Source organism: [Phormidium] sp. LEGE 05292 (assembly GCF_015207735.1).
Taxonomy (GTDB): domain Bacteria; phylum Cyanobacteriota; class Cyanobacteriia; order Cyanobacteriales; family Aerosakkonemataceae; genus Floridanema.
The window spans coordinates 1-57,671 of sequence record NZ_JADEWG010000030.1; the positions used below are offsets into that span (position 1 = coordinate 1).

Here is a 57,671-nt window from a genome sequence, read left to right on the forward strand (position 1 = left end):
CCTGCCCAACTCCCGCCCCTAAGCAGTGTATTTTCTGCCTGATTCGCTATACACTACTATCGGTCTAATTGGGTGGAACCCTTAAGGAATAAAAGTGCGCCTGTTTACTACAGTTGCGGCACTGCGCTGCTACCTGCGGCAAGCCCGTGCTGGACAACTTAATTGTGAGTTTGAAGTTGGCTTAGTTCCTACGATGGGAGCTTTGCACGCAGGGCATCTCAGCTTAATTGCAGAAGCTCAAAAAGAAAACGATGTTGTCGTAGTTAGTATTTTTGTCAATCCCCTACAATTTGGGCCAACAGAAGATTTTCACAAATATCCCCGACAACTAGAATTCGATCGCCAATTATGCGAACAAGTTGGGGTAGATGTCGTTTTTGCTCCCACAGCCGCAGAATTGGGAGTAGTCAGCCAAGAACAAGTTAAAAAAGAGGAAAGTTCTTTACCTGTGACGCAAGCGACCCCACCTGCACCAATGGTTTCTTTGATGTGTGGTCGATCGCGTCCGGGACATTTCCAAGGTGTTACTACCATCGTGGCTAAATTATTCAATATAGTACAACCGGAAAAAGCTTATTTTGGTCAGAAAGATGCTCAACAATTAGCCATTATTCGCCGCATGGTACAGGACTTGAACTTCCCTGTAAAAATTGTTGGTTGTCCCATTATTCGTGAACCTTCTGGGCTGGCGCTAAGTTCTCGGAATCAATATTTGACCCCAGAGCAAAAAGCCGAAGCTGCAATTTTATATCAAGGACTAAAACAGGCAGAAACTGCTTTTTATGAAGGAGAGGTGAAGAGTCAAGAGCTAATTGCCATTGTTAAGGCACAATTAGCAAGGGTACCTTCAATTCAAACCGAATATGTGGAGTTGGTACACCCTGATACATTAAAACCTTTAGCAGAAATTAAGGAGGTTGGACTGTTGGCGATCGCAGCGAGGTTGGGCTCTACCCGTCTCATCGATAATATTCTTCTTTCCAAACGTCAACCCATAGTGGCTATTGATGGCCCTGCGGGTGCGGGAAAATCTACAGTAGCAAGATTGGTAGCTCAAAATTTGGGACTACTATATCTGGATACGGGTGCAATGTATCGTGCTTTAACTTGGTTAGTCCTCAAATCGGGCATTTCCGTTGACGATCGACCAGGGGTTACAGAAATTGCAAGTACTTGTCAAATTGAACTCCGCATGAGTGACATTCCTGAAACTGGGGTGCGGGTGTGGATCAATGGTCAAGAATGTACTCAAGAAATTCGCTCTATAGAAGTCACTTCTAATGTTTCTGCGATCGCAGCCCAAAAAGCTGTCCGCGATGAACTAGTTAAACAACAGCGACAATGGGGCGAAAAAGGCGGCTTAGTTGCTGAAGGTCGAGATATTGGTACTCATGTTTTCCCCGATGCTGAACTTAAGATTTTCTTAACTGCATCAGTCGAAGAACGCGCCCGTCGCCGTCGTACTGATTTACAAAATCAAGGTGAGGCGGAACTCAGTTTGGAAAGAATGCAGAAAGACCTTTCCGAACGTGACTGGAAAGACAGTAACCGTGATATTGCGCCCCTGCAAAAAGCTACTGATGCGATCGAAATTCAAACCGATGGCTTAAGTATCGCCCAAGTAACTGAGCAAATTACTAGTCTCTACTGGGAAAAAACCAAGCACTAAGCAATTCAAAATTCTTTCATTCCAACGCCGAAAAGGGTAAAGTAGGAAATCTTTGCTTTACCCTTTTCCTTTGAGCCCGAACTGATAAAATTTCCCCAAACTTATTTTTATTTATAGTAATTTTGTCTTTTTTATCTACTATAACTGATACTAAATAAATTTTTCTCTGAGTTTATGGAATGAGATAATTATCCACTTGATAAAACACTGTTTTTTCCCTTAAAGTTTCTGGTTATATAGGGATGCTGAACATCCAAAATTTTATTGTGAGGAGCGTAAACGAAATCACATGATTAAAGTTAGTCGCAGGAACTTGCGGTTTTACACATACATGGCTTTGTTTGCTGGTGTTTGTAGTTTTTTACTGGGAGTGAGTTTGTCAATTCATCAGCACAGTCAGGATATATACCGAAACAATTCTTTAGTAATAGAGCAATCATCATCACAAAATGGTTTATCTTCACTTTTTGGTACAGAAGAAAAACAAAATAAAAAGTTACAATCAGACCTAAATGAAGATGAAGAAATTCCCCCAGTTGACAAAAACACTCTCAAACCCCAAGCTTTTAATGCACCCACCCATTTGCAGGGTAAAGCTTTGAAGCAGGTACAAGTTGGTGAGAAAAATAAAGTTATTGCTTTGACATTCGATGATGGGCCTAAACCTATATATACTCAGCAAATTCTGCAAATTCTCAAGAAAAACGATATTAAGGCTACATTTTTCTGGATTGGCAAATTCGTAAAAGCTTATCCTGAAATTGCTTTACAGGTAGTTGCAGAAGGTCATGCGATCGGCAATCATACTTGGAGTCATTCCTATAGGAAGATGGGTAAAGCGATCGCCTATACCGAAATTGAAGACACTGCGGCAATTATTGAAAAGACAACCAAAGTCAAAACTACACTATTTCGTCCTCCTGGTGGAATTTTGACTAATGGCCCAGCAGATTACGCCAAAGGCAAAGATTATGCCATCCTTTTATGGTCATCTGACTCCAAAGACTTCTCGCGAAAAGTTTCCGTAGACAGCATAATTCAAAAAGTTCTCACAACTGCTAAACCTGGTGGCATAGTATTAATGCACGATGGCGGAGGCGACCAATCCCGCACCGTTCAAGCTCTACCTACAATCATTAATTCCCTAAGAAATGAAGGGTACAAATTTGTCACTGTCCCTGAATTAATGGCAATGGACGAAAGTTGAAATGCAGGAGGGAGGAAAGCTTCGCTGACAAGGATACAAGGGGAAATTAATTAACTGAGACTTGCACTAAAAGGCAGCAGCCCCTGTTTTTCCTTCTCAGGTTGAACTTGGAAACCAGATTTGGGAGGTAGAGCCTCCCCTGCTGCAAGAACTGAGTTAGCTTAAACTCAAAACTTTCTTACTTCTGCCTTTCTTTTAACCCACACTCTGTACCTTCAACTGGCTATATCAGTTTTTTTGAAATCTGGCAATAACTTAAATTACTTAAAATGACCTAAAATTTGCTGAGCAGCCACTAGTTCCAAATCGTCAATTGACCAAAATTCGTAGTGTGATATTTGAGAATGCTGAATATGGGTTTTAAAATTGCTCTAATTTGTAAAATTAGAAACTATTTGCTAACGTATTTTTTTATTTTTAATTACTTGGACAATTTTGTACGGAATTTGGACACTTTTATTTGTATTACCTTACAATTACATAACATTGCCAATTATAAAAGAAGTGTTGAATAGTCCTAATTTTATCCAGAGGAGTGTAGATAAGTCAGATGATTAAGCTTAGTCACAGATACTTGCAAGCTTTTATATACGTAAGCTTGTTCGCTGGTGTTGGTAGTTTTGTCTTTGGAGCGATTCTGTCTGCCAATCATCAAAGACAAGTAGCAACTGGACAACCTTATTTGATAAATCATTTATTTCCAAGCGTTAATACTGAGAAAAAATTACCTCAAAAGTTACAATCATACCTACTTAAACAACAGGTCGGAGAAGAAAAACAAATTCTACCAGTTGACAAATCCAAACAAAAACCCCAAATTTTTAATCCACCTGCAAGTTTTCAGGGAAAAATTATCAGAGAGGTAAAAGCAAAGCCGGAAAATAAAGTTGTTGCTTTGACGTTCGATGATGGTCCTTGGCCGAAATATACTAACGAAATATTGGAAATTCTCAAGAAAAACAATATTAAGGCTACATTTTTCTGGATTGGACGAAACCTAGTGACATATCCAGAGATTGCCAAACAAGTGGTTGCAGCGGGTCATGCGATCGGTAATCATACCTGGAGCCACTCCTACCGGAAAATGAGTCAAGCCAACGCTGCCAAGGAAATTGACCAAACCGCAGCAATTATCGAACGGACAACGAATGTAAAAACCACATTATTTCGTCCCCCTGGGGGCATTTTGAATAATGGGCCAGCAGGTTACGCGCGGTCGCGAAAATACGCCGTTCTTTTATGGTCAGATGATTCCGAAGACTACGCCAAAAAACTGACAGTAAATACGATTATTAACAGAGTGCTAAAAAGTGCTAAACCCGGCGGAATGCTATTAATGCACGATGGTGGAGGCGATCGATCGCGCACCGTTCAAGCCCTACCCACCATCATTAACTCCTTGAAAAACCAAGGTTACAAATTCGTCACCGTCCCTGAATTGTTGGCAATGGGTGAAGCAGCGGAGCAGGCAAGCAAAGGAGCAGCGGAACAGGGGAGCAAAGGAGTAAAGGAGCAGGGGAGCAGGGGAGCAGGGGAGCACAGGGGAGGAATTTCCCAGCCCTCAGTACCTAGCCCCCAGTCGATGGCGGTCTCCAATCCCCATTCACCAACTAAACAGAACTAAGGACTTTATCTGTCGTTGCTTCTGGATTAGCTTCAGGAGAATCAGCCTCCGAAGGCGGAACTGCTTGCCAGAACTTATGCAAATAAGTCTGCCAATTTTCTAGAATTAGTTTCGCCTTTTTGCTGCCTGTGCGATCGGCATGGGCAGTAATCATTTCTTTTAACTGTGCTTCTCCTGCGGTCGTTTGTACCCGTTGGAGTTTCACAATTTCTGGGTTCACTTTCTTAGAGAAACTGCCATCTTCATCTAAGAAATAAGCTAAACCACCAGTCATACCAGCGCCCACATTGCGACCAACTTTACCCAAGACTACGATTACACCGCCAGTCATGTATTCGCAACAGTGGTCGCCAGCGCCTTCAATCACGGCTTTAGCTGCCGAGTTCCGCACTGCAAACCGTTCTCCTGCTTGACCGTTAGCATATAACACGCCTCCAGTTGCCCCGTAAAGACAAGTATTACCGACAATTACATTTGCTGAAGCTTCGTAGGTGGCTTCAGCTGGTGGTTTAATAATAATTTCTCCACCGTGCATCCCTTTACCTACATAATCGTTTGCCTCACCTGACAAATTCAAGATTACTCCGGGCAAATTGAAAGCGCCAAAACTTTGACCAACGCTACCTTTGATATTGAGGGTAATTTGACCTTCAAAACCAGTATTGCCATAAGTTGAGGCAATAGCACCAGATAATCTTGCGCCGATCGTTCGATCGGTATTTACCGCCACAATATCTTTAGTTACTTCGGTTTGATGCGTAATAGCTGCGGCAATTTCGGAATCTGCTAATAGTCGATCGTCTAATACTGGGCCATTGCTATGAACGCCTTCATGTGACAACCAACTGCGATCGACCCTAGAATCTGGTAAAGCCAACAAATAAGAAAGATCCAAATTCTCAGTCTTAGTTAGTTGGACATCTTCCCGCACTTTTAACAAATCTGCCCGCCCAATCAACTCATTTAGAGAACGATAACCGAGTTTTGCCAGGATCGATCGCACTTCTTGGGCTACGTAATAGAAGAAATTCACCACATTTTCTGGTACTCCGGTAAACCGTTTCCGCAGTTGTTCTTGCTGCGTCGCCACACCTACTGGGCAATTGTTTGTATGACAGATGCGAGCCATAATACAGCCTTCTGCGATCATGGCGATCGATCCAAAGCCATATTCTTCACCACCCATCAGGGCACCCATCACCACATCCCAGCCAGTCTTAAAGCCACCATCAACCCGTAAAATGACTCTGGAACGCAGTTGATTTTCCATCAATACTCGATGAACTTCGGTTAATCCTAATTCCCAAGGACTTCCTGCGTGTTTAATCGAAGACAAAGGCGAAGCACCAGTTCCCCCATCATGACCGGAAATTTGGATAATATCTGCATTAGCCTTAGCTACACCCGCAGCAATAGTTCCAATACCGACTTCAGCCACTAATTTTACGGAAACCGCAGCTTTGGGGTTAATTTGGTGTAAGTCAAAGATTAACTGCGCTAAATCTTCAATGGAGTAGATATCGTGGTGTGGAGGCGGAGAAATTAAAGTCACTCCGGGCTTAGAACGCCGTAACATCGCAATGTAGGGACTGACTTTTTTACCTGGTAACTGTCCACCTTCACCCGGCTTGGCACCTTGAGCAATTTTAATCTCAATTTGCTTAGCACTCATCAAGTATTCTGGAGTTACGCCAAAACGACCAGAAGCTACTTGTTTAATCGCACTAGAAGCCGTATCCCCATTCCGCAAACCCTTTAAATGTGGGAAAGTCGGGCTAAAACCATTTTCATCTACATCATTGAGAATCTTGTAACGGTTGGGATCTTCTCCACCTTCACCTGAGTTAGATTTACCACCGATGCGGTTCATAGCGATCGCTAAAACCTCATGCGCCTCCGGTGATAAAGCACCCAAAGACATTCCCCCAGTAGCAAAACGCTTCACAATCTCAATAACAGATTCTACTTCTTCAATGGGAATAGATGGACGATCGCTCTCAAACTCCAATAAATCCCGCAATGCTGTTACTGGACGTTCTGACAGAATTTTCCGATACAGTTCGTAATAGTTGTTTCCTTCCCCTTTCTGCCCTCTGCCTTCTGCCTTCTGCCTTTCTTCTGCTACTGCTTTATGTAAAGCTTTTGCCATTTCCGGCGAGTTCATGTGGTATTCTCCACCGGGACGGTATTGAACAAAGCCGAAGTTTTCCAACTTCTTAATTGTTAATTCTGGGAAAGCTTTGCTGTGGAAAGACATCACTTCTGATGCCAATTCTTTCACAGTTAAACCACCAATCCGAGAAGCTGTACCTTTGAATCCTAATTGTAATAGTTCGGGGCCAATGCCGATCGCTTCAAAAATTTGTGCTCCTTGGTAAGAAGAAAGTAGAGAAATTCCCATCTTCGAGAGAATCTTCAACAACCCATCTTCCACAGCTTTTTTGTAATTAGCTTGAGCTTTTTCTAAAGTACAAGCTGGAATTTTTCCCCGTTCCATGAAACTTTGAGTTTTGGGATCTTCCCACCAACTCCGCACAGTTTCAAAAGCCAAATAAGGGCAAACAGCAGCCGCACCAAAACCAATCAAACAAGCAAAATGATGGGTACTCCAACATTGTGCTGTATCAACAACGATCGACACCTTCATCCGCAGTCCTTCACCAATTAAATGGTGGTGAACTGCACCCATTGCTAACAATGGTGGAATATAAGTATTATCAGCACTAATACCACCATTTGTTCTGTCACTTAAAATCAAAATCTTCGCGCCAGATTTAACTGCTGCATCCGCTTCCAAACAAAGGTTATTAACAGCTTTTGCCAAACCATCGGAACCCGAAGCTAAAGGGTAAACTGTAGATAAATTAGAGGCATGAAAACCAGAATTACGAACTGTTTCTAAGTCAGTTTCACTCAAAATTGGAGACTGAATTAACAATTTTTCGGCATATTCTGGCTTAACATCCAAAATGTTTCCCCGTTCACCTAATGTCATACTCAAAGACATCACCAACTTTTCCCGTAAAGGATCGATCGATGGATTTGTCACTTGAGCAAAACGTTGTTTAAAGTAATCGTAGAGTAAATGTGGACGACCCGAAAGTACTGCCAATGGAATATCATCACCCATGCAGAAAGTCGGTTCTTTGGCACTCGCCGCCATTTCCTCGACAATCATTTCCACATCTTCGATCGTATATCCAAAAGCAGTTTGATTTCGCAGCAAACTTTGTTCATCCAACAACCGCGTTTCTGTGAAAGTTTGAGACGGCAAAGTTTTCCGGTTTTTCAACCATTCGCCATAGGGTAATCTTTGAGCAATTCTAGTTTTAAGTTCCCAATTTTTCAGAACTTCGTTAGATTCCAAATCAACCGCAATCATTTGACCAGGGCCAAGCCGACCTTTTTCCAGAATTTCTGTTTCTGGAATGTCTACGACTCCAGCTTCCGAAGCCACAATAATGCAGCCATCTTTAGTAGTAAGAAAACGGGCGGGTCTTAAGCCGTTGCGATCAAGTGTAGCACCCACCTGTTTGCCATCACTAAACACCAACAAAGCAGGGCCATCCCAAGCTTCCTGCAAACCACTGTAATATTCGTAAAAATCAACAATCTCTTGATGTTCTTCTAAGTCCGGCTGATTTTTGTAAGCCTCTGGCACCATAATCATTAATGATTCCATTGGCGATCGTCCAGAGCGCACCAGCAATTCTAAAACATTATCCAAATTTGCCGAATCACTATTTCTGACATCAACAGAAGGCTTCAAATCCTCAATACTTTCTCCCCAAACTGGATGAGTTAACTCGGCCTTACGCGCCATCGTCCAGTTAATATTGCCCAGCAAAGTATTAATTTCCCCATTATGCCCCAACAACCGCATAGGTTGAGCCAAAGGCCATTTAGGCATAGTATTCGTACTAAAACGACGGTGATAAACCGCAAAATTACTCTTATATTCTGGGTTTTTCAAATCTGTGTAAAACTGGGCCAAAACTGCCGATCGCACCATGCCTTTATAAATAATAGTGCGGCAAGAAAAAGAACAAATATACAAATCATCCGGCCATTTCAAAGAAGTTTCTGCTTCTAATCTTTTCCCAATACGCCGACGCACCAAATATAAACGTCGTTCTAATTCATCTCCTTTAAGAGTTTCACTCTTGACAATCAACTGCTCAATTTTCGGCTGATTTTCCCTAGCTTGAATTCCTAAAACTTGAGGTTCAACGGGTACTTTTCGCCAAGCAATTAATGTGAGATTTTCTTCTGCCAATACTCTTTCAATTACATGACGAACAATTGATGCTTTTTGAGCTTCAGGTGGTAAGAAAACCATGCCAACAGCTAAGGCAGTTTTGTCAGTTTCACTACCTATCCACTCCTGCAACAAATCCCAAGGAATCGCAGTCATGACTCCCGCCCCATCTCCAGAGTCATAATCTGCACTACAACCGCCTCTGTGTTCCAAACAAGCTAGTGCAGACAGTGCTTTATCTACAATATCATGACTAGATTGCCCATCTTTATTAGCAATAAAACCAACACCACAGGCATCTCTTTCTTCTACTAACCAAGGTTGACCTAAGTAGCCAACATTAGATGTTTCATTTGACTCATTTAATAATGTATTTTCCTGCAAATTTCTTTGATTCATGGATTGACTCATCTGTGACTACTTTTTTGTTGATGTGAATTTTTGGGGAAAGGTTAAACAATTCAAACAGCCGATCGGGATTTGAGGATTATAAGATTTATAGGATTGATTTAAGACTTCCTGACGAATCCTGAAATCCTTAAATAAATCCTTTAATCATGATCTAGGATTGGTTTAAGATTTCCTTCTAGTAAATCTAGAAATCCTCAAATCCTTTAATCCTGTTAATCCTGATCCAAGATTGATTTAAGAATTCTTTCTCATAAATCCTGAAATCTTCAAATCCTTTAATCCCGATCCAGGATTGAATTAATTTAGATACTCAGATTGTTCTTTTAAGATATTAAAAAACCAGCCAGGGGAAACCTCAAAACAACCTCAAAACAAATAAAAACTGCAATTGGATAACTTAATTCAAGAAGCTCTCTTGATAACCGAAGTACAGCCATACACTTCCGACAGATGTTTAAGATTCTATAAAAAAACTGGTATGTACGCAAGCAACACTTAATTTGGTATCCTTTATCAGCTAGACTTTTTGTTCATTTTGAACATCATCAGCAGCGGTAGAGACATTGTATACAACGTCTCTACATTAATCTGCCTCTATCACAAATGTAGCGGCATGATGACAACTTATTGTAAATAAAGTCATTATTCCTTGACTATTGACATCGTGAAAGCTCTCGCTAAAAATCTTCTCTTTTACTGTTTCAGCAGCATCTCTCTTGTCGCTACCCCCATTTGGGTGAGTGTAAATGCTGTGCATCCTGTTTTTCCGCTAACGGCAGTGGAGCAGGGGAGCACAGGGGCACAGGAGAGGAGAATTCAAAACTTTCTTCCTAACTCAAAACTCAAAACTCAAAACTCAAAACTATCTTCTACCTTCTGCCTTCTGCCTTCTGCCTTTTGCCTTTCCCAATCCCCAATCCCCAGTCCCCAGTCCCCAGTCTTTGGTAATCAAATTTCTGTAAACGGTCGCGCGTTTCCTTTTCCTTGGAAACAGTGGCAAACTTCTGGACTCGGTGGGGTGCGAGTTGGTGTGAGTGATGCTGGATTAATTCAGGCGATCGGACTAGAGTTATTAAGTAGTTCCGATACGAAAAGACAACCAATACAATGGTTTTCTTCTACCAATACTCAGTCTTCTATTCTAGCTACTCAGATAACTGGACAATATCGTTATTTAGATATTACCGACTTAGCTAAAAACTACGGTTGGCAAATCCAAACTTTAGGCGAGACTCTACAGATTACCACACCTCCTGCGATCGTCCAAGAAATTCGCCAAGGAAATCAAGATTGGGGGGAAAGAATAGTTGTAGACTTAGACCGTTCTACTCCCTGGCAAGTGATTCAAGACGGTAAAACTTTAACTCTACAAATTGACGCTCAAGCAAATCCAGAACTTTTACAAAGGTTCCAAACGCCTGAATCTACTTTACGAGTAACAAGTGCAGAAAACCAAATTCTGCTAAAGATGAGTATAGCGAAAAACTTACGCCCTCGCGTCTGGACTTTAGCCAATCCCGATCGAATCGTAATAGATTTAGCCCCCGAAGTATTACAAGAATTAGATATTGCTTGGACTCCAGGCATCCGTTACAAACAACAAATTATTAGTTTGGATAACTCTCGATTTCCTGTCACTTTGTTAGAAATTAATCCCCGTCAATCTGGATTAAAGATCAAACCAATTTGGGGAAATACTCAAACTTTAGCCGGAATTAATCCTTTGGTTAAATTAGCTAGAGAATCTCAAGTAGCTGCGGCAATTAATGGTGGTTATTTTAATCGGAATACTCAATTACCTTTAGGTGCAATTCGACAAGATGGGAATTGGATTTCTAGTCCGATTTTAAATCGAGGTGCGATCGCTTGGAACGATAATGGCGAATTTAAAATTGCCCATCTTACCCTACAAGAAACATTAACTACATCCACCGGACAAAAATTACCCATAGTTAATTCTAATAGCGGTTACGTACAACCAGGAATCGCTCGTTACACTCCCAATTGGGGAACAGTCTACAAACCTTTAACTAACAACGAAACCTTAATTGTTATCCAAAATAACCAAGTACAAAACATCGTAACCGGAGCAATAGAAGGGCAAAATTCTCTTCCTATTCCCAGCAATGGTTATATTTTGGCAATTCGCGGTAATTTAAATTGGCAACCAGAAACTTACTTACCTATAGGAACAAATGTTAGTTTCCAAAGTGAAACTATTCCACCTGAATTTAACCGCTATCCTCAGATTATTGGTGCTGGCCCAATTCTACTATTAAATAGTCGCATAGTCCTTGATGCTAAAGCTGAACAATTTCGTGATTATTTTATTAAAGAATCTGCTTATCGAAGCGTAATTGCGACAAATAGAATGGGTACTATACTAATAGCCACCGTTGGCAACCGCTCTGGTGGAGTTGGCCCAACTCTGAGTGAAATTGCTCAGATTATTCAACGTTTAGGAGCAATTGATGCTCTTAACCTTGATGGAGGTAGCTCTACAAGCCTTTACCTTGGTGGCCAACTAATTAATCGTTCACCTCTTACTGCTGCTCGTATACACAACGGTCTAGGTGTTTTCATCGAATTTTAGCTGGAGTAATTTAAAGCTTATTTAAACCAACCACTTCTTTAGTTAAAGATTTGATGTTAATCACCTAAATTAAGCATTTTAGAGGTGACACTACCTAAGTGGAGTGTTATGTTAGGTTACGGGATAGAAAGCGAGTAACTGGAAGTCTAATTAAATGCTTTATTTACTGATAAATAATCCTTTAGATTCCGGTCTTCAAACTTAGAAACAGAATCACAGTTAAATCAAGCAATTACTTTACTAAAAATTTTCGCAAACAGGCTCAAACTCTAAGGAATTATAATCATGGCTCAACTTCAAGAAATTTCCAGCGGATCTTTAACAGCTTTAAACTCATCTAATGCTGTCGCAGCAACAGAATTACGTCCTTGGGGTTCTTTTACTACCCTAGAAGAAGGAAGGGGTTATAAGATTAAGCGAATTGAAGTTAAGCCAGGGCACCGTCTGAGCTTACAAATGCACCACCACCGTAGCGAACACTGGATTGTGGTTTGTGGCACAGCTAAAATTGTCTGTGGGGAAAAAGAAAGTTTACTCGGCCCTAACGAATCTACTTATGTTCCGCAGTGTGCTCTCCACCGTTTAGAAAATCCGGGCGTGATTCCCTTAATCCTCATAGAAGTGCAAAATGGGGAATATTTAGGAGAAGATGATATTGTTCGTTTCCAAGACGATTATTCCCGTACTAATTCCAGTAAGTAAGCGCAATGATTAATCTCAGTAAAGCAGCCGCCAGCGAAGTCAAGCGACTAATGGCTAAACAAAAACAACCAAACTCTTTGTTCCGTCTAGGTGTTCAGCCTGGAGGCTGCGCTGGGATATATTACACAGTGGAGATCGAGCGAGCGATCGCATCTCAAGACCAAGTTTATGAGTGTTACGGTATAAAAATCGTAGTAGAAGAAAAGACTTTAGAATATATTAATGGCCTCACCCTAGACTATACTGAGGACTTGATGGGTGGAGGTTTTCGTTTTCATAACCCTAACGCCAGTTCTAGTTGCGGTTGCGGGAATTCGTTTTCTGTAATTGACACAAATCCACTCAAATAGATATAATAAATATTTGTGATTTATTCCAAACAGCCAAGACAGTACCCTAGAGGTCATGCCCACAATTCAACAATTAATTCGTGATGAACGCCAAAAAGCGCGTAAGAAAACAAAGTCGCCAGCGTTGAAGAGTTGCCCTCAGCGACGCGGTGTTTGCACTAGAGTATATACAACCACTCCGAAAAAACCCAACTCGGCACTTCGCAAAGTGGCTAGAGTCAGACTTACCTCTGGATTTGAGGTAACAGCATACATTCCAGGCATTGGACATAATTTGCAAGAACACTCCGTTGTGATGATTCGGGGTGGTCGGGTAAAAGATTTACCTGGGGTAAGGTATCACATTATTCGCGGTACTCTAGATACTGCTGGTGTCAAAGACCGCAAGCAGGGACGTTCCAAGTATGGTACTAAGCGTCCCAAAGCTGCTGCTGCCAAATAATTAAGATATAAATTCCCATTCTTAAGGGTATTGCGGAATCAAGTTAGGGCATAAAGTAGGAAAAGCGCCCAGCCAAAGCCTTGGGAAAATTACAAAAGTTAGTTTCACGAGAAATAATTTTGATGACCAATGGCTTAATTTTATGCCTTAAGCCAAATCTTTAAAGTCCATGTTGAAGGCTTATTATGTCTCGTCGTTCTGTTGTTCAAAAACGTCCCGTACCACCAGATCCTGTATATAACAGCCGCTTAGTCAGTATGATGGTACGGCGGGTAATGAAGAGTGGTAAAAAATCTGTTGCTTCAGGCATTGTTTACGATGCTTTCAAAATCATTGAAGAAAGGACTGGTTCAGATCCTTTAGAAACCTTTGAGAGAGCAGTAAAAAATGCTACGCCTTTGGTAGAGGTAAAAGCTCGCCGTGTTGGTGGTGCTACATACCAAGTACCAATGGAAGTGCGCTCAGACAGAGGTGCAACTTTAGCACTACGTTGGTTAATCCAATTTTCCCGTGCTAGAACAGGCCGCTCAATGGCTAATAGATTAGCTCAGGAGTTGATGGATGCGGCTAATGAAACGGGAAGTGCGATTCGGAAGCGTGAAGAAACGCACCGGATGGCAGAAGCGAATAAGGCATTTGCTCACTATCGCTACTAACTCCCAAAATTGGTGGCTTCGCCACAAAAAAGTATAGAATCTTAACAGAGAGTAAAGAAAATTTATCTACGGCAATAACCAAGGAGGTAGCCGTGGCACGTACCGTCCCGCTTGAAAAAACACGCAATATAGGTATTGCAGCCCATATTGATGCAGGCAAGACAACAACTACAGAAAGAATCCTGTTCTATTCCGGTATCGTTCATAAGATTGGGGAAGTCCATGAAGGAACGACGGTAACAGACTGGATGGAGCAAGAGCGGGAGCGAGGAATTACCATTACTGCTGCCGCTATCAGCACTAGCTGGAAAGACCACAAAATCAACATTATCGATACACCGGGTCACGTAGACTTTACGATCGAAGTCGAACGCTCCATGAGAGTCTTGGATGGAGTGATAGCCGTATTTTGCTCGGTGGGAGGTGTACAGCCTCAATCTGAAACCGTATGGCGGCAGGCAGACAGGTATAAAGTGCCGCGGTTTGCTTTTGTCAACAAAATGGATCGGACTGGGGCTAACTTCTACAAAGTTTACGAGCAAATCCGCGATCGCATGAGGGCAAATGCCGTTCCCATTCAGCTGCCCATTGGTAGTGAAAGCGACTTCAAAGGAATCATCGACCTGGTGAAAATGAAAGCCTTGATGTATAAAGACGATCAAGGTAAAGAAATCGCAGAAGAAGAAATTCCTGCCGATCTCAAAGACAAAGCTGAAGAGTTTCGCCTGAAGTTGGTAGAAGCAGTAGCAGAAACCGATGATGCTCTGACAGAGAAGTACCTGGAAGGTGAAGAATTAACCGAACAGGAAATTCGCCAAGGGCTGAGAAAAGGAACTATTGATGGCACGATCGTACCCATGCTTTGCGGTTCGGCCTTCAAAAACAAAGGTGTCCAACCATTGCTCGATGCAGTAGTGGATTACCTGCCTTCACCACTGGATATTCCAGCAATTAAAGGACAACTCCCAGATGGTAGCGAAACTGAAAGACGCGCTTCTGATGAAGAGCCACTGTCAGCTTTGGCCTTTAAAATCATGGCAGATCCTTATGGTCGTCTCACCTTTATTCGCGTCTACTCAGGCGTTTTGAAAAAAGGCAGTTACGTCTACAACTCCACTAAAGGGAAAAAAGAGCGCGTATCTCGTCTGATTATTCTCAAAGCAGATGAACGCATTGAAGTAGATGAAATGCGAGCAGGTGATTTGGGCGCAGTTCTAGGTCTGAAAGATACCTTTACAGGCGATACAATCTGCGAAGAAGGCTCACCAGTAATTCTGGAATCCCTGTTCATTCCTGAGCCTGTAATCTCGGTTGCGGTAGAACCAAAAACCAAACAGGATATGGAGAAACTCTCCAAAGCTCTGCAATCCCTGTCCGAGGAAGACCCGACATTCCGCGTGCGGATTGACCAAGAAACTAACCAAACCGTAATTGCAGGGATGGGTGAGCTTCACTTGGAAATTCTGGTTGACAGGATGTTACGCGAATTCAAGGTAGAAGCTAATGTGGGTGCGCCCCAAGTAGCTTACCGAGAAACAATTCGCAAAGCCGTCAACCGAGTTGAAGGCAAATTTATCCGTCAAAGTGGTGGTAAAGGTCAGTATGGTCACGTAGTGATCAACCTAGAACCAGGAGATCCCGGTAGCGGCTTTGAATTTGTATCAAAGATCGTGGGTGGCGTAGTACCGAAAGAGTACATTGGCCCAGCCGAGCAAGGGATGAAAGAAACCTGTGAATCTGGCGTATTAGCTGGATATCCACTCATTGACGTGAAAGCGACTTTGGTCGATGGCTCATACCACGACGTAGACTCGAATGAAATGGCCTTCAAAATCGCAGGCTCAATGGCACTAAAAGCAGCTGTTGGAAAAGCTTCACCAGTGCTGTTGGAGCCTATGATGAAAGTTGAGGTTGAAGTTCCCGAAAACTTTTTGGGAGATGTAATGGGAGATCTCAATTCCCGTCGCGGTCAAATCGAAGGGATGGGATCGGAACAGGGACTTGCTAAAGTCACCGCTAAGGTGCCATTAGCAGAAATGTTTGGCTATGCCACGGATATCCGGTCTAGAACTCAAGGTCGGGGCATATTCTCGATGGAATTTAGCCACTACGAAGAAGTGCCGCGCAACGTGGCTGAAGCTATCATCGCCAAGAGCAAAGGGAACGCATAACTAGGAAAAGGAAGATCTAAATTCATGGCACGCTCAAAGTTTGAAAGGACTAAACCCCACGTTAACATCGGTACGATCGGTCACGTTGACCACGGCAAAACTACCTTAACCGCAGCAATTACCATGACTTTAGCTGCTTTAGGCGCGGCTAAGGCTAAGGGTTATGCTGATATTGATGCTGCACCCGAAGAAAAAGCACGGGGAATCACCATTAATACTGCTCACGTAGAGTACGAAACTCCAACCCGTCACTACGCGCACGTAGACTGCCCCGGACACGCTGACTATGTGAAAAATATGATCACTGGTGCGGCGCAAATGGATGGTGCGATCCTGGTTGTATCCGCTGCGGATGGCCCAATGCCCCAAACCCGGGAACATATTCTGTTAGCGAAGCAGGTTGGTGTACCCAATATCGTCGTCTTTTTGAATAAAAAAGACATGGTAGATGATGAAGAACTGTTAGAGTTGGTGGAACTAGAAGTTCGGGAACTCCTCAGTTCTTATGATTTCCCTGGTGACGATATTCCTATCGTGGCAGGTTCAGCTTTAAAAGCATTAGACAAGATGACTGCTGCTCCTAAAACTCAGCCTGGTGAAGATGAGTGGGTAGATTGTATCCATAAACTCATGGCTGAAGTGGATGCCTACATTCCTACTCCAGAGCGGGATATTGATAAGCCGTTCTTGATGGCTGTAGAAGACGTATTCTCGATCACTGGTCGTGGTACTGTGGCTACAGGTCGGATTGAACGGGGCAAGGTTCGCATTGGTGAAACCGTTGAATTGGTTGGCATTAAAGATACTCGCAGCACTACTGTGACTGGCGTGGAAATGTTCCAGAAGACCTTGGATGAAGGTATGGCTGGTGACAACGTAGGTCTGTTGCTTCGGGGGATTCAAAAGGCTGACATTGAACGGGGAATGGTAATCGCTAAGCCCGGTTCAATTACTCCTCACACCCAATTTGAAGGTGAAGTATATGTACTTACCGAAAAAGAGGGTGGTCGGAAAACTCCTTTCTTCCCTGGCTACCGTCCTCAGTTCTACGTGCGGACAACTGACGTAACTGGAACTATTACAGCTTTTACGGCAGATGATGGCAGCGCCGCAGAAATGGTGATGCCGGGAGACCGGATCAAAATGACTGTGGAGTTGATTAACCCGATCGCGATCGAGCAAGGAATGCGCTTTGCGATCCGTGAAGGTGGTCGTACCATCGGTGCAGGCGTTGTTTCCAAGATCGTGAAGTAGTATCTTCTTAAACTACTCCAGGAGCAGAAAAGTATTACCAATTTGGTACAATTCTTTTCTGCTCCTTTGTCATCCTGTTAAAACTAAGTAGACAGGGTGTATGATGAGATCCGGTGAATTAGTGAAAAACTGGCAAGGTTAACACTTTTAGAGTTTCCGGTAATCTTGACCGACAAACAAAAAAATAACAGTGTGTAACCGGAAAACATACAAATACTTAGCACCTAGAAAACTTAAAAATGGCAACTATTCAGCAGCAAAAAATTCGCATTCGTCTTAAAGCATTTGACCGTCGTCTACTGGACACTTCTTGTGAAAAGATTGTAGACACCGCAAATCGGACACAAGCTACAGCTATTGGCCCCATTCCGCTACCAACACGCAAGAAAATTTATTGCGTTTTGCGTTCTCCTCACGTAGATAAGGATTCTAGAGAACATTTTGAAACTCGGACTCACCGCCGGATCATTGATATCTATCAGCCTTCTTCTAAGACTATTGATGCTTTGATGAAACTTGATTTGCCTGCGGGTGTGGATATTGAAGTGAAACTTTAACGAAGAAAGAGTTTAAGTGTTTATTACACCTGGTTCTTTATCCGTAGAAAAGTTAAGTAAGCCTTTTGGAATTGATTCTGAAAGGCTGATTTATTTATTTTTTGTGATCTAGATCAGTTAAAGTAAGTAAAGAAACGCCATTACCCTCTGTATTATGCCACCGTCATCCTCGATAGCGGTTCGAGAGCTTCCTTTATTCCCGCTACCAGAAGTAGTTTTGTTTCCCGGTAGACCTTTACCTCTGCATATTTTTGAATTTCGCTACCGAATCATGATGAATACGATTCTAGATAGCGATCGCCGTTTTGGGGTACTACTAATGGAACCATCTGGTAAACCAGCATCAGTAGGTTGCTGCGCGGAAATTGTCCGTTTCCAAAGATTACCAGATGACCGCATGAAAATACTAACTCTAGGGCAGCAACGTTTTCGGGTTTTAGAATACGTTCGCGAAAAACCCTACCGAGTTGGTTTGGTGGAATGGATTGAAGATCAACCACCGCAGAGAGAATTGAACTCTTTAGCAGCAAATGTCGAACAATTACTGCGGGATGTAGTGCGCCTTTCTGCCAAACTTACAGAACAAAATATTGAATTACCCGATGATATTCCCTCTCTACCGAGAGAGTTATCTTATTGGGTTGCTAGTAACCTCTACGGTGTACCAGCAGAACAACAGATGTTGTTAGAAATGCAGGATACTGTCGCCAGATTAGAACGGGAAGCAGAAATTCTTACTTCTACTCGCAATCACCTAGCGGCTAGGACTGTACTTAAAGATACTCTAAAAGAATGAGCAACGGCTGGGAGAAAGTGTTGACTTGTGGGGGCGGGTTTAGCAATTATCATTGCTCGATCGTTAACAAATGATCTATAAAACCCGCCCTTACAGAGTTTTGAGTTAGAAAGACAATTTAACTCATAATTCATAATTCAACACTCAAAACTAAGTCGTATTACTTTGTTTGATTAACTCACTGCTGTCGTGGATACCAACCATACCAGTTTAGGACAGCTAACCAAATCGCAGAAAGTAATCCGGCTATGCTAAGAGTTAAACCACTGTAAGGTACTAATAATCCTAAAATTGGTATAACTGCCCCAGCAATAGTACAAATGAAGGCAGCTAGAGATGTCCGTAGGTTTCTTCCCAGTCCCCAGGCTAGAGTTAAGAGGATGAGAGAAACGATCGTCCAAGCTAGCTGGGGATTTATGATTCGACTGAGGTAGGTTAAAGCCAAAATCGTAGCAAAGAAAATTCCTCCCGTTATTGCTACGTCTTTTAATTTCATCGGTATTGAAAAATACAGTAATAAAAGCCACCAAAGAAAGATTGCTGGGGCTAGCAATAATAAGCGAGGGAGAATTCCTGTATTGCGGATTGTTCCTGTAGCTGTAAATACGCCAAAGGGATTAAGAACAGAAACATTGTCGTCAAAAATCCAAGTGAAACGAGTACCTTTTCCCTCTGGTTTTGCTTCGGTAGGGACAACGCCACTAGCAAAATCTGCATTGGGAAAGTTTGCTAATACAGAAAGCCGAAAATTAGACAGTAATTGCCCATTGGCATTGTAAACCCAACGTGAGGCTCCTTGGGCTTGGTAGGTGACACGAAAGCGAGTTTCTGTGTTTGATGGTAAGCGAACGGGAAATGTATATTCGCCCGGATTTGTTGGTTCTAATCGAGTTCCGTTTTGTTCTACTTTAAAGTTTTGCAGTAAAGAATAGCCGTTAGGCGGCGGGACTTCCAAAATAAAATTATCAGTATCTTTGAGACGATTTATTACTTGATATTCTGCGGCAAAGTCTACTAAATAAATATTGCGATCGTTCTTTTGCGGATCGGAAGCTTGCATAATACTAACTTGAACTTGGGAACCATTAATTGCTAATAAACGGTTCACAGTTCTTTTTTCCTCCACTTTAACTATTCTGTTTCCTACTTGCCTGTTGTAACTTAATGGTTCTTGAATTGTGTAGCGTACTTGAGGTGCTGTTTGTTCTAATCGATCTCCGGCTACACTTTCTGCTACTTGAGTTACTCTGGCTTGTTCCCAAAAATGATAACGATTTGCTAAAGTTGTACAAAGAAAAAAGCCTACTATTAATATAATTAAAACTAAAGCAGTGTGTTGTAAACCTCGCAGTAATGCAGAGTAACGAACTACCCATTCGCCAATAAAAATTCCTGGTTCTGGTGCATCTTTTCGTAAGGAGAAGAGGGAAAAACTTAAAAGAGCGATCGCCATCCCCAACACCCCAACTAAACCAATTAAAATCAAAAATAAACGGAGTATTTCACTCCCAAATTGCATAATTTGACTCGGTTGGGTTAAATCTGGTAATTGGGGAATACCTTGAGCAGCTAAAACGATCATTTGTTTCCTGTTTCAAGACTAACGGATGCAGAAAAAGACTGAGTTAATCATTGAAAAGTTTCTTCATTTAAAGTGTCCCTTTCTGTTTTGTCTTGATTATTTGAATTAATGGGTAAAATTGGATAACTACCAAAAATCTTTAGAGTTTCCGTATGTAACTTTAATTCGGTTAAAGCAGATTGTATTGATGGAACGTTAGCATTAGCTTCAATATCAATAAAAAATAAATATTCACCGAGCGATCGCTTAGTCGGACGAGATTCAATGCGGCTAAGATTAATATTACGACTAGCAAATATGTGTAAAAGTTTGGCTAAAGCTCCTGGTACATTGGCGGGTACACTAAAAGCTAAAGAAGTATGACTACCACTAGAAGAAGGATTTAAACTTACTACCAAAAACCTGGTATGATTATCTGGATAATCATTAATTGGACAAGCCAAAATTGGTAAATTGTAAAGTTGAGCGGCACGTTGGGAAGCGATCGCACCCGATGTTTTATCCTGTTCTAAATGCTGTAAAGCTTCCGTAGTCGCATTAGTAGGAACTAACTGCGCCGAAGGTAAAAACTTATCAATCCACCCTTGACATTGAGCTAAAGCTTGGGGATGAGAATAAATTGTCCGAATTAACGTCAAATCTTCCGCACAAGATAGCAACGCATGAGCAATAGGTAAAATTAACGACTGTTGAATTTGTAAATTATCCAATCGCCACAAAGCATCCATTGTCATTGTGACACTACCTTCGAGAGAATTCTCGATCGGCACCACACCCAAAGAAGCCTCGCCATTCGCCACAGCTTGAAGAGTTTGGGCAATGCTAGGGTAAGAACACAAAAATGATTGCTGACCCGTTTCTTGAGTTAACCATTGAGAATAAGCCAAAGCAGCTGCTTCTGCGTAAGTACCAGTTGGCCCCAAGTGTGCAATTGATAGACTCATAAAGCGGTAAATCTCAGTTTTTTAACGTTTCTCAGCATTTCAATCAGATTCTATCCTCTGGCTTAGACCATTTTAGAGAGGAATAGTTCGTAAACTTTTGTAATGGTAAACATACATAGTCGCACAACAGTTTACTATGAGAAGCTAAATTTCATTACCGAAATGCAAATTTAAGTTACGAGTAATTGCACGGATCTTTTAAGAACCGTAACGTACAATTAAGTAAGTAGTAGTACAGCGCAAACTTCTGTTACCAACCTCTCATGCACACCCGATTTGATGCCTCTCAATCAGTTGAAATCGCTGTTCCCCAGCAACCAATACCCATTCAACACTATTTACGTCAACCAAAACGTCTAGTTCAGGCTTTAGTTGAGGTAAATCGGATTGAACAGTTAAGCGAAGAAGTTTTTCGGCTAAAAATGCGCCCGCTGGCATTTATGACCCTATCGATTCAGCCCACAGTAGATATGCGGGTATGGGCAGACAGTGATGGCACTGTTCATTTAGAGTCAGTAGCTTGTCAAATTCGAGGTGTAGAATACATTAACCAACGCTTTGCCTTAAATTTGAAAGGGCGACTTTCTCCTTACCAAATTAACGGCATTACTTATCTCAAAGGCAAAGCAGATTTGCAAGTCCAAGTAGAATTACCACCACCCTTTTGGTTAACTCCAAAACCACTACTAGAAACCACTGGTAACGGACTACTCAAAAGCGTACTACTAACAATTAAACATCGCTTAATGCAACAACTCCTGCTAGATTACGCTACCTGGGCGAAAACAGGCAGCGAAGCCAACATCTCTGGGGAAGTTCGGGTTTTGCCAGCCAATTAAAGGCAGAGGGGAAAAAATTTCAAACTTAAAACTCTCTCCCTAACTCAAAACTGTGTAAGGGCGGGTTTTATTGTTAATTCTTCTGCTGTGAGTCAACAATTTTTTGGCTTACCCGCGCCTACAACTCAAAACTTTCCCAGTCCCCAGTCTCCAGTCCCTTACTCTCTACAAGGACGAAAAGAACGGCGATGGTGACGGGATGGGCCATGTTCTTTTAAAGCGAGAAGATGACGGGCTGTACCGTAGCCTTTGTTGGCTTCTAAACCGTATTCTGGGTATTTTTTAGCTAAACGGAGGATCAGTTCATCGCGCCATACTTTAGCTAAAATGCTGGCAGCTGCGATCGCCAAAACCTGCTCATCACCCCTAATAATTGACTGCTGAGGTATTTCCAAATCAGGAATTGCCCATTTACCATCCACCAAACAAAGACTAGGGCGTAACTTCAATTTAGTGACAGCCCGTTTCATTGCCAACAAAGAAGCCTGAAAAATATTAATCCGGTCAATTTCCCCAGCCGAACAGTAACCAATTTGGTAATCCAACGCCACTTGGCGAATCATTAAATCAAATTTTCTTCTACCAACGCTGGTTAACTGTTTACTGTCTTTAATTCCCGAACTCTTCAATTCCGAAAGCGTCTCATCAGGTAAGATTACTGCTGCTGCTACTACTGGCCCAAATAAACAGCCTCTTCCCACCTCATCAACTCCAGCAACTAAAGTTGATAATGAGTAGTTACTAGTGAGTAATTCCTTCATAATGTGATGAGATTTTAGATTTTAGATTTTAGATTTTAGATTTTTTAACTTCTTTAAAATCGAAAATCGGCAATCGAAAATCTAAAATCTAAACTTGTTACATTCCCCCATCAGCATCCACAGAAGAGGAACGACGACGGCGACGACGACGCATCGCATTATCACCAGTTTCACTTTCAGACTCGCTACTATCAGGAGCGGTAATTTCAGCTTCTTCCTTATTAACTTCCCTAGCCAATACAGGAGAATCTATTTTCCGTTCTTCAACAGCCGCAGAATCAGAAAAATCCAGTTCTAACTGGTAGTTTTCCGGTTCATCATCCGCTGTTTCCACTTCAGTTGTTACATCATTTTTCTTGTAACTTTCTGTTAGCGATCGCCTTGCGCTATCACTAGATTCTGAATCTGTTTCTCCTGGTGACTTAATAGCAACCGTTGCCGTTTTCGGATTTTTAACCTCTCGGTCTATTAACAGCAAAGGAGATATTCCCATTAAGGCATAAACCTCTTGTTCCTCTGGTGTCATTTCCACAGAAATCACTTCCGCAGGGGTAACTTCTTTCGTCGGACGATTGTAACGATCTGAAGTATCTAGACGAATTCCTTTTTGTAAAAGTGAAGGATTTTTCGAGATTTGGGTAGGGAAGGTTTTCGGTGAAGGAGTAGGCATTTCTGACTCAGCCACCCAACCAGATTCACTAGCTCCCGAAAAAGAGGTGGGAGAACCAGTCATACCTCTGCCCATATCCTCGCTTTCGCCAACTCCCAGGCGACGACGACGACGACGACGAGCATTATTCAATCCGCCTCGATCTTTCAAGTCGGGGTGATTGAGCATATCCACGTCTGGATAATCTGAATTAGAGTCAAAATCCTCTGTGTAACCTTTATCTTCCCATAAAGGTACATTCTTAATTTCCTTTACAGGTGGGCGAGTTGGTTCGACTGTTGGATAATCCCTAAATGATGATGCTGGGCTTTCTCTTTCTGGCAAGCGTTCTCTATCTCTAGATTCGCCAATTCCTGTGGCAGATGGAATGCTAATGCGACGTGGTGAGACGACTTCTTCACTACCTGTGTCTGTCCATTTTCTGGCTTCTGTGTCATAACTTTCCCGTTCTCTACCTAGATTTTCCCCAGGTAAGTGAACGGTATGCCCATTACCACCACAAGTCGGACAAGGACGACCAAATAATTCATAAATATTTTGACCTTGGCGTTTGCGAGTCAGTTCCACTAAGCCGAGTTCGGAGAGTTGGGCAATTTGGGGTCTAGCTTTATCTGCTTTTAAGGCTTTGTTAAAGTGCTCTAGCACTTGTAGCTGATCGCGTCTGGAGTCCATGTCGATAAAGTCAACGATGATTACGCCAGCAAGATTCCGCAATTTCAATTGACGGGCGATTTCGGTAGCGGCTTCGCAGTTTGTCCACAACACGGTTTCTCTAGCTGTTGCGGAACGAGTGAAAGAGCCAGAGTTAACGTCTATTACCGTTAGTGCTTCTGTGGGTTCGATGATAATGTATCCACCAGAAGGCAAGTCTACTCTAGGTTTTAGGGCTTCCCTAATGGCGGCATTCACCCGGAAGTAGTCTAGTATGGGTAAGCGATCGCGATGATGATCGATTAAAACCCCCTGTGGTGTCTTACCTGCACTCCAGTTGATCAAATGTTGCTTAACTCGCTTCACTCCGGTGTGAGAATCTACCACAATCCGATTTACATCTTCGCTATACATATCGCGTAAAACGCGCTGCACGAAGTCATCATCCCGATTTAATAAAGCTGGAGCACGGCTAGAAATTACTTCTTGTTGAATCGCTTCCCATTGTTTTTGCAGCGATTCTAAATCTTCGATAATCGCTTCTTCGGGCTTGTTTTCTGCTTCCGTTCTTACCAGTAAACCCATTCCTGGTGGTTTTAGTAAAATCGCTAAAGCTCTCAGGCGATTGCGCTCACTTTCACTTTTAATCCGCCTTGATAAATTTACGCCTCTTCCAAAGGGCATTAATACTAAATAACGACCGGGCAATGTAATATTACCAGTGAGTCGAGGGCCTTTATTCCCTGTCGGCTCTTTCATTACTTGGACTAAGACTTTTTGTTGTGGCGCTAACAGTTCGGTAATTGCTCCTGCTGTCCGTTTTAATCTTAATGGGCCTAAGTCAGAAACGTGAATAAACCCGTTGCGTTCTGGATCTCCTATATTGACAAAGGCAGCATCAATCCCAGGTAAAACATTTTCCACTACACCAAGGTAAATATCTCCTACTTGGTGATTTCCAGTAGCAACAACTAATTCTTGAATTTGATCTTCAGAAAATACGGCAGCAATGCGATGTTGTTCAGCTATGATGATTTGTTTTGGCATTCAAATACCTCTTTAGATTTTAGATTTTAGATTTTGGATTTTGGATTTTGGATTTAAAAAAATCAGCAATCAAAAATCAAAATCAAAATCATTATTTGGCTTTCTTTTTGGTGACAATGGTTTGAAAAATCTGCTTTTTGAAGCAAGTAGTAATAATCCCAGAATTTCTGAATCTAGTGATGGAAACTAACATCAATTTTCAGAAAATATTGTTGGTTGCTAATAACTCAGAGATAGAGATGATAGGATATTTCACTCAACTTCCTTACTGCAATTAATTTGTAATTTCGCTCGCGTAGTCTGTGCCTAGCACGTATCGCGTAGCTTGTACACCAGCACTAATCGCTCTTAGAACTTAACTTCGTAAATCGGTTTACCAAAATTGACTTTTTCCATTAATGCCTTAGATAGCTTGTTGTAGAAAGCATTTTGGCAAAATCTAGGTTTTTTCTTTTGGGGTGCTTGGTGCAAATTAATTAAAGGCATATCTAACCAAGTTTTTTGGTTTGTTAGCGGTAGCGGCGCGGAGTGCGCTTTGCGGATTGATGATGTTAAATCCCCCTATTTTCACCTGGCTTTTACCTCAACCTTAATAAGGTAGATGAAATTTTGTCTACCAAGACTGTAAGTATCAGGTTTATACCTAATTTCCCCTCCTTTTTCCTATCAATAGAAACATGGAGAAGGTATTAGGGGGCGAAACTATAACCCCTAGCATTAAATGCGATTTTGTAGTGCTTAACTGGCACACAAAACTCGGTAAATTTCGTTTTAGAGTTAATCACAAGGAAATAGTTACGAAGAAACCTTTGGTTTCTTATTTTTGCTTAACTCTAAATCGCATCTTATCACATCTAAACTAGGTAATTTCATCCATTGACCAGGCAGGTATACTTTTTGCTGCTGTTTTAATAAGCAAAAATTATTGTTTTGGGAAATTCTGAAGCCTACGCTGGTTGTAGGATTAGCTGAGTCCGGTGAGCGTGAAGTAGTTGAAACTCTACTCTTGTTACTTGTTCTAGCATATAAACGATGTGTTCCGGGCGCAACAAGTTCCCATCATTCCGGCAACTACCTAGATAGCGGATCGTTGCCTGTTGCTGATTTTCGGTTTCGGCGAAGACAAGTTCTAATTCTAACAAGCGATCGCGCAAATTTACTTCTACCTTTTTCCCTGACTTAGTAGTATGCTCCATAGGAATTCGATCGCTATTCTGTACCGCTGCTATCCACTTGCTCCACTGTGCAGGCGAATTTACTGGTAGGGGCGGGTTTTGTTCAGAACTTGTCTGTAGGACATTCTGGTTGTCTGCTAAACTTGCCCCTACCGTTAACACATACTCGGCTTTTTCTAACAGTACGGAGACAGCTGGCGTTTTTAAATCCACCTCCTCAACATGATAAATCGGAATATTTTCTGGCAGTGCTTCAGCTAACTTGGCTTGGAAACTCGCTACTTCCATCACCTCAGTCAACTCAAAATCTACGATTTCACCTTCGCTTGTGCTTCCCAAAGATAAAGCATTGGCGATCGAAATTCGCGGACTAGGATGAAAACCACCAGTAAAAGTGACTGGAATCGCTGCACGCCTAACTGCGCGATCGAACAACCGAACTAAATCCAAATGGCTCACTAAAGCCATATCACCGCGTTTACCAAACCAAACTCGCAACCGCTGGGCTTTGTGTTGGTTAGGAACAAACTCACCAACAAATTCGGGAATTGCTGGAGGTGATACTACTATGTTATGCCCAAAATCGGTGCCACAAACCCCACAATGGGAACAACCTTCAAAAGAGCAATCTGGAACTGTCGCCGCTTCTAAGGCTTTTGCCAAGTCGGTTTTGAGCCAATTCTTATCGATTCCGGTATCGATATGATCCCAAGGTAGGGGTTGATCTAATAGTTCTTCCGCTGTTTTCTGTAGGGGCGAATTTTGCCCGGAAATGGCCTCTGGCCTACAAAGATTATCTGCTAAACCAGCCCCTACTAGGTTCCATTCGCCTTGTTCTACCAGACGATATTTCCAGGTTAAATCAGATTGAGCGATCGCATCTCCCCAAGCAGCATAAGCTTTTTCCAAGCTGTCAAACCAGGAATCCATCCCTGCACCCAATTCCCAAGCACGACGGAGCACAGACGACAAACGGCGATCGCCTCTCCCCAAAAAGTCTTCCATCGCGGAAATTCGCACGTCAGTAAAATTAGCTTTTACTCCTTTCATCGCGCGAAACTCCGATCGCAAAAGTCCCTGTTTCCGTTTAAATTCTGCTGTGGAAACAGAATGCCATTGAAAAGGTGTGTGAGGTTTCGGCGTAAAGTTGGAAATCGTCAGAGTGAAATTAATTTGCCTTCTACCTTTAATCCGGCATTGCTGCTGTAACCAGCGAACAGTTTCCGCAATTCCTAAAACATCTGCATCGGTTTCCCCAGGCAAACCAATCATGAAGTATAACTTTATTTTATCCCATCCTTGTTCGTAGGCAGTTTTTACTCCTCGCAGTAGTTCTTCATTAGTCAAACCTTTATTAATGATGTCCCGCATTCGCTGCGTACCAGCTTCCGGCGCAAAGGTAATTCCACTTTGTCTCGTTCCGCCGATAATGTTGGCAATATTTTCATCGAAGCGATCGACCCTTTGACTAGGTAGAGAGAGCGAAATATTTTCATTTTTCAAGCGGTTTCTCACTTCCACCCCAACAGCGGGTAAAGCCAAATAGTCAGAACAGGAAAGAGAGAGCAAAGAAAATTCATTGTAACCAGTCGCCCGCATTCCTTCAGAGATTGCTTCGATTACCTGTTCTGGTTCCACATCTCTAGCTGGACGAGTCAACATTCCCGGTTGACAGAAACGACATCCCCTGGTACAACCACGACGAATCTCTATTGTCAAGCGATCGTGTACCGTTTCCACAAAAGGAACTAAGCCGATCGAATAAGCTGGAATCGGAGTCGCTACCCGACGTAAAATTCTTTTGGGACAATCCAGGCGATTAGGATGAACCGAGCCATCAGCCGCCATATCATAAAACTGAGGCACGTAAACTCCCGGAACTTGGGCTAAATCTAACAATAATTCAGTTCGACTTAACCCTTGCGCCTTACCCTCTTCAATCACCAAACCAATTTCCGGTAACAGTTCTTCCCCATCACCCAAAGCAATAAAGTCCAAAAATTCCGCGTAAGGTTCCGGGTTAGAAGTCGCCGTTTGTCCCCCAGCAAAAATCAACGGGTGTTGAAAATCATCATTCTCACTTCGTTCTTTCCAAGTCAAGGGAATTCCAGCTAAATCAAGCATTTCTAATATATTTGTGGCTCCCAGTTCATAACTGAGACTAAAGCCCAAAATATCGAACTCTTTCAACGGTTGACGTGACTCAACAGCAAATAAAGGTGTGTTCGTTGCGCGTAGTTTAGCCGCTAAGTCGGTTCCAGGTAAGTAAGCGCGATCGCATAACTGACGGGGCTGCTGATTCAAAATGTTGTACAGAATAATATGCCCTAAATTAGAAGCTCCTACTTCGTAAACTTCTGGATAAGTCAACACCCAGCGCACTTTCGCCTTCTCCCAAGGCTTATGCACCGCGCCTAACTCATTCCCTAAATAACGCGCAGGCTTCAAAATATCTAGTGTGAGCAACTCTTCTACTGCTACTGCCACAGGCACTATCCTTGTCTGAAGACGGATCGGGAGGCTTTATAATCTAACTTTATCTATTATTCATCTTGACACTCTCCGCAGTAAAGTCAAATAAGACTGGCAGCCTTTAGCCTACGGCTGCGTTTCATCCTTGCTCAGAAGAGACAGGGCTTTCACACTATATTTTTGTAATTTATGGTATAGCAACCATCAGGGCGGTTAAGCCAAGATGAAGGGCTAGAGTCCTCACTTTTACGACTTTTCCCTTCTGCCTTCTGCTATAATTCATGCCAAAAACCTGCTTTCTCCCTAAGGGAACAAGCAGATTCGGCACAATGAAAATACTAGTAAAAGTCGAAAAGCCTAAATAATAAGCTGTTTAACGATTTTTTATCGCCTGTTACTTAAAACTTGCGGGAGTCGGTAAGTTCTGAAGTGTCTTGGTTGGCATTCTGACCGTTAAGCTGACGGTATAGCCATAAATTTTTGCTTCACAGAAACCTGCTTTTTAGCAGAATTGCGTGAGCTTGTCTTACAGTTTCTCCACAAGCTTGAAATACCATATTAACTACGGTATTTGATAGTGAACCCAACTAACTAACTCTAAGAAACATCATTGCTCTGAGAAGCTACTGCAACGTGGCTTCAAAAGCACTTCTAGTTTCAAATATCTCGAATACTTTATTTAACTGTGTCAATTCAAAAATAATCCGAATAGATGGGGAAAGGCAGCAAAGGCTAAATCTTTGGTTCTGACCCTGCGCTAGTTTAAGAGCAGAAACTAAAGTCATTAATCCAGCACTATCCATAGAATCCAGCTGTTTCATGTCAACTAACACAACAGCGTTAGGATTAGCGGTAACTGCTGCTGTTAGTTTACTGCGAAACTCAGCTGCATTAGCGGCATTAAGATGTCCTTGGGGTTGAACAACGGTGATTGGCGAAATAACTGCTAAAGTTTGCATGATTCAATCCTGTTATCACAAAAATTACTTATGCCATTCCATGTATTAGAGGTTATAACCTGATGCCGGATATTGAACAGGTAATATCCGTATTTTTACAGAAACTTTACTTAAATTACAACATTTTTAAAGATTCTAACAAGATAATGTGGTGGTAAAGTATGTAAAGATACGGAAAATGTTCTAAAATTTTCCGGATTAGTGAAAAATTAAGCGAATATAGTGTCTGTTTAAACATTGATGACTTGAGTCAACTAATGCCAAACGGATAGACAAGAACTATTCTTGCCTACACGATCGCTAAGCTTTATTCTGAATTAGATCGATTGCAAAGTTATAGATGCACAATATCTAACCTTTTCTGTAGGGGTAGATATTTAATTACCTACTTCGAGTCAAACATAGCCTTTTTGAATATGCCTGTGAGTTAGATCACTAAAATTGAAAGGTTTCGATCACTCGCAATGACCAATATTCATTAGAGAATTTTATTAGAAAGGAGTTCTGGTCAGTAACCGTGGAAGCTAAAAATGCGATTCGTGGACTTGTAGAAAAAGCGATTTCTATTCGTCGTCTGACTCCAGATATCGAAAACGAAATCAACTATGAATTAACGAGGCTGGGATATATTTCCGATGTTGATTACGAAGCCTTAGAATTATTGATGGATGAAATGGATGCGGGTCGAATTCAGTTAGTTCCTACCTGCTAGATTGACCAAAAAAATTGCTGCTTTGGGGGAAATAAAGCTCTAAAAGAGCAAGTACTAAGCCAGGTGTGCATTAATAGAGCTAACTAAGCGGTAAACTGTCAAATGGCTTTCCTACATCACATACCAGTCGCCATGCAGTTTGCTCAACGTTTAGAAAAAATTCCTCCCTACCTGTTTGCAGAACTCGATCGCAAGCGGAATGAACTAGTTAGTCAGGGCGTGGACATTATCAATATGGCAATAGGCGATCCAGATAAACCGACACCTGTTCATATTGTAAAAGCAATGCACGAGGCGATCGATGATCCTTCTACTCACAACTATCCACCTTACCGAGGCACCAAAGAATACCGTCAAGCAGTGGTAGATTGGATGCAGCGGAGGTTTGGTGTTAGTGGATTAAACCCAGAAACCGAAGTAATCCCTTCTATTGGTTCAAAAGAAGCGATTCACAATACTTTTCTAGCTTTTGCAGAACCAGGAGATTACACGCTGATTCCTAATCCTGGCTATCCAGTATATCGAACTTCGACATTTTTTGCTGGCGCTGAACCTTACTATATGCCATTGCTGCCAGAACAGGGGTTTTTGCCAGATTTACAAGCAATTCCCGAAGCAGTGGCTAGTAAGGCTAAATTGTTATGGGTAAATTATCCGAATAATCCGACTGGTGCTACAGCCAGTTTAGAATTTTTTGTAGAATTAGTCGAGTTTTGTCAAAAATATGACATTTTGCTGTGTCACGATCATGCTTACTCGGAAATAGCTTATGAAGGTTATCAGCCGCCTAGCGTCTTACAAATTCCGGGTGCAAAAGAAATTGCGATCGAATTTCACAGTTTATCTAAGTCTTACAATATGGCTGGCTGGCGGATTGGGTTTGTGGTGGGAAATGCCTTGGGAATTAAAGGACTCAGCCAAGTTAAAACTAATATAGATTCTGGCATATTTAAGGCAATTCAACGGGCGGCGATCGCAGCTTATTCCACCGACACTAAAGAACTTCAGCAACTATTATCCGTTTACCAAAAACGTCGAGATATTGTTATAGAAGGGTTAAAATCTTTGGGTTGGACAATACCCACCCCCAAAGCTACCCTTTATGTGTGGGTTCCCGTACCTAAAGGTTACACTTGTGCCGAATTTGTTACCTTACTATTAGAAAAATGTGCGATCGTTGTTCCCCCTGGTAACGGTTACGGAGACGCAGGCGAAGGCTTTTTCCGTATCGCCTTAACAATTTCCCAAGAACGCCTATCCGAAGCAATGCAGCGAATGAAACAAGCAGGAATTTATTACCAAGCTTAAGTTTTTTGGAGCGCAGTAAACAAGTGGTAATTTTTGCAGAAGAAAGGGAACAGGAAACAAATATTTCTCTTACGTTTTTCCTGTCTTATATTAATAGTCAGTTTTTTTACAAATTACTATTTGCCTTCGTAATCTTGCCAAACTTGGCGAATAAAACGCTGTAGCTGTTGATGCGCTAACTGCTGGTTTTCACCTTGATTTTTAGAGATTTGTAGGTGAGTAAACAGTGGTAAAACTTCTGTATCCAAAGCAGGTCGGAATAAATTGCTTGGCCATAGTAAATCCGCGCCTTGACGTAAATCATAGAAAGTAAAGGGTTCATAATCTAGCTGATTAGATAGAGATACCACTAACATCAAAGGACGTACCCAAGCCACCTGTCGTGATTCGACTATCTGAATCACCTCAGCATACAAGCGTGTCTCCTGATGTTCTAAACAGACTATTTGGCTCGGTTGAAAGTCTACAGCAGAACTCATTATGGCTTGCTCCACCAGTAAACTAATGTATATTTTGCTGTTCATTATTTTAATAGGATACTGCCAAAGCTGCATGGATGTTGCTTAGAGATTCTACTCCTCCCACTATATTTTTGATAGATGACTAAATAGGACACAAAATGTTATAAATAAGCGTTAAGCAGTATAAACGAAAAGTAAAAATCTGAACTCGTAACTACTAAAAGTTGAGAAAAGTTACAGATTTAGCAGCATACTGACGATCGGCAAAACTTATGTGAATGAGTTTGCCTGGAATTTGCGGTTTCAGTAGTCGAAACCGACTTTTCAATGGTGGAAACCCACACCTAAAACCCTGCTAACTCATGTATTAGAGTTGGTAGAACTTGATTAACTAGTAAAAATTTATTGAAATGAGGGAGAAAAAACAGCTGTGTCTGTCGAAACCCTAGAAAAGCGGTCAACTTCTCGCAAACTTGCGCCCCGCTATCGGGTGCTACTACATAATGATGATTTCAACTCAATGGAGTATGTGGTACAAGTTCTGATGAAGACTGTACCTTCTCTGACTCAACCACAAGCTGTCAATATCATGATGGAAGCCCATGCTACAGGAATTGCATTAGTCATTACCTGTGCCCAAGAACACGCCGAGTTTTATTCCGATACTTTGAAAAATCATGGGTTAACTAGCACAATTGAACCTGAAGAGTAGATAAACAGGTTTGTTGAAAATTCACTTTCCAGCTATAGCCAGTTTTCCTACCCTAATTCGGGTAGGGCTGTTTCTCGTGACTTTGCTTCTGCTGTGGCTTCCCATCGCCGCACCAATTTACTTTTTAAGTAGTGATACTAACTTGGTAACGATTCTGACAATGGGATTGTTATTTGTCGGGTTTCTGGTATTGCTGCGATTTTGGGGCAAGTTAGTTTATCAACAAACTCATCTCCTAAAAAGTTATGGTTTGTTAGTTAACCGCAGAAATGCCCTAGAACTGTTAAAGGGGTTGGATATTGGTTTATTGCTGACTTTGACGCTGTTTTTTGTAGAGGGAAAACTGGGTTGGTTAATTTGGCAAAGTTCGGATCAGTTACCCAGAGTAGTTTTAGAAGGGCTAATTAGCGCTTTGGGGGTTGGTTTTGCAGAAGGGCTGGTGTTTCGTGGCTGGTTGCTGGATGAATTAGAGCGGGATTATTCTCCTAAGATTAGTCTCTGGGTCAGCAGCTGGCTTTATGCTTTGCTGCATTTTATTAAACCTTTACCAGAAGTGATCCGCACTTTTCCCCAATTTCCTGCCCTGCTGTTATTGGGGTTGACTTTGGTTTGGGCGAAACGAGGCACCAGGGGGCGTTTGGGTTTACCTATTGGTTTACACGCTGGGTTGGTTTGGGGTTATTACATAATTAATGTGGGTCAGTTAGTTAGGTATTGCGATCGCGTCCCCCCCTGGATTACTGGAATTGATGGCAACCCATTAGCAGGTTTGATGGGATTAATTTTTCTTGGCGCGATCGCTTTTGCCTTTTGGCGAAGGCTCCCAGGACAAGAGGACAAAGCGACAAGGCAACAAGGAGACGCAAAGATGGGGAGTTAACCTTTACCCTTCTTCCCCTTCTGCCTTCTGCCTTTCCTTCAAAGACTGCACCATTGCAAAACTCGATTCCATGCCCACCAGGGGTCGGGGTCGTTTGCTTGTTGTTGGCAGGATTTGCTACTGAGGTAGCCGACGTGACCACCGTAACGAGTTAGCAGCAAGTTGATGTAAGGGTTGTTAGCGCAGGCGTTTTGTAGGTCGGGAATTACTGCGGGGTCGAATAAGGGATCGTCGGCAGCATACAAAATCAATGTGGGTTTTTTCAGTTGGGGTAGTAGGGGCAGGGGGCTACTAGCTTGATAGTAGGCTTCTACGCTGGGAAAGCCTAAGCGGGAGATGACTAGTTCGCGATCGAAATTCCAGATACTATTTGCCCGTTCGACAGCAGCTAAATCTATTGACTCTGGGTGCAAAGTGTGTATGTGGAGAGCGAGTTTTTTGAGCTCTTTGGCGATCGCTTTTTCCAAGTATCTACCCAAAGGATGTTTTACCAAGTACGAAAGAGAACGCACCGAATCGAGATTAGGACAAATCACTGCCGCCCCACCAATTTCTGCTTCCTCCAACCCTCGCACCTGTTCGCTGGGAATTAAGTCTTGCGCGGCTTTGAGGGCCCACAAAGCTAACTGCCCGCTCAAAGAGTACCCTGTAAACCAAAAAGGCGCAGGGCAACCCATTGCCTTAGCTTGGGAAGCAATGCGAACAAAATCTTCCCCTTCATACAAACCGTCCGAAGTTAAGGTAGGAGACAAAGCGGCTGTTTTTCCGTGCGCCCGCCAGTCAAATAAAACTACAGCATAATCACTGGCAAATGCCTTACGCCCCAAAATTTGCAGAAACCACTGATTATCTAAAGAACCTGTGATGCCGTAAGTCCCGATAATGGTACCACGAGGATTTCCAGGCATAGCAACTCTGCCGTAGATGGGTACACCTTGGGCACCAGTAAAGATTTTTTCTTGGTAATTTGGTTCTGGGTAATTAATAGTACTTTCCCACTGGCGGGAAGCTCGCAATGCAGTGTAAAGAGTCATAGCAAAGCCATTTTTTAACCAGTTAGGCGGAGAGTAACTTGGAGGTGAAAAATTTCTGACCCCTGGAGAAGAGAAAGCTAAATTTGGAGAATTACTGTGGAAATTTGTTACTAAATGCTGCCAACCCTTTACGTACATCAAGTTCACCTGACATTTGAGACAGTGCTGAAATACTCAAAATTTCCTTAGCACTGCGATACTTATTCATTGTAGACAGAGGCTTTCAGCTATTTCTGGTTGGGTAGCGGCTCAGTAAAGGTGATTAATTGTAAAGTTTTGGTTGCTTTACAAAGAATTTAGAATCCTTGCTTATAATTTGTACAGGAATCTTTGGATGCCGCAACAGGTTCTTCAAAAACCTTAACGATCCCTTTAGCCAAAGTTATATTTTTTAATGATGCCTCGGATACTCGTCATCGACGATGACTCTGCTATCTCAGAATTAGTCGCCGTCAATCTGGAAATGGCTGGATATGATGTCAGTCAAGCAGAGGATGGCATCAAAGGTCAGGCGCTTGCCTTGCAAATACAGCCTGACTTGATTCTGCTGGATCTGATGCTACCCAAGGTGGATGGATTTACGGTTTGTCAACGCCTGCGCCGGGATGAGCGCACCAAGGATATTCCGGTTTTAATGTTGACTGCCTTGGGCCAAACTCAAGATAAAGTAGAAGGCTTTAATGCTGGAGCAGATGATTATCTCACCAAACCCTTTGAAGTAGAAGAAATGCTGGCGCGGGTACGTGCTTTACTCAGACGTACCGATCGCATTCCTCAAGCCGCTAAACACAGCGAAATCCTGAACTATGGCCCTCTTACTCTAGTGCCAGAACGCTTTGAGGCGATCTGGTTTGCTCAGACTATTAAGCTGACTCACCTGGAGTTTGAGTTACTCCACTGTTTACTACAGCGTCATGGTCAAACTGTGTCTCCTAGCGAAATTCTTAAGGAAGTCTGGGGGTATGACCCAGATGATGATATCGAAACTATTCGAGTTCATATCCGACACTTGAGAACGAAACTAGAGCCAGATCCCCGTCATCCCCGCTATATCAAAACAGTCTACGGTGCAGGCTACTGCTTAGAATTACCTAGCCGTGAACAGATAGAAGAAGATCTGGATTCTTCAACTGTGGAGTGAGTTTTGCTCAATTATGTAGTAGGGTTGGAACCCCTGCTACAACTCTTTTTATCAGTATTTATAAGCACTTAGTTTTGACGAAATAGAATAATTATTTGGGATAAATAAGTAAGTCAATAGATACACCCAGTAAAAAAGTTTTTATTTAAGTTTGCGGGTTGCCAAATAAATACATATTATTGATAGGCCAACTATAGCGCAAGGCTCAGGTACGGAGACAGGGGGAGGAACAAAGGTAATTTTTCCGTATAAAGAAGCGTTAGATATGCTGAATTCTGGCGAATTAAATTCATTCAGGATTGTTTCTCCATTATCTGTGGAAAAGCCTATAAGTTGCAGAGTATATTCAACTCCTTCATAATTAAAACTTTGACTGGACATTCCAGCAGTAGAAAATCGGAGTTTATCACCATCCAAATTAGGATCTCCTGTAACATTAGGCGTATTCAAGATATTAAATAAGAACTCGAAAGACTCTGTGTTACTTAAAGGAAGATTCAGTTCTAACTCCAGATTAAGAGGAAAATCTCCATCAAAATTTGTTTCCAATAACGTACTACCATTCCGATAAAAAATTTCCCCAATTTTAAAGATATGGTTAGGAGAAATAGTAAAATCTAAGCCGTTAAATTGAACATAATTGTTTATACCTGCTATTCCAGGAGTACCCCAAGTCAGACGATTATTGGTTCCACCGTCTTCGCTACTTAGATTAACTATTGCCATTGGGTTCTCAGTATTTGGTAATCCCCATTCTCCTCTAGTATGACCTGCAAACGTGACCGCTTGAGCGACAACAGGTAAACCCAACAATACGTTTGTTGTTAAAAGAAAAGTTGACAGTTTCTTGATAAAATTTTTGAAAGAAACTTCCATAATTTTGCTATTAATTAAATACTTTTACCAAAGCTAGTAAATTTATGTATGAATTGCCAACTAAATATTTATGTATTTGCAATCTTTTCACCAAATCTTTACTAAAACTTTAATTCTCTTTCCTACTACAGGTAATTGATATCCGGAATATTAAATATATTATTGTAGATAAGGTGTTATATAATACCTCTAAAATAGAGCTAAATAAAAATTTTTCGTCGAATAAACTGTTAGTCATTTAAGTTACTAGTTGAAGCAGTAGATGCTCAGGGGAGAGAGCTTGAGAGTTTTCTTAAATTTCTTAAATATATAAAAATCAGCAAATTAAATACTGACAAAGCTTATCCCCAGAAATACTGGGATGGTGCTTTAAACAGTTGAGCATTTAAATAGGGTATGAAGATTTGATGAAAGGGAACTTTTCACAGGGAACGGGCAATACATGATTGGCTTCTTTTACTTGTGTAAGTCCTGTAAAAGAGATCTTGCACCAAGAAAGAGGTAGAACCTCCCCTGTTGCAAGATCTAAATTAGGACTTATACCAATTCTTCAAAATCCGACTACAGATGCGGATGCTGTAGGGGTCAACAGCCCTAGACTCCTACACCGCCAAGGCGATTAAGCCATTCTTGGTTGCCCAAATCATGCTCAAAGCATTGATTTTCCGAAGATTATACCTTCTGCCTTCTCTGAATAAAAAACTTACTTGCTATCGACGGTTGCAGTCCCGGTCTGTCGTGTAGACGATCGCTCTATATCGACCATTCGTTGTTCTAACCGCAACACAGTTCCCTGTGTTTTGCTCCAACCAATAACTGAAACTGCTATCCGCTAACTGCTTGGTATTACGCCATTCATAGCCCCGTTGCTGGAGCGTCTGTTCAGCCTGTCCCGCTCTGGCTCCTACCAAGTCTTCCAAAGCAGAAACTGGATTTCCCGGTGCAGCATCAGTGGTGGATGAGGATGAATCAGCCTGATATTCGCTGATATCAGGGGACCATACCCACCCCTTGATCTGGGGATCGTCGCGCAGTTCAACCTGACACCAAGTAGGTGTCTGTGTCTCCCGCTTGCAGCCCAGGTTACGCAAGACGGTGCCGCTGCGAATGTTATTTGCAACCGTATGGGACAATACGCCAGGTGAGGCTTTAATAAAGGTTCTGGATGCTGTTACGACAAAAAATTCTGGCTGTTCAGCAGCAGCATTACCATTTCCCACATTGACTGACAAAATGGTGCCGTCGATCGTGTTGACTCTGCATTCTGCGGTTTGACCAGTTTTATTGTTCTCCATCATGAGAGTCGCTGCGCCACTTTCGGCACTCACTGGACCCACATTCGTAATGACGATATTTCCTACGGGCACTCCCATTTCTTCCGCCGTACTTCGGATACAAGCATTTCTTGCTCTCTGGGGGATGGCTTCAGCTACGAGCGGATGGGTAACGATAAGCGCGATCGCTGCGATCGCTGCACTCCCTAAAATAGTCTTGAGCGTTTTCACGACATTAAACTCCTCACTCAAATGGTTTCAACACATTCCTGATTGACTGACTAAACGTTTATTCACCGCCATCGGCAAAGGTAATGAAGTCACTCCGAATCGGGCCGATCGCTTTACATTAGCTTGATGATTTCTCTTCTGATTTTCCTACTTTTACAACAAAAAGTTAATCAAGTATTTCTAACTAGTTTTCTCCAGATTCACGTAGTATTTAATACTATTTTTTGAAGTGCGGAATGTGGGCTACACATAGAGAAAGGGGAAAAGGAATAATCTCATCCTTTCCCCCTTTCTCTTTTCTTTAATGGGCAGTATTTGGCTACTATACTGTTAAAAACAGGTAAAAAAGCTTTGTTTTAGCCTTTTGTCCTTCTGCCTCTAGTGCTAGGGTGCTAGGGCATTACCACGTAGCAGGCTACCAATGGTTTTGGCAGTGATTTTTAGCTGTACCAAGGGGTTAGCTGGTACTACTGTTTTGTACAGGTAGCTATCGAAGGTCAGCTTTTGTACATCTAAGTCGGCACACATTTCCACGAAAGCTTCGCGGGTGGCATCAGAACGATAGAAGACAGTTTGGAGGAGATCTAAAACTTTGTAGGTAAGACCGTATTTCTTGTCCCAACGCTTTAGATAAACTTTCAAATCGTCTTCTGTGGGAATGCGGGTGCCGTTGTTGGAAAATTCGACGATCGTTTCGGCACACATCCGACCGGACTTAGCGGCAAAGTAAATCCCTTCGCCGGAAGATTTGGTTACGTAACCTGCGGCATCACCCACGAGAGCTACACGCCCAACGACGCGACGGGGACGGGGATGTTCGGGGATGGGGTGTGCTTCTACTTTAATGATTTTTCCGCCTGCGAGTTTTTTGGCAGCACGGGCGCGGATGCCTGCTTGGAGGTCTTTAATAATGGCTTTGTTGACCTTCATGGTGCCCGTACCGACTGCCACATGGTCATATTTGGGGAATACCCAAGCGTAAAAGTCGGGAGAAACATCTTTGCCGACGTACATTTCGGCTAGGTCTTCGTAGTAGTACATTTTGTCTTCGGGGAGACGAATGCGTTCTTGGAAGGCGATCGCATAATTGTAATCCCCGGCATCAATAGCTTTGGCAACACGGGAGTTAGCGCCATCTGCTCCTACAACCATGTCAACCTTTAAGGTTCTCATGGTTCCTTCGGCATTGCCATCAGAGTGATCGGCATAGTGGATGGTGTATGAGTCGGTGTTGTTTGTCGGAATATCCAATTTATAAACGGTGCCGTTGATTAGGGTGGTTCCTAATTTAGCGGCTCGATCGCGCAGGAAGCCATCTAACACTTCCCGACGGCACATTCCAATATATTCATCTTGTTTGATTAAATTGATATCGACCTCAATGTTAGAAGGTGAGATCATTTTCATTTTTCTAACTTGGCGATCGATAATTTGCGGCGGCAAATCAAACTCTTTCACCATACATAGCGGAATTGCTCCACCGCAAGGCTTAGCGTTGTCTAGCTTGCGCTCAAACAGGTAAGTTTCAATTCCAGCTTTAGCGAGGACTTCAGCAGTAGAGGAACCTGCTGGGCCACCTCCAACAACAGCAACCCGTAGTGTCAAGCGTTTTCTCCCTATCTCTTCTACCTACAAGCTGTGATGTTATCACGGACTGCTGGTTTGCCTTAATCCTCTTTACATCTATGTGAATAAATTGCAACAGAGCTTAATATTCCGTTAAGTAAGTTCAGGGAATGGGGGAATGGGGAGATAGGGAGAAAATAATTTAACTAACTACCTCTTCAACTCCCCCTACCTCCCCACCTTGTCTTCCCGTTTGAGACCGATCGCCCGAATATTTCTCCCTCTATTTGTATCTTTACTTCAGTGATGTTGGCTGATGAGAAAGCTTGAATGAATACTACTTGGGTTGATTCTGGGATAAGACAAATTGCTTGTACTTCAATTAGTGGATATCAGAAATATCTTTCCCCGCATAAAGGTTTTTCCTGCGCTCACCGAATTTTATATGGTGGGGAGTCTTGCTCTGCGTACATCAAACGTATAGTGGCGCAAAAAGGATTATAAGTAGCATTTGAGGCATCACGTCAAAGGTTTAAAGATTGTAAAAAAGCAAATCAGATCCTTCGAGGTATGGTAAATAATTCCCAGACAGAGGATCAAGACAATCCCAAACAACCCCAAAAAGAAAACCTGAAACAGAAAAATGTTTGTGGAGATGCGCTCAATAACGCCTGTGAAAGCTTTCAGTGTGGCAGTGACTTAACTGATACTTCCTGCAATTTGCTTGACTGTGCTAATGGTGTTGACTGTGGTTCTGGTTTTCACCATTGTGGCAGTCTTGATTGCGGCAGTTGCGGCAATTGTGTTGACTGTGGTTCTGGTTTCGATTGTAGTAGTCTTGATTGCGGCAGTTGCGGCAGTTGCGGTTCTTGATTCGTTTTTTGTCCTTGACTCCGATCTCTAGGTGACTACCAATAGCGGTAAGATAAACTACAGCGAATTTATCGATAAATGGGAAATTAAAGTAAACAGGTAATTAATTTAACCAGATCGGTAGTTTAGTATTTTGATAAATTGGCTTGTCTAGAGGGCATTTATGGGGATTAGTGTAGAAAACGTATCCAAGCATTATGGCAGTTTCCATGCAGTTGACCAGGTAAGCTTAACAATTAAATCCGGTTCTTTAGTAGCTTTGTTGGGGCCATCTGGTTCAGGAAAGTCAACTTTATTGAGGTTAATTGCGGGTTTAGAAACTCCTAGTAGTGGGAGAATTTTTATTACTGGTCAGGATGCTACTAATAAGAGTGTGCAGGACAGAAATATTGGGTTTGTGTTCCAGCATTATGCTTTGTTTAAGCACATGACAGTGCGGCAAAATATTGGTTTTGGTTTGGATATTCGCAAAGCGTCGAAGTTGAGAGTTAAAGGTCGGGTAGAGGAACTTTTAGAATTAGTGCAGTTGAAGGGACTAGGCGATCGCTATCCTTCGCAATTATCTGGTGGACAAAGGCAAAGAGTTGCTTTAGCTAGAGCTTTAGCTGTAGAACCTCAAGTATTATTACTAGATGAACCTTTCGGCGCTTTGGATGCCAAAGTTCGGAAAGACCTGCGTGCTTGGTTAAGACGCTTACACGACGAAGTTCACGTTACCACCGTTTTTGTTACCCACGATCAAGAAGAAGCAATGGAAGTTGCTGATGAAATCGTAGTGATGAATAAGGGTAAAATCGAGCAAATAGGCACACCAGCAGAAATTTACGACCATCCAGCTTCGGCTTTTGTGATGAGTTTTATTGGGCCTGTAAATGTTTTGCCTAGTACTTCACAGATTTTTGAGGGAAATGGTTTTGAGTCTACGCAACCAGAAATTTTTCTCCGTCCTCACGACATAGTAATTCAAAGAGAAGCGAACGGTACTACGGTTGCTGCTAGAGTCGATCGTTTGATTCATTTGGGTTGGGAAATTCAAGTGGAACTAGTCTTAGATGATGGACAAGTTTTGACGGCGCACCTTTCTAGGGAACGCTTTGATGCCTTAAAGTTGGAACCGCAAGAACAAGTTTTTGTCAAACCCAAGGATGCGAAGTCTTTTCCGTTATACTATTCAATTTAGTGCAAGAAGGCAGAAGGCAGAAGGCAGAAGGCTTTAAGGAAAGAAGGCTAACACCAAGCTTTGCACCTTTTTTTACCTGTTTTTAACTGTATAGTTATTTCTGCCACGCTGTTTCTCCGAGGTTAATGGTAGTAATGAAGAAGTTTTCTGTATCTAGCAAACAATTGGGTTATCTAGCAAAATTTTTTGGTCTTTTTTGTGTTTGTTTGATTTTAGTTATTAGCTGTGGTCGGCGACCTAATGCTGTTTCGGGAGGGAGTTCTTCAGCAAATAATAATAGCGATCGCTTGTCTGTCGGAACAACTTTAAAACCCCGAACTCTCGATCCGGCAGATGCTTACGAATTAGCAGCTAGTAATGTACTTTATAGTTTGGGCGATCGGCTTTATACCTACAAATTAGGCACAGATCAATTAGTTCCACAACTGGCTACAGCTTTACCAAAAGTTAGCGCAGATGGTTTAACTTATGTCATTCCTTTGCGACAGGGAGTAGTGTTTCACGATGGTACTCCTTTTAATGCGGAAGCAATGGTTTTTTCCTTGGAACGCTTCATGAAAAATGGGGGAAAACCTTCCAACCTATTAACAGATATTGTGGAATCTGTAAAAGCTTCTGGGCCTTATGAAGTAACGATTAAATTGAAAAATCCTTTTGCTGCATTTCCAGCGATTTTAGCTTTTGCGGGAATGTGTCCAGTTTCTCCTAAAGCTTATCAAATAGGAGAAGGAAAATTTACCCCTACAAAATTTGTGGGAACAGGCCCTTATAAATTAGTTGAATTTACACCAACTTCGATTCGGTTAGAAGTTTTTGATAAGTATTGGGGGCAAAAACCAGCGAATAAAGGAATTGATTTTCAAGTTCTTACTAGTTCTGCAAATTTATATAATACTTTCCGCACTGGAACGGTCGATATTGCTTCTCAAACTTTAGATCCGGTACAGATTTCTAGTCTGCAACAAAATGCGAAATCTGGAGGTTGGCAGGTATCAGAAGCGAAAGGTAATGTAATTAGTTACATGGTCTTAAATACACAACAGAAACCTTTGGATAACGTAGAGATTAGACAGGCGATCGCTTCTTTAATTAATCGAAAATTGATTATCGAGCGAGTTTTAAGGAATCAAGGAGAACCTGCTTATAGCATGATTCCTAATACTTTTAGTGTTTCTATCCCGGTTTATCAAAAAGTTTATGGTGATGGAAATATTGCTAAAGCAAAAGAACTTTTGACGAAAGCAGGATTTTCTAAAGAGAATCCTTTAAAGTTAGAAGTTTGGTATCCCATTGGTTCAGCAGTTCGCCAACAAGTAGCCGCTTTGTTGAAAGAATATGCTTTACAAGAATTAGATGGTATGGTGCAAATTCAACCCCAAGCAGTTGAATCAGCAACGTTTTTTGCCAACATTCGTAAGGGAGTTTATCAAAGTGCTTTAGTAGATTGGTATCCCGATTTTTCGGATGCAGATAATTACATTCAACCTTTCTTAAGTTGTGCCAAAGGTTCACCAACAACAGGTTGTCAACAGGGTGCAAGTCAAAGTCAAGGGTCGTTTTATTATAGCGATCGCATGAATCAATTAATTCAGCAACAACGCCGCGAACAAAACCCAGAAAAACGCAAACAAATATTTGCAGAAATTCAAAAACTCATGGCGCAAGATGTTCCTTTAATTCCCTTATGGCAAAGCAAGGATTTTGCTTTTGCTAAACAAGGATTACAAGGAGTAAAAATAGACCCAATTCAACAATTACCATTTTGGGAAATCAAGAAATAACCAGGATTTATGGATTTACATGATGAGCAGGATTAATTAAGAGATCTGGTAGATTTGTAAATCATGGTTAAACTTTCCCAGTCCCCAGTCCCTATTTAAAACTCAAAACTAACAAAATGTCTCGATCGCGTGCCTTGCAATATTACGTTATAACTCGTTTACTTTTTGCTCCTTTGATGCTGTGGACGATCGTCACAGTAGTTTTTTTACTACTAAGAGCAACTCCCGGCGATCCTGTGGATGTAATATTAGGAGGACGCGGTGCACCAGATAGCGTTAAAGAAGAATATCGTCAAAGATTAGGATTAGCCGCTCCTTTGTGGTTACAATACATTAATTATCTGGGATCTTTGCTCAGATTTGATTTAGGAACTTCCCTAACTAGTCAAGGTCAAGATGTTGTAGAAATCATTCAACAACACTTTCCTGCAACTTTAGAATTAGCAACTTTTAGCATGGCAGTTGCGCTACTTGTTGGAGTTGGTTTTGGTGCTATTTCTGCTTCTAAACCTAATACAGTTTTTGATGTTAGCGGCAGGTTATTTGGGATTATTACTTATGCTATTCCCTTGTTTTGGTTTGGGATGATTTTGCAACTGATTTTTGCTGTACAACTAAAATGGTTTCCGCCTAATGGTCGCTTTTCTTTAGCTTATTCTCCTCCTCCGACAATTACAGGTTTGTACACTGTTGATAGTATCCTTAATGGTAATATTAATGAGCTATTAATTTCTCTTCATTATCTCGCACTCCCTTGTTTGACTTTAGGATTTTTAATTAGTGGAATTTTTGAGCGCATTGTTAGGGTAAATCTTCGGCAAACTCTGAAGGCAGATTATGTGGAAGCAGCTAGAGCTAGGGGAATTTCGGAAAGAAAAATTCTTATTTCTCATGCTTTGAAAAATGCTTTGATTCCAGTAATTACTGTTTTAGGTTTGACTTTTGCTTCTATGTTGGGGGGTGCAGTTTTAACCGAAGTCACCTTTTCTTGGCCGGGATTAGGTAGTAGGCTATATCAAGCAATTTCCGATCGCGATTATCCAACCGTTCAAGGAATTATGGTATTTTTCGCGGCTATTGTAGTGGTTGCCAGCATTTTAATTGATATTGTCAACGCCTACATCGATCCACGCATTCGCTACTAAAAATCAGGTGACTGAAGTTGCAGCTACACAAGTAAAGTCAGCTGAAAAAAAAACTAAGTTTATCTATGGGAGCAAGTCTAAAATTTCAAATCGAATTACTGGTAGCTAAGGACTACCAGTTTCTTACTTTTAAGCTTAGTCACAATAATTTCTAAATTTATAAATAAACTGCAAAGTTTTTGCAAAGTTTTTGTGAAGCAAATCAATTTTATGTATCTAGGCAGAGAGTAGTTAAAAGGTTAATTTAGTATAATTACTCAATTCTATTAGATACTTCCTGTGTTATTAAAGAGTTAGTCAGAGAATTTACTATCTTTGCTTAGGAGGAACAGGCATAATGAGTACAGAGGACACGGTACTAGATCCTAATAATTTGCTGATTCAACAAACTAATTCTTTAGCTACCGATCAACCAATTCCTGTGGAGGTAATTTTCACCAATGAGATTGTAGGTACAGATAGTATGGATATGATCGTCGGAACTGAGCAAAATGAACGAATTTTCGGCTTAGGTGGAGACGACTTTATCCAAGGAGGAAAGGGTAGCAACTTTATTGATGGTGGTGAGGGTAATGATATTATCTTCGGTAACTTAATTTCTGGTCTCGCAGGTACAGAAAACCTCAACGACACTATTTACGGGGGTAATGGCAGCGATGTCTTATTTGGTAATGCTGGGAATGATTATCTAGATGGAGGGAATGGTGAGGACTTCCTCTGCGGCGAATCGGGAGATGATATTTTGACTGGAGGAGCGGGTAAGGATACATTTTATTTTTATGCGCCTCTAGCATCTAATACCAAGCTGGGAGAAGTAAACATTGTTTCTGACTTTAGTGCTTCTTTGGGAGTAGACACTATTACTGACTTCACTCCGGGAGAGGATACAATTTTCTTATCTCAGCAGCGTTTCTCTAACCTCTCTAACGTTGTAGATTTTAGTACTGCTTTTACTACCGTTGATAATGATTTAGCAGTCGAAACAAGCAATGCTTTAATTGTTTACAACTCTGTTAATGGCAATTTGTTCTATAACCAAAATGGTAGTGAATTAGGTTTTGGTGATGGCGGTTTATTTGCTGTTTTAAGTAGTGTTCCAGCTATTACAGCTTTGGATTTTACAGTGCCAAAAATGACTAGCTAAAGTTCAATTGGCTACTTGTTGGGTTGGTAACAAATTTACGCATCTATAAAATATATTGTGGTGTGTGTTTTTTCATCAGTTAAATTTTAATTGAGAAGCTAGATTCTCAGATAAAGTAAGGTGCATCTGGTTAAACTAAAATCTTGAACAAAAAGGCAGAACCTCTGTTTTTCGTTCCCAGGTTCAACCTGGGAACGAGATATGGGAGGTTCTACCTCCTCTGTAGCAAGATGGGTAAAAATCTAGCTTTCATTTCAAAAATTCGGTTTTAAGATTGGCGTGAAATCTGTTTATTAACTTCTTGAATTTGTCTGGTAAAGTAAGGTTCTCGATAACTTAATTGTTTGGCGATCTCAAGTCCTCTTTCAAAAGCTACGAGTGCTTGAGAATAGTTTTTTTGTTCTAAATAAAGTTTAGCGATTTGATCGTAAGTGTTCATCATTCCATAAAAGTTATGACCTAGTTGATCGGTTTGTAAAAGTACTTGACTTGTTTCTAATGCTGCGTCTATTCGCTTTAGGGAAAGTTGTAATGCTACTAGTTTTCTGAGTGCGTCGGCTGCACCGGAATATTGCTGAATTGACCAAGCAAAGGAGTAAGTTTCTTCGTATTGTTGAGCGGCTTCTTCAATTTGTCCAAGGGATTCTAGTTGGGAACCGATCGCTAATTTCAATTCAGGAATTTCGGTGAAGTTTTGCAGGTTTTGGTAAAGTTCAATTAACTGCTGCTTGGTGGATATAATTTGCAACGGTTGTTTCAATTGTGCGTAAATATAAGCCAATTGTTTTAAGTAAGTAATTTGCTGTTCGCTGTTATTTTGCTCTTTGGCTAAATTCAACAATTCGTTATAAGTAACTGCGGCTTTTTGGTAATCAAACCAACTTAAACTTAAATCGCCAATTTTAGTTAGTGCGGCGGCAATTTCTTCTGTGTTTTTTTGTTCTCTGGCGGCGCGGAGAATTTGTTCGTAAGCGACAACTGCTTTATCAGGTGCTCGGACTTGTTCATAAGCTGTTGCTAAAGCACGCCATAAATCTAATTCTACAATAGGTTTTGCTGTGGCTTCTGTTTGAATTGCTTGCAATCTTTTGGTGATAAATTTTATGTCTTCTCTGGAATTTTCTTGCCATACGATCGCACCTATTCTCGTTAAAGCTTCGACTTCTGGTAATAACCCTAATACCCTGGTTAAGCGCAATTCTCGATACCAAACTGCAAAAGCAGTGACTTTATCACCAGCTTGAAATAACTCTGTCGCTTGCTGATTTAATTCATTTAATGATTGTTGTAATTGTGTCTTTTCTTCCTCAGTTAAAGGTTTTTTATCTCGCGCTGACTGAGGTAACATCGGATCGAGAGTTCTGAACTCTAAAGGATCGGGAGGAAATACAGTGGGGTCATCCTCATTATTACTTTGAGCATAAGTCGGAAAACTGAGAATTAACCAAAACAAAGAACAAACAACCGAAAAATAAAACTTGCTGATTTTTTGTCGGGGGCGATCGCTCATAATCTAAAATCCACTCAGGCTAATATAAAGAAGATCGGAAATAGTAATTAGTTTCCCAAGCTTAACTGTAATCGATGAATAGGAGATGACTGGTGAAGAAAAGCATCAGAATTTTAGTTCTGAGTTTAGCATTAATAGGATTGACTTTTATATCATCTTGTGCTTTACCAAGAGTTAGTGCTCAACAACGGACATTTCTCGACATATCTTTAGAATTTTTGGGTGAATACCAATTACCCAAGATGAAATTTCAGGATACAACAGTTGGGGGATTATCGGGGATAACTTATGATCGACAGCGCGATCGCTTTTATGCCATTTCGGACGATCGCAGCAACCTCGCGCCAGCCAGATTTTACACCTTAAACTTAGACTTAAATAACAGTAAACTGCAAAACGTAAACATAGAAAATGTTACCTTTCTCAAAACAAAAGATAGGGAAACTTATCCCAAAGGTAGCATCGATCCTGAAGGAATTGCCCTCACTCCTCAAGGCACAGTATTTATTTCCAGCGAAGGTGTTACCCATGAACTTATTCCGCCATTTATAGGCGAATTCGACTTAAAAAATGGCAGATTAAAACAAAATTTGCCTCTGCCACAAAGATACATTCCTGACGCTAAAGGCGAACAACAACAAAGAGGAATCCAAGATAATTTAGGATTTGAATCTTTAACCCTTAATCCGATCGGATCTTTACCCTCCACTGGAGAACCGATTCGTTTATTTACAGTCACCGAATCAGCATTAATTCAAGACAAAGATCCACCACAAAAAGACGAACAAGGTAACTATAAACCACAAATTATTAAATGTCGATTTTTACATTATCTCATTAGTGATGGGCCACCAATCATTATTTCCGAACATCTTTATCCCCTATCTCCCAATCCGCCAGGAGCAATCTATCATGGGGTGGTAGATTTATTAGCGATCGATCAAGGTGGACATTTCTTAAGCTTAGAAAGATCTTTCGGTTTAACAGGTTTTGGCGCAAAAGTTTACCAAGTTTTCACTGGTGCAGCTACCGACACCTCTCGTATTGCCAGTTTAAAAGGTGAAATAAGAGCAGTACAACCAGTGAAAAAGCAATTAGTCTTAGACTTGCAAGAATTAAAAATTAGATTAGACAATTTAGAAGGACTAACTTTTGGCCCTCGTTTACCCGATGGCAGCCAAAGTTTAATTTTAGTGAGTGATGACAATTTCAAAAAAGAACAAATAACCCAATTTCTCTTATTTCGCCTCAAACGTTCTTAGGTACGTTGTTGCGCTTTAGCGATATCATCAAGAGCGATAAAGCCCAACAACATACTCAACAAATTAAATTAATTGCCTTCTGGCTTAAAATAGTTGGGGAGATTTGTAATTCTGTTTAATTAACAATGACTCATTCTACCGACATTGCCAGCTTAGCTCGATTGATGGCAGCAGACTTTAGTAATCAAGAGCAAGCATTTGAAAATCCACCATTCTACGCTCATATTCGCGTTTGTATGCGTCCCTTACCCTTAGAGCTTCTATCTGGGGTCAGTTTCTTTGTCGAACAAGCTTATGATTACGATCTTAACGATCCATATCGAGTGCGGGTGCTGAAATTAGTAGAAAAAGACGATCGGATTGAGATTGAAAATTACACCCTCAAGTCAGAAAAAGAATTTTACGGCGCTTCCCGTGACGTGAAACGACTAGAAAACCTCAAAATCGACAATTTAGAGAAATTACCAGGCTGCAACATGATTGTAGAGTGGACTGGCAACAGTTTTAAAGGTAAAGTGGAACCCGGTAAAGGTTGCTTTGTGGTTCGCAAAGGTCGTACTACTTACTTAGATAGCGAATTTGAGATTGACGACGAAAAATTTATCAGTCTCGATCGCGGACGTGACCCCGAAACCGACGAACACATCTGGGGTTCTGTAGCTGGCCCATTTTACTTCGTGCGTTGGGCAAGTTTCGCTGACGAAGTAAAAATTTAAAAAAATTATCCCAATTCTCAAATTATCGCCGATCCACTACTCCTCTACCTAGATTCGACCAGAATATTTACTTTGGTGGTTTAAAGGGTACACAAACCTGGTACATTTAGCGAGTGTCGGCAAGCAGGATTAACAAGATCAAGATGAGAGTTCTGGTTATTGGTGGCGACGGTTATTGTGGTTGGGCAACAGCACTTTATCTTTCCAACAAAGGTCATCAAGTTGGCATCCTAGATAGCTTAGTTCGGCGACACTGGGATCTAGAGTTATGTGTAGAAACCTTAACCCCGATCGCACCCATTCAACAACGCATTCAGCGTTGGCGCGATCTTACAGGGAAAGTCATCGACCTATTTATCGGTGATATTACCAACTACGATTTTCTTTTCAAAACGTTGCACAAGTTTCAACCAGATGCGATCGTCCACTTTGGCGAACAACGTTCAGCACCATTTTCCATGATTGACCGCGAACACGCTGTTCTGACGCAAGTCAACAACGTTACCGGAACGCTGAACATTCTTTACGCCATGAAGGAAGATTTCCCCGATTGTCATTTGGTGAAATTAGGAACAATGGGTGAATATGGTACACCCAACATAGACATTGAGGAAGGATACATCACGATCGAGCATAACGGTCGTAAAGATACCTTGCCCTATCCTAAACAACCAGGCTCAATGTATCACCTTTCCAAAGTCCATGATAGCCACAACATTCATTTCGCCTGTCGCATTTGGGGCTTACGTGCCACAGACTTAAATCAAGGAGTCGTTTACGGCGTACTGACAGAAGAAACTGGCATGGACGAACTGCTAATTAACCGTCTAGACTATGACGGCGTTTTTGGCACAGCCCTCAACCGTTTCTGCATTCAAGCAGCGATCGATCACCCGATTACAGTTTATGGTAAAGGTGGTCAAACTAGAGGATTTTTGGACATTCGAGATACAGTAAGATGTATCGAATTGGCGATCGCAAATCCAGCTGCCCCAGGCGAGTTCCGTGTGTTTAACCAATTCACCGAACAATTTAGTGTCTCCGACCTAGCTTTAAAGGTGAAAGAAGCTGGTAAAGCATTGGGATTAAAAGTAGAAATTAATAACTTGGAAAACCCCCGCATCGAGAAAGAAGAACATTACTTCAACGCCAAAAACACTAACCTACTTGATTTAGGTTTACAACCTCACTACCTCTCCGATGCCTTACTTGATTCCCTGTTAAACTTCGCCGTTAAGTATAAACAGCGAGTCGATAACAACCAAATCTTACCAAAAGTTACTTGGCAACGTTAGGTTTTTTTGGCACATCAAAGCCTGTAAAAAAAGCAAGTTTTCCAGATGTGAATTCATTGTCTTCCCCCCAACTCTCTTTTCCAGAGAGTTGGGGGGAATGAAAAACTGTTGACTCAAACTAGGCAGAGAAATTAATTGCCAAAATTCCCTAATTAAGCAAGCATGAACAGAAAAATACTGATATTGTTGCTCACAGTAGTTATGCCCGGTGTTGTCGCATCTGGCATAAGTCTTTACTACCTATTCCCAGAATGGGCAGTTTTAGATAGTAGCTACAAAAATTACGCCAAAATTGCCAGACTTAAAACCACAACAATTAATGAATTGTCGATCGCTCAAGCCGCAGAAAATAGACATCGCATTAATTGTTTTGCTGAAGGAGTAGGAGTATTATTGGGAGGCATAATTGCCGCCATCGGTATTCATGGGATCTGCATTCAAAACCCAAGAAATTAATTGTTAAATGACTAATGCGCGATGACTAGTTATGAGAATAGCCTTATTCACAGAAACATTTCTGCCTAAAATTGACGGCATTGTAACTCGCCTTTGCCACACAGTTGAGCATCTACAACGAAGCGGGGATAAAGTACTAATTTTTTCCCCAGATTATGGCATCACTGAATATAAAGGAGCCAAAGTTTACGGAGTTTCTGGCGTACCTTTACCCATGTACCCAGAACTAAAATTAGCATTTCCTCGACCTGCGATCGGCAAAGCACTAGAAGAATTTCAACCAGATATTATTCATGTAGTTAACCCCGCAGTCTTAGGATTAGGAGGAATATTTTATGGGAAAAGCTTAAAAATTCCCATCGTCGCCTCCTATCACACCCACCTACCCCAATACCTGCAACATTACGGATTAGGAATGTTAGAAGGAGTATTGTGGGAACTATTAAAATCAGCCCATAATCAAGCCGAATTAAACCTTTGTACCTCCACCGCAATGGTACAAGAATTAATCAATCACGGCATTGAAAGAGTAGATTTATGGCAAAGAGGAGTAGACACCGAATTATTTCATCCTGACACAGCCAGCCAGGAAATGCGATCGCGCCTCAGCCAAGGACACCCCGAAAGTCCCCTCCTCCTCTACATCGGACGCTTAGGCGCAGAAAAAGAAATCGAACGCATCAAACCCATACTAGAAGCAATTCCCAACTCACGCCTCGCCCTAGTCGGAGATGGCCCAAACCGTGAAGCCCTCGAAAAACACTTCGCCGGAACCTTCACCAACTTCGTCGGCTACCTCCGAGGCAAAGAACTCGCCTCCGCCTACGCCTCCGCCGATGCCTTCATCTTCCCCTCCCGCACCGAAACACTCGGACTAGTCCTACTAGAAGCAATGGCAGCAGGCTGTCCCGTCATCGCCGCCCGTTCCGGTGGCATCCCCGATATCGTCACCGACGGCGAAAACGGCTACCTATTCGACCCAACAGACGAACAAGGCGCTATCAACGCCACAATTCGCCTACTAGCCCATCAAGAAGAACGAGAAACCCTCCGTCACAACGCCCGCAAAGAAGCCGAAAAATGGGGTTGGGCAGCCGCCACCAGACAACTACAACGCTACTATCAAAACGTAGCCTTCTCTTCCTTGCCCAAAGCAGCCTAATTCTACCTTCTGGAATTTGTCATACTCTATGAAGAAGCTAAATTTATTTAGCTACTAATCCAACTAACTTGTGATTCAAACACTTGTAACTCACCGATTAATGCAGATACATTCGTAGTAGGTCATCTACTTTCTTGTCGAAGTAGGTCAGTTAGGCTAGGGGTCAGGGTAAAACAAATAGCATGGGAGAGCAGCAGAGCCAAAAATCATCGGGAAAAAGCCCACAAATTCGACTTTTACCCCTTCAGACCTTCTGCGTTCAATGACCTGTCACTTCCATGTTCTGCAAATGGAAAAGAGCTTCTATTTCTAGAAGCTTCACCCTGTAAAACCTCATGAGTATGACATTCCCCAACACTGGTAGCGTCTTAACCACGTTAACCCAGCTAACTCAGCAGCACCGCGTCAAAGCCCTGCTTGAGCGAGTCAGAAACATTTCCGTTAAGGAATTTATTTGTCTTCTCGACTTCATCACCGCCGAATTCCAGCAATTTCTCAGAGCCATTGAATTAATTAACAATGAAGCTCTAGAAACCATGCTGGAAGATATTCTAGAAGTAATTACCCTGAAAATGGGTCAAGTCCTGCAAGCAGAACAAAGCACCATTTACTTGGTTGATAACGCCAAGGGCTATTTGTGGTCAAAAATACGCCAAGCAAATAGTGATAAACCTTTAGAAGTTCGCCTCCCCTTAAATGCAGGTATTCCAGGTCATGTAGCTAACACAGAAAAATCTTTGATTGTTCCTGATGCTTACAGCCATCCCTTGTTTAATCCTGACTTGGATAAACAACTTGGTTATCACACCCGTGATATTCTTTGTATGCCCGTCAAAAGTAGTAAAGGGCAGATAGTAGCTGTAATTCAGCTAACTAATAAAGCTGGCAACCAACCTTTTAATGAAGAAGATGAGCAGGAATTTCAGAGATTTGTCGATGATATCGGTGTAATTCTGGAAAGTTGTCAGTTATTTTATCAGGCCGGAAGAAATCAACGTGGTGCTAATGCTTTACTGAAAGCTACGCAAATTTTAGGTCAAAGTCTCGACCTGGAAGCTACTTTAAAGTCGGTAATGGAGCAAGCCCGTATTTTAATGCAGGCCGATCGCAGTACACTATTTTTATTATTTAAAGAAAGTAACGAACTTTGGACAAAAGTAGCCGCCGCCGATGGGAAAACAATGTTGGAAATTCGCATTCCCGCAAATAAGGGAATTGCAGGCTATGTGGCTTCCACAGGCCAACCTTTAAACATTCCTGACGCATACAAAGACCCGCGCTTTGATCCTACTACCGACCAGCGCACAGGCTACCGCACCAAAAATATTCTCTGTTTACCAGTTTATAATTCAGCAGGTAATTTAATTGGTGTAACTCAGCTAATTAATAAATATCAAGGTAGTTTTACCTCTTCTGATGAAGAGTTTATGCGAGCATTTAATATTCAAGCAGGAATAGCCTTAGAAAATGCCAAACTCTTTGAAAGTGTATTACTAGAAAAACAATATCAAAAAGATATTCTACAAAGTCTGTCCGATGCAGTAATTTCTACAGATATGGTAGGTAGAATTGTTACTATTAATGATGCTGCTTTAGAATTGTTGGGTTGCCCAGTAAAACAGACTAGCGACAGAATTCATAAATCTAATTGGGAACAAAAATTAATGGGTCGGTTAGTTTGGGAAATAGTACCAATTGACAATTTACAAATGCGCTTAGAAGATAGTTTAAAAAATGGCGCAAATCACTATGTTCCCGAACAAAATTTGACTGTAGGTTTATTTGTTACAGAAAGCTGCTCTAGGGAAACCAACCATATTAATTTGGCAGAAATAGCGAATCAAAATGGTCATGAAATAGCCGGATGTAAATGTATTTTAGCAATTCCCGATCGCAAAAACCCCGAATACTACATTCCTTGGAATGAACCACAACCAAGCGCAGAAAATATTCTCCCAAGTACAGAAGAAGAAATTACTCACCAAATTCACAAAGACCAGATAAAACATATCGAAAGAAGTGTTAATCTCTCAGTTAAACCACTGACAAATCCAGACGGAGATGTGCGAGGTGGTTTAGTAGTTCTAGAAGATATTTCTCAAGAAAAAAGAATGAAAAACGCTATGTATCGTTACATGACTCCCGGAGTCGCAGAACGAGTCATGGCGCAAGCAGAAGATACATTGATGATTGGAGAAAGAAAAGAAGTCACAATTTTATTTTCTGACATTCGCGGCTATACCACCATCACAGAAAACTTAGGCGCAGGGGAAGTAGTATCACTGCTAAATCAGTATTTTGAAACAATGGTAGAAGCAGTTTTCGATCATGAAGGCACTCTCGATAAATTTATTGGAGATGCTTTAATGGCTGTATTTGGCGCACCATTATCATTACAAGATCATGCTTGGAAAGCAGTTAAAACAGCTTTGGATATGCGTCAGCGTTTAGCAAAATTTAATCAACAACGTCGAGCCAAAAATCAACCAATAATAGCCATTGGAATTGGTATTAGTTCGGGAGAAGTAGTTTCAGGAAATATTGGCTCACATAAACGCATGGATTATACAGTGATTGGTGATGGAGTAAATTTAAGTTCTCGCTTAGAAGGCGTGACTAAAGAGTACCGATGCGATATCATTTTAAGCGAGTTTACTTATAACTTATGTCACCAACATATTTGGGTACAGGAGTTAGATAAAATTCGCGTCAAAGGCAAACAAGAAGCTGTAAAAATTTACCGATTAATTAGCGATCGCTCTCAACCCCTAGATCCAGAAACCCAACAATTTTTATACTATTATAACTTAGGTAGAGAATCTTTCCTCAACCGAAAATTTTATCAAGCAATTGCCGAATTTGAAATAGCGCAAAAATTTCAACCAGATGACCCAGCACTAAACATTCATCTCGAAAGAGCCAAAACATATCTGAGTCAACCTCCTGCCAAAGAATGGGATGGAGTTCACGAAATGACAACTAAATAAAAGGCCAGAGGAGCAGAGGGGCTCCAGGGGCAGAGAAGCAGGGGAGCAGGGGAGAAAACTTAAAACTCAAAACTTTCTTCCTAACTCAAAACTCAAAACTTAAAACTCAAAACTTTCCCAGACCCCTTGTGTTCCTATTTTCCATCACAAGTACGAGAGAGCTAATTACTATGAACCAAAAACTTTACGAAGGCAAAGCCAAAATCATTTACACAACCGACAAACCAGAAATTTTGCTAGCTCATTACAAAGACGACGCAACAGCATTTAATGCTCAAAAACGTGGTCAAATTTCTGGCAAAGGACAAATTAACTGCACCGTTTCTACACACCTATTTAAACTTTTAGAGCAAGCGGGAATTCGCAGCCATTTTCTAGAACAAACAGCCCCAGACCAAATGTTAGTGCGTCGGGTGCAAATCGTGCCTTTAGAAGTAGTAGTGAGAAATATTGCAGCTGGTAGTCTTTGTAAACAAACCGGATTACCAGAAGGAAAAATTTTAGCGAATCCTTTAGTGGAATTTTATTATAAGAATGACGCTTTGGGAGATCCATTACTCACGATCGATCGCATATCAGTAATGCAAATAGCCACCCCGGAACAAATCGAACAACTACGAAGTCTCTCCCTAGAAGTTAACCGAATTCTTAGCGAATTCTTCAACCAATGTGGCATCACCTTAGTAGACTTCAAACTAGAATTTGGCCTAGATGAAACCCAACAAATCCTCCTAGCTGACGAAATCAGCCCCGACACCTGTCGCCTGTGGAATCAGTCAGAAACAGACGCAGAAAAACGAGTCATGGACAAAGACCGCTTCCGTCGTGACTTAGGCAACGTAGAAAACGCCTATCAACAAGTCCTAGAGCGAGTTTTAGCCCAAACTAGCACAAAATAAAGGCAGGGGGCACAGGGGCAGGAGAGAAAAAAATTCAAAACTTAAAACTCTCCAAACAAACTCAAAACTCAAAACTTCCCCCCAGCCCTTGCCAAATTGCCAAATTCGGCACATGATCCCAACCAAGCAGATAATTAGGTATTGCCCAAACAGGTGATATTGTGTTGTGTTGAATACTGTAATTGTGAAGAGTCCCCTGGTTGGGAGTCTACAGTGTAAAAGCTAAAACCGAAATAGGCTTTAACACTGTAGACTAAAAAACTCTCTCATTAACGACGGTGTGTGGAAGTGGTAAATAACGAGAACAAAATGCGTTTATCTCCAGTCTTGGTAGCAGCTGTTGCTTGGGTTACATTGGGTAACTCACATCCAGCCTCCGGGCAAACTACGGAAAACAAATCCGCAACAGCAATCAAACATCTAAATGAATTAGAATTTGCTGCTCATTCGCTAGAAGCATCTGAAAACCCCGCTTCGCTATCAGTCGAGAGTGCCAATATAATTAATTCTCTTACTCATAAACCTGCACAAGAGTCAGAAACACTCACTTCGACAGCAGAAAATTCAAAGCCGGAAATTACTATTTCCGCCCTATCAAATTCCTCATTCGAGGTAGAAAATTCCTCTAACGCAGTGCTAAAGCCAGAAACACAAGCACACATTAATGTGTTTCCCACAACTACTCTGCCGCTGGAACATCTTGCCCATTACTCTCCCAAAGATACAGAATTACAGCAGAACAGTTTTTATTCCTTAAACCATATTTCTGATTTTCGGCCTTACCCAAATCTTAATCAGGTAATTACAGTACAAGCACAACCCGCTACTGACGCACCAGCAAAACCAGAACCACCTGTTTCCCCATCGCCAGAACCAGATACACCTCCTGCTGAAGGTCAAACTCCTCAACCACAAACCCCTAGAGAACCAGATACACCTCCTGCTGAAGGTCAAACTCCTCAACCACAAACCCCTAGAGAACCAGATACACCTCCTGCTGAAGGTCAAACTCCTCAACCACAAACCCCTAGAGAACCAGATACACCTCCTGCTGAAGGTCAAACTCCTCAACCACAAACCCCTAGAGAACCAGCTGCTCCTCCCCCTTTACCAACTCTGGAGCAGAATGCGCCTCCTTCTATACCTACTAATGAACCTAAGCCTCAACCAGCTGCGCCTTCTTCTGAAGGAGAACCCCGCGTATTAGTAGCAGAAGTGTTAGTGAGTGGTGTAGAAGGAAAACTGCAAGACATTGTTTATAATGCCATCCGCACCC

Annotated in this window: 47 protein-coding genes (1 of these 47 running past the window's edge); 32 read left to right on the forward strand and 15 right to left on the reverse strand. The window is 41.7% G+C overall.

The features are described 5' to 3' along the window. The first annotated feature begins 94 nt into the window (after positions 1-94). From IQ264_RS11250 to IQ264_RS11260, 3 genes are all read left to right on the forward strand, one after another. Positions 95-1,669 carry a bifunctional pantoate--beta-alanine ligase/(d)CMP kinase gene (locus IQ264_RS11250; protein ID WP_193980872.1) on the forward strand — a complete coding sequence of 525 codons (1,575 nt, stop codon included), beginning with the start codon at positions 95-97 and terminating at the stop codon, positions 1,667-1,669. A 289-nt stretch (positions 1,670-1,958) separates the two neighbouring features. After that, entirely contained in the window at positions 1,959-2,876 is a 918-nt protein-coding gene (locus IQ264_RS11255) for a polysaccharide deacetylase family protein (RefSeq protein ID WP_228061456.1), read from the forward strand. 550 nt (positions 2,877-3,426) lie between these two features. Then, on the forward strand, positions 3,427-4,500 hold the full coding sequence (locus IQ264_RS11260) for a polysaccharide deacetylase family protein (protein ID WP_228061457.1): 1,074 nt from the start codon (positions 3,427-3,429) through the stop codon (positions 4,498-4,500). Here the strand turns inward: IQ264_RS11260 and IQ264_RS11265 are convergent. After that, positions 4,487-9,169, reverse strand: coding sequence for a glutamate synthase-related protein (locus tag IQ264_RS11265; RefSeq protein WP_322744664.1), 4,683 nt, complete (start codon positions 9,167-9,169; stop codon positions 4,487-4,489). The two genes, IQ264_RS11260 and IQ264_RS11265, sit on opposite strands and share 14 nt — an antisense overlap. Positions 9,170-9,752: 583 nt before the next feature. After that, complete coding sequence (locus IQ264_RS11270) at positions 9,753-9,926, reverse strand: hypothetical protein (protein ID WP_193980873.1); 174 nt, start codon at positions 9,924-9,926, stop codon at positions 9,753-9,755. Positions 9,927-9,947: 21 nt separating this feature from the next. On the opposite strand from IQ264_RS11270, the gene IQ264_RS33685 reads away from it, so the two are divergent. From IQ264_RS33685 to IQ264_RS11315, 9 genes are all read left to right on the forward strand, one after another. Next, on the forward strand, positions 9,948-11,762 hold the full coding sequence (locus IQ264_RS33685; RefSeq protein ID WP_193980874.1) for a phosphodiester glycosidase family protein: 1,815 nt from the start codon (positions 9,948-9,950) through the stop codon (positions 11,760-11,762). Between the two features lie 285 nt (positions 11,763-12,047). Further along, positions 12,048-12,464: a phosphomannose isomerase type II C-terminal cupin domain gene (locus IQ264_RS11280; RefSeq protein WP_193980875.1), complete on the forward strand. Its 417-nt coding sequence runs from the start codon at positions 12,048-12,050 to the stop codon at positions 12,462-12,464. 5 nt (positions 12,465-12,469) lie between these two features. After that, positions 12,470-12,814, forward strand: coding sequence for a HesB/IscA family protein (locus tag IQ264_RS11285; RefSeq protein ID WP_193980876.1), 345 nt, complete (start codon positions 12,470-12,472; stop codon positions 12,812-12,814). A gap of 55 nt (positions 12,815-12,869) precedes the next feature. Then, on the forward strand, positions 12,870-13,256 hold the full coding sequence (rpsL, locus tag IQ264_RS11290; protein WP_193980877.1) for a 30S ribosomal protein S12: 387 nt from the start codon (positions 12,870-12,872) through the stop codon (positions 13,254-13,256). 185 nt (positions 13,257-13,441) lie between these two features. Next, positions 13,442-13,912 (forward strand): 30S ribosomal protein S7, encoded by a 471-nt coding sequence (rpsG, locus tag IQ264_RS11295; protein ID WP_193980878.1) that lies wholly within the window; start codon positions 13,442-13,444, stop codon positions 13,910-13,912. A gap of 92 nt (positions 13,913-14,004) precedes the next feature. Then, complete coding sequence (fusA, locus tag IQ264_RS11300) at positions 14,005-16,083, forward strand: elongation factor G (protein WP_193980879.1); 2,079 nt, start codon at positions 14,005-14,007, stop codon at positions 16,081-16,083. Positions 16,084-16,107: 24 nt separating this feature from the next. Further along, on the forward strand, positions 16,108-17,337 hold the full coding sequence (gene tuf, locus IQ264_RS11305) for an elongation factor Tu (RefSeq protein ID WP_193980880.1): 1,230 nt from the start codon (positions 16,108-16,110) through the stop codon (positions 17,335-17,337). A gap of 248 nt (positions 17,338-17,585) precedes the next feature. Next, a complete protein-coding gene (gene rpsJ, locus IQ264_RS11310; protein ID WP_218616944.1) occupies positions 17,586-17,894 on the forward strand; it encodes a 30S ribosomal protein S10 in 309 nt (102 codons plus the stop codon). Positions 17,895-18,048: 154 nt separating this feature from the next. Further along, on the forward strand, positions 18,049-18,690 hold the full coding sequence (locus IQ264_RS11315) for an LON peptidase substrate-binding domain-containing protein (protein ID WP_193980881.1): 642 nt from the start codon (positions 18,049-18,051) through the stop codon (positions 18,688-18,690). Between the two features lie 178 nt (positions 18,691-18,868). Here IQ264_RS11315 and IQ264_RS11320 read toward each other — a convergent pair whose 3' ends face one another. Together IQ264_RS11320 and pheA are read right to left on the reverse strand one after the other, a co-directional pair. Beyond that, positions 18,869-20,272: a hypothetical protein gene (locus tag IQ264_RS11320; protein WP_228061458.1), complete on the reverse strand. Its 1,404-nt coding sequence runs from the start codon at positions 20,270-20,272 to the stop codon at positions 18,869-18,871. A 47-nt stretch (positions 20,273-20,319) separates the two neighbouring features. Continuing rightward, on the reverse strand, positions 20,320-21,216 hold the full coding sequence (pheA, locus tag IQ264_RS11325; RefSeq protein ID WP_193980882.1) for a prephenate dehydratase: 897 nt from the start codon (positions 21,214-21,216) through the stop codon (positions 20,320-20,322). A 263-nt stretch (positions 21,217-21,479) separates the two neighbouring features. Between pheA and IQ264_RS11330 the strand changes: the two genes are divergently transcribed. After that, positions 21,480-22,055 carry a DUF1997 domain-containing protein gene (locus IQ264_RS11330; protein ID WP_193980883.1) on the forward strand — a complete coding sequence of 192 codons (576 nt, stop codon included), beginning with the start codon at positions 21,480-21,482 and terminating at the stop codon, positions 22,053-22,055. Between the two features lie 158 nt (positions 22,056-22,213). On the opposite strand, the gene IQ264_RS11335 is transcribed toward IQ264_RS11330, so the two are convergent. The 5 genes from IQ264_RS11335 to IQ264_RS11355 form a co-directional block, all read right to left on the reverse strand. Continuing rightward, complete coding sequence (locus IQ264_RS11335) at positions 22,214-22,816, reverse strand: ribonuclease HII (RefSeq protein ID WP_193980884.1); 603 nt, start codon at positions 22,814-22,816, stop codon at positions 22,214-22,216. A 97-nt stretch (positions 22,817-22,913) separates the two neighbouring features. Continuing rightward, positions 22,914-25,184 carry an Rne/Rng family ribonuclease gene (locus tag IQ264_RS11340; RefSeq protein WP_193980885.1) on the reverse strand — a complete coding sequence of 757 codons (2,271 nt, stop codon included), beginning with the start codon at positions 25,182-25,184 and terminating at the stop codon, positions 22,914-22,916. Between the two features lie 348 nt (positions 25,185-25,532). After that, on the reverse strand, positions 25,533-25,670 hold the full coding sequence (locus IQ264_RS11345) for a hypothetical protein (protein ID WP_193980886.1): 138 nt from the start codon (positions 25,668-25,670) through the stop codon (positions 25,533-25,535). 461 nt (positions 25,671-26,131) lie between these two features. After that, a complete protein-coding gene (locus tag IQ264_RS11350) occupies positions 26,132-28,846 on the reverse strand; it encodes a TIGR03960 family B12-binding radical SAM protein (protein ID WP_193980887.1) in 2,715 nt (904 codons plus the stop codon). A 608-nt stretch (positions 28,847-29,454) separates the two neighbouring features. Next, positions 29,455-29,790 carry an STAS domain-containing protein gene (locus IQ264_RS11355; protein WP_193980888.1) on the reverse strand — a complete coding sequence of 112 codons (336 nt, stop codon included), beginning with the start codon at positions 29,788-29,790 and terminating at the stop codon, positions 29,455-29,457. Positions 29,791-30,307: 517 nt separating this feature from the next. On the opposite strand from IQ264_RS11355, the gene IQ264_RS11360 reads away from it, so the two are divergent. Continuing rightward, the gene (locus IQ264_RS11360; RefSeq protein WP_193980889.1) at positions 30,308-30,502 is read left to right on the forward strand and encodes a hypothetical protein; all 195 of its coding nucleotides are present in this window, start codon (positions 30,308-30,310) and stop codon (positions 30,500-30,502) included. 132 nt (positions 30,503-30,634) lie between these two features. After that, entirely contained in the window at positions 30,635-31,810 is a 1,176-nt protein-coding gene (locus IQ264_RS11365; protein ID WP_193980911.1) for a pyridoxal phosphate-dependent aminotransferase, read from the forward strand. 116 nt (positions 31,811-31,926) lie between these two features. Here IQ264_RS11365 and IQ264_RS11370 read toward each other — a convergent pair whose 3' ends face one another. Continuing rightward, positions 31,927-32,334 carry a hypothetical protein gene (locus IQ264_RS11370; protein ID WP_228061459.1) on the reverse strand — a complete coding sequence of 136 codons (408 nt, stop codon included), beginning with the start codon at positions 32,332-32,334 and terminating at the stop codon, positions 31,927-31,929. 367 nt (positions 32,335-32,701) lie between these two features. Between IQ264_RS11370 and clpS the strand changes: the two genes are divergently transcribed. Beyond that, positions 32,702-32,983, forward strand: coding sequence for an ATP-dependent Clp protease adapter ClpS (gene clpS / locus IQ264_RS11375; protein ID WP_193980890.1), 282 nt, complete (start codon positions 32,702-32,704; stop codon positions 32,981-32,983). 67 nt (positions 32,984-33,050) lie between these two features. Continuing rightward, positions 33,051-33,863: a CPBP family intramembrane glutamic endopeptidase gene (locus IQ264_RS11380; protein ID WP_228061467.1), complete on the forward strand. Its 813-nt coding sequence runs from the start codon at positions 33,051-33,053 to the stop codon at positions 33,861-33,863. Between the two features lie 38 nt (positions 33,864-33,901). Here IQ264_RS11380 and IQ264_RS11385 read toward each other — a convergent pair whose 3' ends face one another. Next, a complete protein-coding gene (locus tag IQ264_RS11385; RefSeq protein ID WP_228061468.1) occupies positions 33,902-34,897 on the reverse strand; it encodes a YheT family hydrolase in 996 nt (331 codons plus the stop codon). A 397-nt stretch (positions 34,898-35,294) separates the two neighbouring features. On the opposite strand from IQ264_RS11385, the gene IQ264_RS11390 reads away from it, so the two are divergent. Continuing rightward, positions 35,295-36,038, forward strand: a complete 744-nt coding sequence (locus IQ264_RS11390) for a response regulator transcription factor (RefSeq protein ID WP_193980913.1) — start codon at positions 35,295-35,297, stop codon at positions 36,036-36,038. Between the two features lie 141 nt (positions 36,039-36,179). On the opposite strand, the gene IQ264_RS11395 is transcribed toward IQ264_RS11390, so the two are convergent. The 3 genes from IQ264_RS11395 to chlP form a co-directional block, all read right to left on the reverse strand. Further along, the gene (locus IQ264_RS11395) at positions 36,180-36,914 is read right to left on the reverse strand and encodes a choice-of-anchor K domain-containing protein (protein WP_193980893.1); all 735 of its coding nucleotides are present in this window, start codon (positions 36,912-36,914) and stop codon (positions 36,180-36,182) included. 710 nt (positions 36,915-37,624) lie between these two features. Then, entirely contained in the window at positions 37,625-38,419 is a 795-nt protein-coding gene (locus tag IQ264_RS11400) for a hypothetical protein (protein WP_193980894.1), read from the reverse strand. Between the two features lie 384 nt (positions 38,420-38,803). Continuing rightward, positions 38,804-40,024, reverse strand: coding sequence for a geranylgeranyl reductase (chlP, locus tag IQ264_RS11405; protein ID WP_193980895.1), 1,221 nt, complete (start codon positions 40,022-40,024; stop codon positions 38,804-38,806). Positions 40,025-40,315: 291 nt separating this feature from the next. On the opposite strand from chlP, the gene yidD reads away from it, so the two are divergent. The 6 genes from yidD (at position 40,316) to IQ264_RS11430 (ending at position 46,108) form a co-directional block, all read left to right on the forward strand. Then, positions 40,316-40,489 carry a membrane protein insertion efficiency factor YidD gene (gene yidD / locus IQ264_RS32920; protein ID WP_228061460.1) on the forward strand — a complete coding sequence of 58 codons (174 nt, stop codon included), beginning with the start codon at positions 40,316-40,318 and terminating at the stop codon, positions 40,487-40,489. Positions 40,490-40,555: 66 nt separating this feature from the next. Further along, a complete protein-coding gene (locus IQ264_RS32925; RefSeq protein WP_228061461.1) occupies positions 40,556-40,858 on the forward strand; it encodes a hypothetical protein in 303 nt (100 codons plus the stop codon). Positions 40,859-41,021: 163 nt separating this feature from the next. Next, a complete protein-coding gene (locus tag IQ264_RS11415; protein WP_193980896.1) occupies positions 41,022-42,038 on the forward strand; it encodes a sulfate/molybdate ABC transporter ATP-binding protein in 1,017 nt (338 codons plus the stop codon). A 134-nt stretch (positions 42,039-42,172) separates the two neighbouring features. Beyond that, the gene (locus IQ264_RS11420; RefSeq protein WP_193980897.1) at positions 42,173-43,819 is read left to right on the forward strand and encodes an ABC transporter substrate-binding protein; all 1,647 of its coding nucleotides are present in this window, start codon (positions 42,173-42,175) and stop codon (positions 43,817-43,819) included. Between the two features lie 116 nt (positions 43,820-43,935). Then, on the forward strand, positions 43,936-44,964 hold the full coding sequence (locus IQ264_RS11425) for an ABC transporter permease (RefSeq protein ID WP_193980898.1): 1,029 nt from the start codon (positions 43,936-43,938) through the stop codon (positions 44,962-44,964). A gap of 337 nt (positions 44,965-45,301) precedes the next feature. Continuing rightward, positions 45,302-46,108 carry a calcium-binding protein gene (locus IQ264_RS11430; RefSeq protein ID WP_193980899.1) on the forward strand — a complete coding sequence of 269 codons (807 nt, stop codon included), beginning with the start codon at positions 45,302-45,304 and terminating at the stop codon, positions 46,106-46,108. 268 nt (positions 46,109-46,376) lie between these two features. On the opposite strand, the gene IQ264_RS11435 is transcribed toward IQ264_RS11430, so the two are convergent. Further along, positions 46,377-47,618: a tetratricopeptide repeat protein gene (locus IQ264_RS11435; protein ID WP_193980900.1), complete on the reverse strand. Its 1,242-nt coding sequence runs from the start codon at positions 47,616-47,618 to the stop codon at positions 46,377-46,379. A 92-nt stretch (positions 47,619-47,710) separates the two neighbouring features. Here IQ264_RS11435 and IQ264_RS11440 point away from each other — a divergent pair, with 92 nt between their 5' ends. The 8 genes from IQ264_RS11440 to IQ264_RS11475 form a co-directional block, all read left to right on the forward strand. Further along, positions 47,711-48,880 (forward strand): esterase-like activity of phytase family protein, encoded by a 1,170-nt coding sequence (locus IQ264_RS11440; protein ID WP_193980901.1) that lies wholly within the window; start codon positions 47,711-47,713, stop codon positions 48,878-48,880. Positions 48,881-49,005: 125 nt separating this feature from the next. Further along, positions 49,006-49,596: a chromophore lyase CpcT/CpeT gene (locus IQ264_RS11445; RefSeq protein ID WP_193980902.1), complete on the forward strand. Its 591-nt coding sequence runs from the start codon at positions 49,006-49,008 to the stop codon at positions 49,594-49,596. Positions 49,597-49,739: 143 nt separating this feature from the next. Continuing rightward, positions 49,740-50,891, forward strand: a complete 1,152-nt coding sequence (locus IQ264_RS11450; protein WP_193980903.1) for an NAD-dependent epimerase/dehydratase family protein — start codon at positions 49,740-49,742, stop codon at positions 50,889-50,891. A 162-nt stretch (positions 50,892-51,053) separates the two neighbouring features. Beyond that, on the forward strand, positions 51,054-51,347 hold the full coding sequence (locus IQ264_RS11455) for a hypothetical protein (protein WP_193980904.1): 294 nt from the start codon (positions 51,054-51,056) through the stop codon (positions 51,345-51,347). 31 nt (positions 51,348-51,378) lie between these two features. Beyond that, positions 51,379-52,509: a glycosyltransferase family 4 protein gene (locus tag IQ264_RS11460; protein ID WP_193980905.1), complete on the forward strand. Its 1,131-nt coding sequence runs from the start codon at positions 51,379-51,381 to the stop codon at positions 52,507-52,509. A 341-nt stretch (positions 52,510-52,850) separates the two neighbouring features. Further along, on the forward strand, positions 52,851-55,496 hold the full coding sequence (locus tag IQ264_RS11465) for a GAF domain-containing protein (RefSeq protein ID WP_193980914.1): 2,646 nt from the start codon (positions 52,851-52,853) through the stop codon (positions 55,494-55,496). 170 nt (positions 55,497-55,666) lie between these two features. Continuing rightward, the gene (gene purC, locus IQ264_RS11470; protein WP_228061463.1) at positions 55,667-56,395 is read left to right on the forward strand and encodes a phosphoribosylaminoimidazolesuccinocarboxamide synthase; all 729 of its coding nucleotides are present in this window, start codon (positions 55,667-55,669) and stop codon (positions 56,393-56,395) included. Between the two features lie 309 nt (positions 56,396-56,704). Beyond that, a protein-coding gene (locus tag IQ264_RS11475) for a BamA/TamA family outer membrane protein (protein ID WP_193980906.1) crosses the window boundary here: on the forward strand, positions 56,705-57,671 show its 5' portion. Its footprint extends 1,688 nt past the window's final position; only the first 967 of its 2,655 coding nucleotides appear in the window; its start codon is at positions 56,705-56,707; its stop codon lies off the right edge, out of view.

Bases quoted from the DNA above. Each gene is read 5' to 3' on its own strand.
- IQ264_RS11255 (WP_228061456.1), top strand. From the start codon at position 1,959: ATGATTAAAGTTAGTCGCAGGAACTTGCGGTTTTACACATACATGGCT.
- IQ264_RS11260 (WP_228061457.1), top strand. From the start codon at position 3,427: ATGATTAAGCTTAGTCACAGATACTTGCAAGCTTTTATATACGTAAGC.
- IQ264_RS11265 (WP_322744664.1), bottom strand. From the start codon at position 9,169: ATGAGTCAATCCATGAATCAAAGAAATTTGCAGGAAAATACATTATTA.
- IQ264_RS11270 (WP_193980873.1), bottom strand. From the start codon at position 9,926: ATGCACAGCATTTACACTCACCCAAATGGGGGTAGCGACAAGAGAGAT.
- IQ264_RS11280 (WP_193980875.1), top strand. From the start codon at position 12,048: ATGGCTCAACTTCAAGAAATTTCCAGCGGATCTTTAACAGCTTTAAAC.
- IQ264_RS11285 (WP_193980876.1), top strand. From the start codon at position 12,470: ATGATTAATCTCAGTAAAGCAGCCGCCAGCGAAGTCAAGCGACTAATG.
- rpsL (WP_193980877.1), top strand. From the start codon at position 12,870: ATGCCCACAATTCAACAATTAATTCGTGATGAACGCCAAAAAGCGCGT.
- rpsG (WP_193980878.1), top strand. From the start codon at position 13,442: ATGTCTCGTCGTTCTGTTGTTCAAAAACGTCCCGTACCACCAGATCCT.
- tuf (WP_193980880.1), top strand. From the start codon at position 16,108: ATGGCACGCTCAAAGTTTGAAAGGACTAAACCCCACGTTAACATCGGT.
- IQ264_RS11315 (WP_193980881.1), top strand. From the start codon at position 18,049: ATGCCACCGTCATCCTCGATAGCGGTTCGAGAGCTTCCTTTATTCCCG.
- IQ264_RS11320 (WP_228061458.1), bottom strand. From the start codon at position 20,272: ATGATCGTTTTAGCTGCTCAAGGTATTCCCCAATTACCAGATTTAACC.
- pheA (WP_193980882.1), bottom strand. From the start codon at position 21,216: ATGAGTCTATCAATTGCACACTTGGGGCCAACTGGTACTTACGCAGAA.
- IQ264_RS11330 (WP_193980883.1), top strand. From the start codon at position 21,480: ATGCACACCCGATTTGATGCCTCTCAATCAGTTGAAATCGCTGTTCCC.
- IQ264_RS11335 (WP_193980884.1), bottom strand. From the start codon at position 22,816: ATGAAGGAATTACTCACTAGTAACTACTCATTATCAACTTTAGTTGCT.
- IQ264_RS11340 (WP_193980885.1), bottom strand. From the start codon at position 25,184: ATGCCAAAACAAATCATCATAGCTGAACAACATCGCATTGCTGCCGTA.
- IQ264_RS11345 (WP_193980886.1), bottom strand. From the start codon at position 25,670: ATGCCTTTAATTAATTTGCACCAAGCACCCCAAAAGAAAAAACCTAGA.
- IQ264_RS11355 (WP_193980888.1), bottom strand. From the start codon at position 29,790: ATGCAAACTTTAGCAGTTATTTCGCCAATCACCGTTGTTCAACCCCAA.
- IQ264_RS11365 (WP_193980911.1), top strand. From the start codon at position 30,635: ATGCAGTTTGCTCAACGTTTAGAAAAAATTCCTCCCTACCTGTTTGCA.
- IQ264_RS11370 (WP_228061459.1), bottom strand. From the start codon at position 32,334: ATGAACAGCAAAATATACATTAGTTTACTGGTGGAGCAAGCCATAATG.
- IQ264_RS11385 (WP_228061468.1), bottom strand. From the start codon at position 34,897: ATGACTCTTTACACTGCATTGCGAGCTTCCCGCCAGTGGGAAAGTACT.
- IQ264_RS11390 (WP_193980913.1), top strand. From the start codon at position 35,295: ATGCCTCGGATACTCGTCATCGACGATGACTCTGCTATCTCAGAATTA.
- IQ264_RS11395 (WP_193980893.1), bottom strand. From the start codon at position 36,914: ATGGAAGTTTCTTTCAAAAATTTTATCAAGAAACTGTCAACTTTTCTT.
- yidD (WP_228061460.1), top strand. From the start codon at position 40,316: ATGAATACTACTTGGGTTGATTCTGGGATAAGACAAATTGCTTGTACT.
- IQ264_RS32925 (WP_228061461.1), top strand. From the start codon at position 40,556: ATGGTAAATAATTCCCAGACAGAGGATCAAGACAATCCCAAACAACCC.
- IQ264_RS11415 (WP_193980896.1), top strand. From the start codon at position 41,022: ATGGGGATTAGTGTAGAAAACGTATCCAAGCATTATGGCAGTTTCCAT.
- IQ264_RS11420 (WP_193980897.1), top strand. From the start codon at position 42,173: ATGAAGAAGTTTTCTGTATCTAGCAAACAATTGGGTTATCTAGCAAAA.
- IQ264_RS11425 (WP_193980898.1), top strand. From the start codon at position 43,936: ATGTCTCGATCGCGTGCCTTGCAATATTACGTTATAACTCGTTTACTT.
- IQ264_RS11430 (WP_193980899.1), top strand. From the start codon at position 45,302: ATGAGTACAGAGGACACGGTACTAGATCCTAATAATTTGCTGATTCAA.
- IQ264_RS11435 (WP_193980900.1), bottom strand. From the start codon at position 47,618: ATGAGCGATCGCCCCCGACAAAAAATCAGCAAGTTTTATTTTTCGGTT.
- IQ264_RS11445 (WP_193980902.1), top strand. From the start codon at position 49,006: ATGACTCATTCTACCGACATTGCCAGCTTAGCTCGATTGATGGCAGCA.
- IQ264_RS11450 (WP_193980903.1), top strand. From the start codon at position 49,740: ATGAGAGTTCTGGTTATTGGTGGCGACGGTTATTGTGGTTGGGCAACA.
- IQ264_RS11455 (WP_193980904.1), top strand. From the start codon at position 51,054: ATGAACAGAAAAATACTGATATTGTTGCTCACAGTAGTTATGCCCGGT.
- IQ264_RS11460 (WP_193980905.1), top strand. From the start codon at position 51,379: ATGAGAATAGCCTTATTCACAGAAACATTTCTGCCTAAAATTGACGGC.
- IQ264_RS11465 (WP_193980914.1), top strand. From the start codon at position 52,851: ATGACATTCCCCAACACTGGTAGCGTCTTAACCACGTTAACCCAGCTA.
- purC (WP_228061463.1), top strand. From the start codon at position 55,667: ATGAACCAAAAACTTTACGAAGGCAAAGCCAAAATCATTTACACAACC.